The organism is Corynebacterium otitidis ATCC 51513 (assembly GCF_000296405.1).
Lineage (GTDB): Bacteria > Actinomycetota > Actinomycetes > Mycobacteriales > Mycobacteriaceae > Corynebacterium > Corynebacterium otitidis.
Window position 1 is genome coordinate 287,876 of the sequence record NZ_JH815192.1, and the last position, 56,961, is coordinate 344,836.

48 protein-coding genes (1 of these 48 running past the window's edge) are annotated in these 56,961 nt (G+C 71.1%); 19 read left to right on the plus strand and 29 right to left on the minus strand.

The window, feature by feature from the left end:
• From HMPREF9719_RS01270 to HMPREF9719_RS01320, 11 genes are all read right to left on the minus strand, one after another.
• Nucleotides 1–1,304: FtsW/RodA/SpoVE family cell cycle protein (locus tag HMPREF9719_RS01270; RefSeq protein WP_004600146.1), on the minus strand; the 1,304-nt coding region annotated here is incomplete at its 3' end.
• Between the two features lie 138 nt (nucleotides 1,305–1,442).
• Nucleotides 1,443–2,867: a UDP-N-acetylmuramoyl-L-alanine--D-glutamate ligase gene (gene murD, locus HMPREF9719_RS01275; RefSeq protein WP_004600147.1), complete on the minus strand. Its 1,425-nt coding sequence runs from the start codon at nucleotides 2,865–2,867 to the stop codon at nucleotides 1,443–1,445.
• A 6-nt stretch (nucleotides 2,868–2,873) separates the two neighbouring features.
• Nucleotides 2,874–3,986, minus strand: a complete 1,113-nt coding sequence (gene mraY, locus HMPREF9719_RS01280) for a phospho-N-acetylmuramoyl-pentapeptide-transferase (RefSeq protein ID WP_004600148.1) — start codon at nucleotides 3,984–3,986, stop codon at nucleotides 2,874–2,876.
• 152 nt (nucleotides 3,987–4,138) lie between these two features.
• Nucleotides 4,139–5,593: a UDP-N-acetylmuramoyl-tripeptide--D-alanyl-D-alanine ligase gene (locus HMPREF9719_RS01285; RefSeq protein ID WP_004600149.1), complete on the minus strand. Its 1,455-nt coding sequence runs from the start codon at nucleotides 5,591–5,593 to the stop codon at nucleotides 4,139–4,141.
• A 54-nt stretch (nucleotides 5,594–5,647) separates the two neighbouring features.
• A complete protein-coding gene (locus tag HMPREF9719_RS01290; protein WP_004600150.1) occupies nucleotides 5,648–7,189 on the minus strand; it encodes a UDP-N-acetylmuramoyl-L-alanyl-D-glutamate--2,6-diaminopimelate ligase in 1,542 nt (513 codons plus the stop codon).
• Between the two features lie 102 nt (nucleotides 7,190–7,291).
• Nucleotides 7,292–9,235 carry a peptidoglycan D,D-transpeptidase FtsI family protein gene (locus HMPREF9719_RS01295; protein ID WP_004600151.1) on the minus strand — a complete coding sequence of 648 codons (1,944 nt, stop codon included), beginning with the start codon at nucleotides 9,233–9,235 and terminating at the stop codon, nucleotides 7,292–7,294.
• A gap of 39 nt (nucleotides 9,236–9,274) precedes the next feature.
• On the minus strand, nucleotides 9,275–9,949 hold the full coding sequence (locus HMPREF9719_RS01300) for a hypothetical protein (RefSeq protein WP_004600152.1): 675 nt from the start codon (nucleotides 9,947–9,949) through the stop codon (nucleotides 9,275–9,277).
• Complete coding sequence (rsmH, locus tag HMPREF9719_RS01305; protein WP_004600153.1) at nucleotides 9,946–11,031, minus strand: 16S rRNA (cytosine(1402)-N(4))-methyltransferase RsmH; 1,086 nt, start codon at nucleotides 11,029–11,031, stop codon at nucleotides 9,946–9,948. The genes HMPREF9719_RS01300 and rsmH overlap by 4 nt, the downstream gene beginning before the upstream one ends.
• 231 nt (nucleotides 11,032–11,262) lie before the next feature.
• Nucleotides 11,263–11,697, minus strand: coding sequence for a division/cell wall cluster transcriptional repressor MraZ (gene mraZ / locus HMPREF9719_RS01310; protein ID WP_004600154.1), 435 nt, complete (start codon nucleotides 11,695–11,697; stop codon nucleotides 11,263–11,265).
• 487 nt (nucleotides 11,698–12,184) lie between these two features.
• Nucleotides 12,185–12,580: a DUF3040 domain-containing protein gene (locus HMPREF9719_RS01315; RefSeq protein WP_004600155.1), complete on the minus strand. Its 396-nt coding sequence runs from the start codon at nucleotides 12,578–12,580 to the stop codon at nucleotides 12,185–12,187.
• A gap of 234 nt (nucleotides 12,581–12,814) precedes the next feature.
• Nucleotides 12,815–13,228 carry an SAV_6107 family HEPN domain-containing protein gene (locus HMPREF9719_RS01320; protein WP_004600156.1) on the minus strand — a complete coding sequence of 138 codons (414 nt, stop codon included), beginning with the start codon at nucleotides 13,226–13,228 and terminating at the stop codon, nucleotides 12,815–12,817.
• 200 nt (nucleotides 13,229–13,428) lie between these two features.
• Between HMPREF9719_RS01320 and HMPREF9719_RS01325 the strand changes: the two genes are divergently transcribed.
• Nucleotides 13,429–14,028: a GNAT family N-acetyltransferase gene (locus HMPREF9719_RS01325; RefSeq protein ID WP_004600157.1), complete on the plus strand. Its 600-nt coding sequence runs from the start codon at nucleotides 13,429–13,431 to the stop codon at nucleotides 14,026–14,028.
• Nucleotides 14,029–14,038: 10 nt separating this feature from the next.
• On the plus strand, nucleotides 14,039–15,124 hold the full coding sequence (locus HMPREF9719_RS01330; protein WP_004600158.1) for a polyprenyl synthetase family protein: 1,086 nt from the start codon (nucleotides 14,039–14,041) through the stop codon (nucleotides 15,122–15,124).
• A gap of 13 nt (nucleotides 15,125–15,137) precedes the next feature.
• Here the strand turns inward: HMPREF9719_RS01330 and HMPREF9719_RS01335 are convergent, their stop codons facing one another.
• The gene (locus HMPREF9719_RS01335; protein ID WP_004600159.1) at nucleotides 15,138–15,536 is read right to left on the minus strand and encodes an Rv2175c family DNA-binding protein; all 399 of its coding nucleotides are present in this window, start codon (nucleotides 15,534–15,536) and stop codon (nucleotides 15,138–15,140) included.
• An 83-nt stretch (nucleotides 15,537–15,619) separates the two neighbouring features.
• Between HMPREF9719_RS01335 and pknB the strand changes: the two genes are divergently transcribed.
• Nucleotides 15,620–17,806 carry a Stk1 family PASTA domain-containing Ser/Thr kinase gene (pknB, locus tag HMPREF9719_RS01340; protein ID WP_004601784.1) on the plus strand — a complete coding sequence of 729 codons (2,187 nt, stop codon included), beginning with the start codon at nucleotides 15,620–15,622 and terminating at the stop codon, nucleotides 17,804–17,806.
• A 170-nt stretch (nucleotides 17,807–17,976) separates the two neighbouring features.
• On the opposite strand, the gene HMPREF9719_RS01345 is transcribed toward pknB, so the two are convergent.
• The 7 genes from HMPREF9719_RS01345 to HMPREF9719_RS01375 all read right to left on the minus strand — a co-directional run bounded on the left by HMPREF9719_RS01345 (nucleotide 17,977) and on the right by HMPREF9719_RS01375 (nucleotide 24,455).
• Nucleotides 17,977–19,365 carry a class II 3-deoxy-7-phosphoheptulonate synthase gene (locus HMPREF9719_RS01345; RefSeq protein WP_004600161.1) on the minus strand — a complete coding sequence of 463 codons (1,389 nt, stop codon included), beginning with the start codon at nucleotides 19,363–19,365 and terminating at the stop codon, nucleotides 17,977–17,979.
• Between the two features lie 89 nt (nucleotides 19,366–19,454).
• On the minus strand, nucleotides 19,455–19,976 hold the full coding sequence (locus HMPREF9719_RS01350) for a polyadenylate-specific 3'-exoribonuclease AS (protein WP_004600162.1): 522 nt from the start codon (nucleotides 19,974–19,976) through the stop codon (nucleotides 19,455–19,457).
• A gap of 14 nt (nucleotides 19,977–19,990) precedes the next feature.
• Nucleotides 19,991–20,188 carry a hypothetical protein gene (locus HMPREF9719_RS01355; RefSeq protein ID WP_004600163.1) on the minus strand — a complete coding sequence of 66 codons (198 nt, stop codon included), beginning with the start codon at nucleotides 20,186–20,188 and terminating at the stop codon, nucleotides 19,991–19,993.
• A gap of 85 nt (nucleotides 20,189–20,273) precedes the next feature.
• Nucleotides 20,274–21,023: a lysophospholipid acyltransferase family protein gene (locus HMPREF9719_RS01360; protein ID WP_004600164.1), complete on the minus strand. Its 750-nt coding sequence runs from the start codon at nucleotides 21,021–21,023 to the stop codon at nucleotides 20,274–20,276.
• 74 nt (nucleotides 21,024–21,097) lie between these two features.
• Nucleotides 21,098–22,057, minus strand: coding sequence for an ROK family protein (locus HMPREF9719_RS01365; protein ID WP_004600165.1), 960 nt, complete (start codon nucleotides 22,055–22,057; stop codon nucleotides 21,098–21,100).
• A 68-nt stretch (nucleotides 22,058–22,125) separates the two neighbouring features.
• Nucleotides 22,126–23,319 carry a glycosyltransferase family 4 protein gene (locus HMPREF9719_RS01370; RefSeq protein WP_174269510.1) on the minus strand — a complete coding sequence of 398 codons (1,194 nt, stop codon included), beginning with the start codon at nucleotides 23,317–23,319 and terminating at the stop codon, nucleotides 22,126–22,128.
• Between the two features lie 101 nt (nucleotides 23,320–23,420).
• On the minus strand, nucleotides 23,421–24,455 hold the full coding sequence (locus tag HMPREF9719_RS01375) for an NlpC/P60 family protein (RefSeq protein ID WP_004600167.1): 1,035 nt from the start codon (nucleotides 24,453–24,455) through the stop codon (nucleotides 23,421–23,423).
• A 517-nt stretch (nucleotides 24,456–24,972) separates the two neighbouring features.
• Between HMPREF9719_RS01375 and HMPREF9719_RS01380 the strand changes: the two genes are divergently transcribed.
• The gene (locus tag HMPREF9719_RS01380) at nucleotides 24,973–26,037 is read left to right on the plus strand and encodes an alcohol dehydrogenase (protein WP_004600168.1); all 1,065 of its coding nucleotides are present in this window, start codon (nucleotides 24,973–24,975) and stop codon (nucleotides 26,035–26,037) included.
• 439 nt (nucleotides 26,038–26,476) lie between these two features.
• Here the strand turns inward: HMPREF9719_RS01380 and qcrB are convergent, their stop codons facing one another.
• The 6 genes from qcrB to ctaC form a co-directional block, all read right to left on the minus strand.
• Nucleotides 26,477–28,105, minus strand: a complete 1,629-nt coding sequence (qcrB, locus tag HMPREF9719_RS01385; RefSeq protein WP_004600169.1) for a cytochrome bc1 complex cytochrome b subunit — start codon at nucleotides 28,103–28,105, stop codon at nucleotides 26,477–26,479.
• The gene (gene qcrA, locus HMPREF9719_RS01390; protein WP_004600170.1) at nucleotides 28,105–29,325 is read right to left on the minus strand and encodes a cytochrome bc1 complex Rieske iron-sulfur subunit; all 1,221 of its coding nucleotides are present in this window, start codon (nucleotides 29,323–29,325) and stop codon (nucleotides 28,105–28,107) included. The genes qcrB and qcrA overlap by 1 nt, the downstream gene beginning before the upstream one ends.
• Complete coding sequence (gene qcrC, locus HMPREF9719_RS01395; protein ID WP_004600171.1) at nucleotides 29,322–30,209, minus strand: cytochrome bc1 complex diheme cytochrome c subunit; 888 nt, start codon at nucleotides 30,207–30,209, stop codon at nucleotides 29,322–29,324. The genes qcrA and qcrC overlap by 4 nt, the downstream gene beginning before the upstream one ends.
• Before the next feature lie 107 nt (nucleotides 30,210–30,316).
• On the minus strand, nucleotides 30,317–30,931 hold the full coding sequence (gene ctaE / locus HMPREF9719_RS01400; protein WP_174269511.1) for an aa3-type cytochrome oxidase subunit III: 615 nt from the start codon (nucleotides 30,929–30,931) through the stop codon (nucleotides 30,317–30,319).
• Nucleotides 30,932–31,478: 547 nt separating this feature from the next.
• On the minus strand, nucleotides 31,479–31,910 hold the full coding sequence (ctaF, locus tag HMPREF9719_RS01405; protein ID WP_004600173.1) for an aa3-type cytochrome oxidase subunit IV: 432 nt from the start codon (nucleotides 31,908–31,910) through the stop codon (nucleotides 31,479–31,481).
• A gap of 65 nt (nucleotides 31,911–31,975) precedes the next feature.
• Complete coding sequence (gene ctaC / locus HMPREF9719_RS01410) at nucleotides 31,976–33,058, minus strand: aa3-type cytochrome oxidase subunit II (RefSeq protein WP_038075074.1); 1,083 nt, start codon at nucleotides 33,056–33,058, stop codon at nucleotides 31,976–31,978.
• A 365-nt stretch (nucleotides 33,059–33,423) separates the two neighbouring features.
• On the opposite strand from ctaC, the gene asnB reads away from it, so the two are divergent.
• Nucleotides 33,424–35,346 (plus strand): asparagine synthase (glutamine-hydrolyzing), encoded by a 1,923-nt coding sequence (asnB, locus tag HMPREF9719_RS01415; protein ID WP_004600175.1) that lies wholly within the window; start codon nucleotides 33,424–33,426, stop codon nucleotides 35,344–35,346.
• A 99-nt stretch (nucleotides 35,347–35,445) separates the two neighbouring features.
• On the opposite strand, the gene HMPREF9719_RS01420 is transcribed toward asnB, so the two are convergent.
• Entirely contained in the window at nucleotides 35,446–35,790 is a 345-nt protein-coding gene (locus tag HMPREF9719_RS01420; RefSeq protein WP_004600176.1) for a HesB/IscA family protein, read from the minus strand.
• Between the two features lie 152 nt (nucleotides 35,791–35,942).
• Here HMPREF9719_RS01420 and HMPREF9719_RS01425 point away from each other — a divergent pair, with 152 nt between their 5' ends.
• On the plus strand, nucleotides 35,943–36,674 hold the full coding sequence (locus tag HMPREF9719_RS01425; RefSeq protein WP_004600177.1) for a DUF3043 domain-containing protein: 732 nt from the start codon (nucleotides 35,943–35,945) through the stop codon (nucleotides 36,672–36,674).
• Between the two features lie 3 nt (nucleotides 36,675–36,677).
• Complete coding sequence (locus HMPREF9719_RS01430; RefSeq protein ID WP_004600178.1) at nucleotides 36,678–37,676, plus strand: nicotinate-nucleotide--dimethylbenzimidazole phosphoribosyltransferase; 999 nt, start codon at nucleotides 36,678–36,680, stop codon at nucleotides 37,674–37,676.
• Between the two features lie 120 nt (nucleotides 37,677–37,796).
• Here the strand turns inward: HMPREF9719_RS01430 and HMPREF9719_RS01435 are convergent, their stop codons facing one another.
• Nucleotides 37,797–38,915 carry a branched-chain amino acid aminotransferase gene (locus HMPREF9719_RS01435; RefSeq protein ID WP_004600179.1) on the minus strand — a complete coding sequence of 373 codons (1,119 nt, stop codon included), beginning with the start codon at nucleotides 38,913–38,915 and terminating at the stop codon, nucleotides 37,797–37,799.
• 197 nt (nucleotides 38,916–39,112) lie between these two features.
• Between HMPREF9719_RS01435 and HMPREF9719_RS01440 the strand changes: the two genes are divergently transcribed.
• Nucleotides 39,113–40,726, plus strand: coding sequence for a leucyl aminopeptidase (locus tag HMPREF9719_RS01440; RefSeq protein WP_004600180.1), 1,614 nt, complete (start codon nucleotides 39,113–39,115; stop codon nucleotides 40,724–40,726).
• Between the two features lie 68 nt (nucleotides 40,727–40,794).
• Here the strand turns inward: HMPREF9719_RS01440 and HMPREF9719_RS01445 are convergent, their stop codons facing one another.
• A complete protein-coding gene (locus tag HMPREF9719_RS01445; protein WP_004600181.1) occupies nucleotides 40,795–41,199 on the minus strand; it encodes a hypothetical protein in 405 nt (134 codons plus the stop codon).
• A gap of 169 nt (nucleotides 41,200–41,368) precedes the next feature.
• Between HMPREF9719_RS01445 and sucB the strand changes: the two genes are divergently transcribed.
• The 7 genes from sucB to HMPREF9719_RS01480 all read left to right on the plus strand — a co-directional run bounded on the left by sucB (nucleotide 41,369) and on the right by HMPREF9719_RS01480 (nucleotide 51,280).
• Nucleotides 41,369–43,153, plus strand: a complete 1,785-nt coding sequence (gene sucB / locus HMPREF9719_RS01450) for a 2-oxoglutarate dehydrogenase, E2 component, dihydrolipoamide succinyltransferase (RefSeq protein WP_004600182.1) — start codon at nucleotides 41,369–41,371, stop codon at nucleotides 43,151–43,153.
• Nucleotides 43,154–43,473: 320 nt separating this feature from the next.
• The gene (gene gcvP, locus HMPREF9719_RS01455; protein ID WP_004600183.1) at nucleotides 43,474–46,353 is read left to right on the plus strand and encodes an aminomethyl-transferring glycine dehydrogenase; all 2,880 of its coding nucleotides are present in this window, start codon (nucleotides 43,474–43,476) and stop codon (nucleotides 46,351–46,353) included.
• 235 nt (nucleotides 46,354–46,588) lie between these two features.
• Entirely contained in the window at nucleotides 46,589–47,698 is a 1,110-nt protein-coding gene (gene gcvT / locus HMPREF9719_RS01460) for a glycine cleavage system aminomethyltransferase GcvT (protein WP_004600184.1), read from the plus strand.
• Between the two features lie 165 nt (nucleotides 47,699–47,863).
• The gene (gcvH, locus tag HMPREF9719_RS01465) at nucleotides 47,864–48,256 is read left to right on the plus strand and encodes a glycine cleavage system protein GcvH (protein ID WP_004600185.1); all 393 of its coding nucleotides are present in this window, start codon (nucleotides 47,864–47,866) and stop codon (nucleotides 48,254–48,256) included.
• 225 nt (nucleotides 48,257–48,481) lie between these two features.
• A complete protein-coding gene (lipB, locus tag HMPREF9719_RS01470; protein WP_004600186.1) occupies nucleotides 48,482–49,270 on the plus strand; it encodes a lipoyl(octanoyl) transferase LipB in 789 nt (262 codons plus the stop codon).
• A 60-nt stretch (nucleotides 49,271–49,330) separates the two neighbouring features.
• Entirely contained in the window at nucleotides 49,331–50,389 is a 1,059-nt protein-coding gene (gene lipA, locus HMPREF9719_RS01475; RefSeq protein ID WP_081586413.1) for a lipoyl synthase, read from the plus strand.
• A gap of 102 nt (nucleotides 50,390–50,491) precedes the next feature.
• Nucleotides 50,492–51,280, plus strand: coding sequence for a DUF4191 domain-containing protein (locus HMPREF9719_RS01480; RefSeq protein ID WP_004600188.1), 789 nt, complete (start codon nucleotides 50,492–50,494; stop codon nucleotides 51,278–51,280).
• Here the strand turns inward: HMPREF9719_RS01480 and HMPREF9719_RS01485 are convergent.
• A complete protein-coding gene (locus HMPREF9719_RS01485) occupies nucleotides 51,277–51,753 on the minus strand; it encodes an RDD family protein (protein ID WP_004600189.1) in 477 nt (158 codons plus the stop codon). The two genes, HMPREF9719_RS01480 and HMPREF9719_RS01485, sit on opposite strands and share 4 nt — an antisense overlap.
• Before the next feature lie 178 nt (nucleotides 51,754–51,931).
• Between HMPREF9719_RS01485 and glnA the strand changes: the two genes are divergently transcribed.
• From glnA to HMPREF9719_RS01505, 4 genes are all read left to right on the plus strand, one after another.
• A complete protein-coding gene (glnA, locus tag HMPREF9719_RS01490; protein WP_004600190.1) occupies nucleotides 51,932–53,368 on the plus strand; it encodes a type I glutamate--ammonia ligase in 1,437 nt (478 codons plus the stop codon).
• A 306-nt stretch (nucleotides 53,369–53,674) separates the two neighbouring features.
• Nucleotides 53,675–55,018, plus strand: a complete 1,344-nt coding sequence (locus HMPREF9719_RS01495; RefSeq protein ID WP_004600191.1) for an efflux RND transporter periplasmic adaptor subunit — start codon at nucleotides 53,675–53,677, stop codon at nucleotides 55,016–55,018.
• Nucleotides 55,019–55,029: 11 nt separating this feature from the next.
• Nucleotides 55,030–55,683 (plus strand): ABC transporter ATP-binding protein, encoded by a 654-nt coding sequence (locus HMPREF9719_RS01500; protein ID WP_004600192.1) that lies wholly within the window; start codon nucleotides 55,030–55,032, stop codon nucleotides 55,681–55,683.
• Nucleotides 55,680–56,961, plus strand: partial view of an ABC transporter permease gene (locus HMPREF9719_RS01505; RefSeq protein WP_004600193.1) — the 5' portion only. It continues 26 nt past the right edge of the window; only the first 1,282 of its 1,308 coding nucleotides appear in the window; it begins with the start codon at nucleotides 55,680–55,682; its stop codon lies off the right edge, out of view. The genes HMPREF9719_RS01500 and HMPREF9719_RS01505 overlap by 4 nt, the downstream gene beginning before the upstream one ends.

Genomic DNA, 56,961 nt, shown 5'->3' on the forward strand with positions numbered 1-56,961 from the left:
GCCCCGACGCGCAGCAGCCGGTCGAAGGCGCAGGCGCCGTAGTTCTGCGCCGCGGAGACCGCCTCCGGCTCGTGGCGGGCGATGTTGGCGAGCACGCCCATCCCCGCGAGCGTGACGATCATCGACGTGCCGCCGGACGACATCAGCGGCAGCTGGATGCCGGTGACGGGCAGGAGCCCGACGACGTAGCCGATGTTGATGAACGCCTGGAACGCGGTGCTCACCGACAGGGTCGCGGCGAGGATCGCCTGGTAGCGGTCCGCGGCGCGCAGCGCGGTGCGGATCCCGAACACGGCGAGCAGGAGGAAGAGGATGATGACCATCGCCCCGCCCCACAGGCCGAGCTCCTCGCCGACGATGGCGAAGATGAAGTCGTTGTTGGCCTCCGGGAGGTAGAACCACTTCGCGCGCGACTGGCCGAGCCCCACTCCCCCGACGGAGCCGTCCGCGAGCGAGAGGAAGCCCTGGTAGGACTGGAACGCCGTGCCCTGGGTGTCGTCGAAGCGGCCGACGAGCGCGTCGAAGTAGACGTGGAAACGGTTCGAACGGAACGTCCCGCCGACGAGGATAACGACGAGGAACGCCGCAACCGCGGCGCCGGCACCGACGATGAGCTTCGGGGAGACGCCCGCGATGAACAGCGCGATGAGCGCGACCAGGGTGAACGCGATGCCCATGCCGAAGTCGCCCTGCGCCATGATGAGCACCGCCATGGTGCCGCTCACCGCGGTGAAGATGCGGAAGCGGTGCTTGTGCACCCCGCGGCGCGCGGCGTGCCCGGCGAGCAGGTAGGCGCCGAAGAGGGAGACGGCGAACTTCGCGAACTCGGAGGGCTGGAGGCTAAACGGCCCGAGCGGGATCCACGACTGGGAGCCGACTTCGGCGCGGCCGGTGCCCACCCCGGGCACGAGGACGGCGACGAGGAGGAGCACCGCGACGGCGAGGATGACGATCGCGCCGCGGCGCAGCCGGTGCGGCGGGGTGCGCAGCGCCAGCCAGAAGCACACGAGGCCCAGCGCGACGTAGACGAACTGGCGGGCGGCACTGCCCCACACGCTCGAGTTGTCGACGATCGACCACGTCATCGAGCTGGAGAGCGCCATGACCATCCCGAGCCCGACGAGCGTGAACACGACGAGCCGGATCATGAGGTAGTCGACGCCGGGGTTATCGCGCAGCGCCTTGCGCAGCCTGCCGTTGAGGCGCCGCAGCGCCCCGGGCTTGCGCCGCGGGCGGGGGTTCTCCCCGCCCGCGGGGGCGGGGCGCCCGGTGCGGGGCCTCCTGGTCGGTGTCGTCGCTGTCATCCCTGCCGCCTTCCGGTCGGCGCGGCCCCGGCGCCTCTGGACTATCGGGGTGGTGGCCGGGTTTATGTGGCCGCGCGGTTGTGGGTGCTGATCGGATCGTGGTGGTCTGCGAGTGGGTGGCTAAAGAAGTCTGTGTAGCTAACCGGCGCCCGGGGGCCTGCCCCGGGAGCTGGCGCGCGCGCCGTCGGCGAAGAGCTCGCCTCGCCTGGCCATGCCGGGGAACATGTCGAGGCTCGCGGCCGCGGGGGCTAGGAGCACGACGTCGCCCGGCTGCGCGAGGCCGGCGGCGGCCTCGGTGGCCTTAGCCATCGCGGCCTCGGGCTCGTCGTCGTCGACGACGACGACCGGCACGCCCGGCGCGTGGCGCTCGAGCGCCTCGGCGATGACGCGGCGGTCCTGGCCCAGGAGCACCGCGGCCTTGAGGCGGTGGGCGTGGCGCCGGACGAGGTCGTCGACGGCCGCGCCCTTGAGCTGCCCGCCGGCGAGCCACACGACGCGGTCGTGGCCGGCGAGCGCCCCGTCGGCGGCGTGCGGGTTGGTGGCCTTGGAGTTGTCGATCCACGCCACGCCGTTGGCCGTAGCGACGGTCTGGCCGCGGTGCGCCGCCGAGTGGAACCCGGCGAGCGCCGCGGAGATCGCGCCGGCGGCGACGCCCTGGCTGCGGGCGAGCGCCGCGGCGACGAGCGCGTCGGCGATGCCGGCGGGGCCGGGCGGGTCGATGCCCTCGACGCGGGCGAGGGCGACCGGCTCGGAGCCGGTGCGGTCGACGAGCGCGCCATCGGCCACGCCGAGCTGCCCGGGCTTGGGCTCCCCGAGCGTCGTCGCCGCCGAGAGCGCCGCGCCGGCGCGCTCGGCGGCCTCCAGCGCGGGCCGGTCGGGCCCGACGACGGAGAAGTCCGCGCTCAAGATCTTCGCCTTGTCGGCGGCGTAGCCGGCCATGCCGCCGTGCCAGTCGAGGTGGTCCTCGGCGAGGTTGAGCAGCCCGCCGCCGTCGAGGCGCAGCCTGCTCGTCCAGTGCAGCTGGAAGCTGGAGAGCTCGACGGCGAGGACCTCGGCCGGCTCGTCGCCGGCGAGCGCGTCGCACACGGCGGTGCCGATGTTGCCCACCGCGGCGGCATTCTTGCCGCCGGCGATAAGCATCGCCTCGAGCATCGCGGTCGCGGTGGTCTTGCCGTTGGTGCCGGTGATCCCGAGCCAGGTGCGCGGCGCGCCGAGGGCGCCTGAGCGGTCGACGCGCCAGCCGAGCTCGACGTCGCCGACGACCTCGACCCCGGCGGCCTTGGCCGCGGCGAGCAGCGGCGTGTCGGGCCGCCAGCCGGGGCTCGTGGCCACGAGGCTCGCGCCCTCAAGCAGGCCGCGGGCGGCCTCGGTGTCGACGGCGCGCCCGCCGGTCTCGGCGGCGAGCGCGCCCGCGCGGTCGAGGTCGTCGTCGGCGACGACGTGCTCGACGCCGAGGCGCTCCAGCAGGCGGGCCATGCCCCGGCCGGAGACCCCGGCGCCGGCGACGATGACGGTGCCTGAGAGCTCCTTGGGCAGCGCGGCGTTGGCGACGTTGTCGGTCATGGGTTCCTACACCCCCGCCCCGAACGCGCCGGTGGCGGAGAGCCACTCGCCGTAGAAGAGGGAGACGCCAAGCCCCACGGCCATCGCGGAGACGAGCCAGAACCTGATGGTCACGGTGGTCTCTGCCCAGCCGCCGTTCTCGAAGTGGTGGTGGATGGGCGCCATCCTAAAGAAGCGCTTGCCGGTGCCGTGGAACACCGCGACCTGGATGACGACGGAGAGCGCCTCGGCGACGAAGACGGCGCCGACGAGCACCATGAGCAGCTCCGTGCGGGAGAGTACCGAGAGCCCGACGACGAGCCCGCCGAGCGCGAGCGAGCCGGTATCGCCCATGAAGATCTTCGCGGGAGCGGCGTTCCACCAGAGGAAGCCCATGCAGGCGCCCAGGCCCGCGGCGGCGACGATCGCGAGGTCGAGCGGGTCGCGCACGTCGTAGCAGCCGGCGGCGGCCTCGAGCGAGCAGGAGTTGCGGTACTGCCAGAAGGTCATCACCGTGTAGCCGCCCATGACCAGCGCGGTAATCCCCGCGGCGAGCCCGTCGAGCCCGTCGGTGAGGTTCACGGCGTTGGACCAGGCCATGACGACGACGATGACGAACACGGCGAAGAGCAGGAAGCCCACTCCCCCGCCGAACGCGAGGTCGATGGTGTCGATGTCGCGGATGAAGGAGAGGTTCGTCGAGCCCGGGGTGAGCCCCTCGGGGTCGGGGAAGCTCACGACGAGCGCGGCGAGCGCGATGCCGACGACGAGCTGGAGGATGAGCTTCCAGGTCTTGTTGAGCCCGAGGTTGCGGTTGCGGAAGAGCTTGATGAAGTCGTCGAGGAAGCCGACGACCCCGAGCGCGAGCGTGAGCCCGACGAGGATGATGCCGGAGGCGCTAAAGCCCCCGGCGCCCGCCGCGAGCCCGACGAGCGAGGCCGCGACGTAGCCCACGACGATCGCCGCGAGGATCGCGAGCCCGCCCATGGTGGGCGTGCCTCGCTTGCGCAGGTGCGACTTCGGGCCGTCCTCGCGGATCTCCTGGCCGATGCCCTCGGTGGAGAAGTAGCGGATGATCAGCGGGGTCGCGAAGATCGCGACCGCGAAGCTCGCGATGCCCGCGATAATGATCTGTGTCAAGGCTATGTCGTCCTTTTACGCTCGGCTCTCTCGCTCGTGCCGCCCGCGCCCGGCGGCGGGGCCAACATCATTCGTCACATTATGCTCGCTAGATAACAAAAGCATACTCGAGCACCTTGCCCGAGTCGCGGGCGCCGCCCGGGCGCGCCGCCCTACTTCCCGAGGCCCTCGGCGACCTCCCAGAGGGCCTGCGAGTGGGAGGCCTTGACCACGACGACGGCCTCGTCGCCGGCCTCCTCGCGCGCGAAGCGCAGGGCCTCGTCGTTGCCGCTGGCGCGGCGCACGCGCACGCCCGCGGCCTCGGCCGCCTCGGCGAGCGCGCCCACCGGGCCCGAGCCGACCGCGACGAGCGCGTCGACCCCGAAGCCGGGCAAGCCCCGGCCGATGGCCTCGTGCTCGGCCTCGGCGGTGCCGCCGAGCTCGGCCATCTCGCCCAGCACCGCGACCAGCCGCCTGCCGCCGCCGGAGACGCGGCGCGCCGCGGTGAGCGCGGCGCGCACCGAGTCGGGGTTGGCGTTGTACGAGTCGTCGATGACGGTGAGCCCGCCCGAGGTTCGCACCGCCATGCGGTTCTTCGAGGCGGCCTCCCTGCTCGAGAGCGCCGCCGCGACGTCCCCGGGCTCAAGCCCGAGCTCGCAGCCCACGGCCGCGGCGGCGATCGCGTTGGCTACCTGGTGGGCGCCGTGGACCTTTAGGGAGACGTCGACCGGCTCGCCGTGCGGGGTGTGGAGTTTGAAGGACGCGCGGGCCTCGTCGTCGAGCTCGAGGGCGGTCGCGCGGTAGTCCGCGCCCGGCTCGCCGGACGCGGAGAAGGTCACCGCGCGCGCCTCGGTGCGCCCGGCCATCGCGGGCACGAACTCGTCGTCGAAGTTGAGCACCGCCACCCCGGAGGCCGGCAGCGCCTCGACGAGCTCGCCCTTGGCCCTGGCGATCGCCTCCCTGGAGCCGAACTCCCCGACGTGCGCGGTGCCGACGTTGAGCTCCACGCCGACCCTCGGCGGGGAGATACGGCACAGGTGGGCGATGTGGCCCACCCCGCGGGCGGACATCTCCGCGACGAGGAACTCGGTGTCCCAGCCGCAGCGCAGCGCCGTGTAGGGATGCCCGATCTCGTTGTTGAAGCTCCCCGGCGGGGCGACGGTCTCCCCCGCCTTCGAGAGCACCGCCTTGAGCAGGTCCTTCGTCGAGGTCTTCCCCGCCGAGCCGGTGATCCCGACGACGGTGAGCCGGCCGCGCTCGGTGAGCCGGTCGGCGACGTAGCGCGCGAGCCGGCCCAGCGCCCCGGCGACCGCCGCGGCGGAGCCATCCTCGTCGTGGGAGAAGGCCTCCTCGTTGCCGGCGCGCTTGCCCTCCGGCTCGACGACGACGGCCGGCACGCCCACCGGCCGCGCGGCGAGTACACCTGCGGCGCCGGAGTCGTTGACCGCCGCGGCGGCGAAGTCGTGGCCGTCGACCCTGGCGCCCGGCAGTGCGACGAACAGCCCGCCTCGGGCGACCTTCCGCGAGTCGAACTCGACCGGCGCGGTGACCCGCGCGTCCGGGTCGGGCGCGTCGACGAGCCGCCCGCCGGTGGCCTCGGCGACGTCGCGCAGCGTCATCTCGATCATGTGGCTAAACTCCCCTGCTCTCCTTCGGTCGGCGGTGACGGCGTGAATAAAGTCCTAGTCGTCGGCGGCGCCGCCCGCGCGGTTCGCGAGCGCGCGGCGCAGCTCCTCGCGGTCGTCGAAGGGCAGCGTCTCCCCCGCGACGAGCTGGCCGGTCTCGTGGCCCTTGCCCGCCACGACGATGGCGTCGCCGGGCCGGGCCCATTCGGCGAGGGTCTCGATCGCGTCGCGGCGGTCGGTCGCCTCGTAGAGCTCCGCACCGGTGTCTTCTGCTGCTTGCCTCGCGCCCTCGAGGACCGCGGCGCGGATCGCGGCCGGGTCCTCGTCCCTGGGGTTGTCGTCGGTGACGACGACGAGGTCCGCGCGGGCGGCGGCCTCCCGGCCCATGGCGGGGCGCTTCGAGGAGTCGCGGTTGCCGCCCGCGCCCACGGCGATGCCGATCCGCCCCGAGACCTGGCCCTTCAGGGTGTCGAGGACCTCGGCGACGGCGGCGGGCTTGTGCGCGTAGTCGACGAGCGCGAGGAAGTCCTGGCCGGCGTCGACGCGCTCCATGCGGCCGGGAACGGAGACCTTAGCGATCCCCGGCGCGGCGTCGGCGAGCGGCACCCCGACCCGCGCGACGAGCGCGAGCGCGAGCGCGGCGTTGGCGACGTTGAAGCGCCCCGGCAGGGGCAGCTCCACCCGGTCGAGCTCCTCGCCGGGGACGTTAAGCGAGAAGGCCTGCCCGCCGGCGTCGTCGGCGCCGAGCTCCCGGGCGGTGGCGTCCGCTGGGGCGCCGCGGGTGCTCAGCCGCCACGCGCGCTCCCCGGCGATACCGGCCATGCGCTCGCCCCACTCGTCGTCGACGGTGACGACCGCCCGCCTCGCGGCGAGCTTCGAGTCGGGCCTGAAGAACAGCGCCTTGGCCTGGAAGTAGTCCTCCATCGTCGGGTGGTAGTCGAGGTGGTCCTGGGAGAGGTTGGTGAACCCGGCGACGGCGAAGTCGACGCCGAGCACGCGGCGCTGCGCGAGCGCGTGGGAGGAGACCTCCATGACGACGTAGGTGACGCCCTCGCCGCGCATGCGGGCGAGCAGCGCCTGCAGGGTCGTCGCCTCCGGGGTGGTGAGCTTGGTGGGCACGGCGCGCCCGTCGATGCGGGTGCCGGTCGTGCCGATCAGCCCCACCGTCTTGCCGGCGGCCATGAGCGCCTTCTCGACGAGGTAGCTCGTCGTCGTCTTACCCGAGGTGCCCGTGATCCCGATGACGGTGAGCCCCTCGGAGGGGCGGCCGTGGATCTCGGCGGCGATGGTGCCGAGCACGTCGCGCACGTCGACCGCGACGAGCGCGGGCCTAGGGTCGCCCGCCTCGCGGAGGATGCCGAGGCCCGCCTCGTCGGTGAGGACCGCAGCGGCCCTCGACTGGCCGGCGTAGCTCGCGCCGTGGGCGCGGGTGCCGGGTAGCGCCGCGAACAGCGCGCCCTCGGGGAGCTCCTGGGCGTTGACGCCGATGTCGCCGACGCGGAGCTCGCCCGCGCGGCGCCCGCCGACGAGCTGCGCGCCGGTGAGCCCGGCGAGGGTCTCCAGCGTCGCGCCTGCCGCGCCGCGGGTGGTCTCGGCCATTATGGGGTGATCCTCCTTGGGTGGTCGGGAAGGGCGCCGGCCCGGGGCCGGGCCTGAGCGCGGTGGTCGATCGGCCGCCCCGGTCGGGCCGGGGGCGGGCGGCTACTGCTCGAGGATAAGCTTCCCCTCCGGCGGCGGGGAGAGCGGAACGTCGTTGCGGTTGAGCACCCACGAGGCGATGTCGCGGAACACGGGCGCGGCGGACTGCCCGCCGCTGCCGTCGTCCTCGACTCCGCTCTTCGGGTCGTCGAGAGTCACGGCGATGACGTAGCGCGGGTCGTCGGCGGGCGCGATGCCGGCGAACGTGATCCAGTTGGAGCTGTTGGAGTAGGCGCCGGTGTCCGGGTCGACCTTCTGGGCGGTGCCGGTCTTGCCGGAGGTCTGGTATCCCTCGACGGCGGCGTCGGCGCCGGTGCCCTGCTGGCGGCCCTGCGGGTCGGACTGGGTGACCGAGCGGAACATCTCCACCACGGTGCGGGCGGTCTCCGGGGAGAGCACGCGGGTGGTGTGCGGCTCGGGCAGCTCCTCGGGCTCGCCGTCGGGGCCGGTGACCTCGTCGACGATGCGCGGCTCGACGCGCTCGCCGCCGTTGGCGAGCGTCTGGAAGACGCTGGCCATCTGCAGGGTGGTCCACGACATGCCCTGCCCGATGGGGAGGTTCGCGAACGTGCCGTTCGACCAGTCCTCGAGCTCCGGCAGAAGGCCGGCGGACTCGTTGGGCAGCTCGATGCCGGTGGTCTGGCCGAGCCCGAAGCGCTGCAGGTAGTCGTTGTAGCGCTCCTCGCCGAGGCGCTGCGCGATCATCAGGGTGCCGACGTTGGAGGACTTACCGAAGATGCCGGTGGTCGTGTAGTTGACGTCGCCGTGCTCCCACGCGTCGCGCACGGTGAGCCCGTCCATCTCGATCTGGCCGGGCACGGTGTGCACCTCGTCGGGGGTGGTCTCGCCCTCCTCGATCGCGGCGGCCGCGGTGATGATCTTCGCGACCGAGCCCGGCTCGATCGGCGAGGAGACGACGGGGTTCTCGAAGGTCTTGCCGGCCTCGAGCTGCGGCTCGAGCGGCCGGTTGGGGTCGATGGTGTTGTCCGTGGCCATGGCGAGCACCCGGCCGGTGTGGGCGTCGAGGACGACCGCCTCGCCGGACTGTGCCCCGGAGTTCTCCACCGCGGACTCGATCTTCTGCTGCACGTAGGTCTGCAGGTCGAGGTCGAGGGAAAGCTTCAAGCCCGCGCCCGGCTCGGCGTCGACCTGGTTGCGCTTCGTGCCCGGGATCTCCTGGCCGTTGACCGACACGTCGACGGTCGTGCGGCCGTTGGCGCCGGTGAGCAGCTGATCGCGGGCGGCCTCGATGCCGAACTGGCCCTCCCCGTCGCGGGAGACCTTGCCGAGCACGTTCTCGGCGACCGGGCCGTTGGGGTAGTGCCGGATGTCCTGGTGGTCGGCAGCGATGCGGGGGAACTCGTCGGTGACGCGCTCCGCGACGTCCGGGTCGACGTTGCGGACCAACACCTCGTAGTCGGTGTCGGCGTGGAACTTCGCCTTGAGCTCGCGGGGGTTGATGTCGGCTGGCTCGCCGTCCTCGCCCTGCGCGCCGTCGGGCCCGATGAGCTCGGGCAGCTGGGTGGCCATCTCGTCGATGTGCGCCTCGACGCGCTTGTCGAGCTCGGCGGCGACCTCGTCCTCGCTCAAGCCCTCGTCCTCGCCCTCGGTCTGCATGTCGAGGTAGTTCGCCTCGCGCAGCTCCTTGCGCAGCAGCACCGGGGAGATGGTCAGGGTGCGGGCCTGCATCGTGTAGGCCAGCGGGTGGCCGGCGGCGTCGACGATCTCGCCGCGGCGGGCGGGCTCGGTGATGATGCGGGCGCGCTGCTCCTCGGCCTTGGCGGCGAGGTCGGGCCCCCAGACGATCTGCACCCACGCCAACCGCCCGATGAGCAGCGCGGCGAGCACGCCGAACGCCAGCGCGACGACGCCCATCCGGCGGCGCAGCACTCCCCCGGCGCGGCCCTGCCCCGACCTCTGGTCGGGCTCGCTGCTCCACCTGTCCAACGAGGCCTCCTAGTTCGCTCTTGTGGTGATGTAGTTCTACTACCTGGACGCCGGGTACGGCGCGAGGCCCGCGGTGCTGTCCTCGCCGTCGGCGTCGTTGTCGTCCTCGTCGTCGCCGCGCGCGGCGCGGCCCTCGGGCTCGTCGCCGTCCTCGCCGGCGGGGGCGGCGGGCTCGTCGCGGTCGCCGGGCTCCTCGCCGGCGGCGGCCGCGTGGTCCTCGTTGAGGTCGACGATGGAGAGCTTGCCGTCGCCCGGGGCGCGGCGCTCCTCGATCTCGCCGTTCTCCCCGACCTCGAGGATGCCGGGCTCGGCGGGCGCGACGAGCCCGTCGTCCGCGGCGCGGCGGGTGAGCTCCGAGGTGGAGCGCGCCCGCTCGACGTCGCGGTTGAGCGACTCGATGCGGTTATCGAGGCTCTGCTCCTGCGCGTCGAGCTCCTGGAGGGTGAAGGTCTGCTGGGTGACGGCCGCGGAGAGCCCCATCGCGCAGGCGACGCCGGCAAGCAAAAGGCCGATGGCCCAGACGCTCAGCCGCGCGAAGCCGGCGCGGCGGCGCCGCTCGACGAGCTGGCGGCCGCGCTCCTCCCGCGTGCCGCGGGTCGGCTGGTGGAGCGGCCTGCGGAACGGCCCGACGTGGCGCTCCGGGGCGAGCCCGGGGCGCGCGCCGCCGCGGGTGCGGGTGCCGCGCCGTTCGGGCGCGGGGGTCGTCATCGTCATCGCTCATCTCCTCGGTTACTCGTCGCCTGCTTGGCCCCGCCCTCGGCGCCGGCCGTGGGCAGGCGCTCGATGACGCGGACGCGCACCGGGGCGGCGCGCGGGTTGTCCTCGATCTCCTCGGCGGTGGCCTTGATGGCCTTGCCGGTGGGGAGCCGGTACTCCGGGGCGGTGCCCGGCAGGTCGACGGGCAGGCCCGCGGGGCTCTTCGAGCTCGAGAGGTCCTTGAAGGCCCGCTTGACGAGCCGGTCCTCGAGGGACTGGTAGCTCATGAACACCGCGCGCCCGCCCGGGCCGAGCGCGTGGCACGCGGCGGGCAGCGCCGCCTTAAGCGAGTCGAGCTCGCCGTTGACCTCGACGCGCAGCGCCTGGAAGGTGCGCTTCGCGGGATGCCCGCCGGTGCGCCTGGCGGGCGCGGGGATCGTGTCGTAGAGCAGCTCGACGAGCCGCGCGGAGGTCTCAAACGGCGCGCGCTCGCGCTCCCGGACCACGGCGGCGGCGATCTTGCCGGCGAAGCGCTCCTCACCGTAGGTCGAGAGCACCCTGGCTAGCCGGCCGTGGTCGTAGGTGTTGAGGACGTCGGCGGCGGTCGGCCCGGAGCTGGGGTCCATGCGCATGTCGAGCGGCGCGTCGACGCGGTAGGCGAAGCCGCGCTCCTCCTCGTCGAGCTGCATGGACGAGACCCCGAGGTCGAAGAGCGCGCCGGCGATCCCCTCCTCGCGGGCGAGGCGGGGCGCCTCCCCTGGGGCGGCGAGGATCCGGTCGAACTCGTCGAAGCGGGCCCGCACCGGGCTAAAGCGGTCGCCGAAGCGGGCGAGCCGCTCGCTCGCGTTTGCCAGAGCCTCGGCGTCGCGGTCGACGCCGATGAGCAGCGCCTGGGGGAAGGCCTCGAGCAGGTGCTCGGCGTGCCCGCCGGCGCCGAGCGTCCCGTCGAGGATGACGGGGTTCTCGGCCGCCTCGATGCCCGGCGCGAGGAGCTCGGCGACGCGGGCGCGCATGACGGGCACGTGGCCGTGGTTCGCGGCGCGGTCCTCGGCCTGCCGGCGGGCGTCGCCCCCGGCCCTGCCGGATGCTGCTGCGCTCACGTCTCGGGTCACCTCCCCCTTCGTCGCCGGGCGCCCCGGTCGATGCCGGGTCGCGTTGTCGTCTCCGTGGCCTGCGGGCGGGGCCGGCGTTGTCGTCGCCGCGCCCCGCGGGTCGTCCGCATGGAGCCCCACCCGGGCCGGCGCTCTGATGTCGGGGAAGTACACCAGAACCCCGGTCCGGATAGAGGTCCATCCGGGCGGCCCCTGACACGAGCCGCGCGGGACCGCTCGCTAGAGCAGCCCGCCCAGCACCTCGTCGGCGTCGGCCGCCGAGAAGGCGTCCTCGGTCTCTCGCTGGTAGGCGTCCCACGCCTCGGCGTCCCAGATCTCCAGGAAGTCGACCGAGCCGATGACCACGCAGTTCTTGGTCAGCTGCGCGTACTCGCGGTGCGCCGCCGAGAGCGTGATGCGCCCGTGGCCATCGGGGCGCTGCTCGTCGGCGCTGGCGGCGAGGTTGCGGATGAAGGCGCGAGCCTCCGGGTTCGTCCGCGAGACCGACGCCGCCTTGCGCGCCCTGGCCGCGAACTCCTCGCGGGGGTAGACGGCCAGGCTGTGGTCCTGTCCCTTCGTGATCATCAGCCCCCCGGCGAGCTCCTCTCGGAACTTCGCCGGAAGCGTGAGCCGCCCCTTGTCGTCGAGCTTCGGGGTGTAGGTGCCGAGAAACATCGGCTCCTCCCTTCCCCGCGTTAGCCCTCGCGACTCGAGTCGACCCTCGCGATCCGCGGCGGCGGGCCGCCGCGCATCGGCGAGCCCCACTTTAACCCACTTTCCCCCACTGGCTCTACCCCATCCGGCATCCCTGCCCAATAAGGCAGCGTATTCGCAGGTTATCGCAATCATCCGCGGTGGGGCGCGGCGGGGGCGGCGCGCCGCCGACACGCCGCAACAGAGCCCAATCGACCAGATGAGCCCCGATAGTCACACGCGCACCAGCGGGCGCCCCACGCCCTCCCCCGCCCGCCTAACGGTTCTTACCTGCACAAACGACGCCCCAAGCGCCACTACGGGGGACGCGCGGGGGCCGCGGGTGGGGGAAGGTGGGAGGAATCGCCGCGCGGTGGGGCAGAAAACCCGGCCGCGGGGGCGTTCGGGCGCGCGAAAAGGCCCCGCGCCCTCCGTGGGGAGGGGCGGGGCCTGCGGTCCCTGTCTGCGGTTAGCGCTCGAAGCGGCGGCGGAAGTTCTCCTCCATCCGGCCGCCCAGGGAGGAGCCGCCGGAGCCCGAGTTCTTCGACGAGCGGCCCTTCCCGCCGCCGGAGAAAGAGTCGTCGCCCGAGCCGCCGCCGCGCAGCATCCACACGCTCGCGCCGAACATGACGACGAAGCCGACGACGGAGAGGATGATGAACCACGTCGAGCCCTGCGCGAGCGCGACGCCGCCGACGAGGAGGACGAGCCCGAGGACGACGAGCGCGACGCCCTTGAGGGTCACGCGCCCGGAGCCGAAGCCCCCGCCCTCGCCGGAGACCTGGGCGCGGAACTTCGGGTCGTCCGCGAGCAGGGACTCCTCGATCTCCCGGAGTGCCTGCTTCTCCTGGTCTGAAAGCGCCACTTGTTCCTCCCGCGTGGACTCGTCGTGCTCGCCCGTCTCACTATGGATAACGCATAGCTTCGGCGGCGTGTTCCCGGCCGGGCGGCCGCGTCCGCGGCCCGGCGGGCTTGGTGGTGCCGGCCGCCGGGGCGTGTCCGCGGCCCCGGCTACCGGTCGGCGCGGCGGCTGCCGCGCTGGTCTCGATAATCCTACCGGGATTCGCCGCCGGCCACGACTTTTTGGCCGGGCCGCGTCCTAGTGCTCGCCCTCCGCCCAGTCGAGCAGCGCGGCGGCGTCGGCCGCGAGCCGCTCGGCGGTCGCGGGCTCGACGCCCGCCTCGAGGCCGCTGAGCAGCCGGCCGCGCAGCCGCGAGTAGGAGGAGAGCCGGTCGGCCCAGGCGGCCGCCTCGGGCGAGACCATGCGCAGCTTGTCCCAGGCGTTGCTCGGTGCCCGGCGCCGACCGGTCATGCCCGCGCCCGCGACGACCGCCCCCGCGGCGCGCAGCGCCGCCTGGTAGGCGAGCTCCACGGCGTCGGCGGGCTCGCCCGCGGCAAGCCGCGCGTGCGCCTCGGAGAGCAGGGCCGCGGCCCGGTCGAGCCGCGAGGTGCGCACCCGGTCCCGCTTGAGCTGCCCGCGCAGCTTCCCCTGCGCCGAGATCGTCGCCACCATGGCCAAGCACCTCCCTGGTCCCTGGCCGGCCGCCTGCGAGGCCGCCGGCCGCTTCGTTCATCCGACGGCCGTCACGCTAGGCGGCGGGCCGGACGGACACCGCTCATTTTAGCACAATTGTTCGAATATCGCGGGCGCGTTCGACTACGGTTCGATCGCCGATGCGGCCGCGCGCCGCGGCTCGTGGTTCCATGAGGGCCATGGTCGACTCCCCGCTGCCCGAGCCCGGCGACGTGCGCGTCTCCGCGCTGAGCCCCCACCAGTTCCAGCTCGCCGCGCCGGTGCTCGTCGACATCTACCTCGCCGCGATGGACTATCAGCGCTCGCTGCGCTCCTCGCGGGTGGCGGCGTGGCGCCAGCAGGCCGCCCACCCGGGCTTCCGGGCGGTCATTGGCCACGACCGCGACACCGTCTTAGGCTTCGCCTACGCGTTCCAGGGCAGCGCGGAGCGCTGGTGGCACCGCCACGTCGCCGACGGGCTGCGCCGCGCGGCCGGCGCCGCGGCCGCGGGCCGCTTCCTCACCGACTACCTCGAGCTCGCCGAGGTGCACGTCGACCCGCGCTTCCAGTCCCGCGGGCTCGGCCGGCGCCTCGTGCGCGCCGTGACCGACGCCGCCCCGCAGCCCCGCGTCGTGCTCTCCACCCCCGAGGTCCCCGGCGAGGACAACAACGCGTTTCGCGCCTACCGGGCGCTGGGCTTCTACGACCTCATGCGCGGGCTCGTCTTCCCGGGCGACTCCCGTCCCTTCGCGGTGCTCGCCGCCGACCTGCCGCTCCCCGCGGAGGACCTGCGCCGCTAGAGTCGGGCCCATGCCCAACCCACCGGCCACCGCAGGCCTCCCCGGGGCCGTCGCCGAGCAGCTGTCCGACTACCTCGCCGGGCGCGTCGCCGAGGCCGCCGCCGTCGGCCCCGCCGCCGAGGAGGCCGCCCGCCTCGTCTCCGACTTCGTCCTCGGCGGAGGCAAGCGGCTGCGCCCCCTCTTCGCGTGGGTCGCCTACGCCGGCCTGGCGCCCGCCGCGCCCGAGGCCGCGCACCGCGCGGCCCTCAAGGCCGTCTCCGCGCTCGAGCTGCTCCAGGGCTGCGCGCTCATCCACGACGACGTCATCGACGCCTCCGACACGCGCCGCGGCCGCCCCACCGTCCACCGGCTCGCCGAGGCACGCCACCGCGAGGCCGACTGGCTCGGCGACGCCGCCGACTACGGCCGCTCGGTCGCGATCCTCGCCGGCGACTTCTCCCTCATCTGGGCCGACGACCTCGTCACCGAGGCCGGCCTCGAGCCCGCGGCTCTGGCCCGCGCGTTCGGACCATGGCGCGCGATGCGCGCCGAGGTCATCGGCGGCCAGCTGCTCGACCTCGGGCTGGAGAACTCCGGCGACGAGTCGCTCGAGGCGGCGCTCACCGTCAACCGCTTCAAGACCGCGGCCTACACCGTCGAGCGCCCGCTCCACCTCGGCGCGGCGATCGCCGGCGCCGGGGAGGAGACGATCGCGAGGCTCCGGCGCTACGGCCGCGACGTCGGCATCGCCTTCCAGCTGCGCGACGACCTGCTCGACGTGTTCGGCGACCCCGCCGCCACCGGCAAGCAGACCGGCTCGGACTTAAGGGAGGGCAAGCGCACCGCGCTCGTCGCCGAGGCGCTGCGCCTCCTCGACGCCTCGGACCAGGCGGCCGCCGCCGAGCTTCGCGCGGGCCTGGGCACGGTCAGCTCACCCGCGGAGATCGACCGGCTCGCCGGGATCATCGCCGACTCCGGCGCCCCGGCCGACATCGAGCGGCGCATCGAGGAGCTCACCGACTCGGGGCTCGACGCGCTCGGGCACGACTCGGTGCCCGCCGGGCTGCGCGGCGAGCTCGAGCGCCTCGCCGAGCGCGCCACCCGCCGGGACCGATAGAAAGTAGAGCCTCTTAGAGGGCCATGGCCTGCGCGCGGCGCATGACCTCGCGGGCCAGGTGCCCGTGGAGCGCATCGATCGGCCGGCCGGGCAGCGACTCGTCGGGGGTGTAGAGGAACTCGGCGATCTCCGCGAGGCGGAAGCCGCCGTCGCGCAGCACGGTGATGAGGCCTGGCACGAAGCGGTTGAGCCGCCCGTCGGTCTCGCCGCCGTTGGACTTGTCGCGCCGGTCGGTGAACTGCGAGGCCGGCACGAGCAGCTCGCTCTCCCCGCCCACGGCGAGCAGGGTCTCGTCCTTGATGCGCTGGCGCACCCGGCTCGGCGGCTCGCCGAGCAGCCGGGCGGCCTGGCCGATGCCCAGCAGCTCCTCGTCGTCGGGCAGGATGCTTCTCGGAACGGTGGGGATGCTCACGGCCCCGGATTCTACGTCCCCGGCCCGGGCCGCGCCGGCGGCGGGATTCCCGCGCGGCCGGGCGGTGCACCATACTGGGTTGCATGCCAAGGCTCAACGTAGGAGACGTGCTCGGGGGGCGCTACCGCGTCGAGCGCCCCATCGCGCGCGGCGGCATGTCGACCGTCTACCGCTGCGCGGACGAGCGCCTCTCTCGGGCCGTGGCCGTCAAGGTCATGGACGAACGCCTCGTCGACGACCCCGTGTTTCGCCGCCGCTTCGAGCGGGAGGCGAAGTCCATGGCGAGGCTCTCCCACCCCAACCTCGTCGGCGTCTACGACTTCGACTCCGAGGCCGACCACCTCTACCTCGTCATGGAGCTCATCACCGGCGGCATGCTCGGCGAGCTCATGGCCGAGCGAGGCCCGCTCCTGCCCAGCGAGGCTCTCAGCGTCATGCGATCGGTGCTCACCGGGCTGGCCGCCGCGCACGCCGCGGGGCTCGTCCACCGGGACCTAAAGCCCGACAACGTGCTCATCGGCGGCGACGGGGCGATCAAGATCGCCGACTTCGGGCTCGTGCGCGCCGCCGACACCGGCGACGGCACCTCCACGGAGATCCTCGGCACCGCGCCGTACGTCTCCCCCGAGCAGGTGCTCGGCGAGCACCTCGACAAGTCGAGCGACGTGTACTCCGCGGGCATCCTCCTCTACGAGCTGCTCACCGGCGAGGTGCCCTTCCGCGGGCAGAGCCCGATTGCGACCGCCTACCAGCGCCTCGAGGAGGACGTGCCCGAGCCCTCGGCGCTCGCGCCGGAGGTGCCGCCACTCGTCGACGCGCTCGTCGCGGCCGCCACCCAGCGCCGCCCCGAGGCGCGCTTCCCCACCGCCGGGGACTTCCTCGACGCGCTCGAGGACGTCGTCGCCGAGCTCGGCCTGCCGACCTGGCAGGTGCCCGTGCCCGCCGCGGGCGCCGCGCACCGCGCCGCCGCCGAGCCCGACGGCGACGAAACGACACGCCTGAACGACCCCGGCGAGTCCGGCCCCGGGCCCGCCGCCGAGGGCGGCGAAACGCTGAGCTTCTGGGGCAGTACTCCCCCGCCGGGCGAGACCGCCCCCGAGCCCGAGCCGCCCGCCCCCGCCGAGGAGACGAGGCTCGCCCCGCCCGCGGAGCGCGCCGCGCCGCCGAGGCGCCGCACCCCGCTGCCCAAGAAGGTCTCCAACCGCTCCCCGGCGCGGGTGGCGCTGTGGCTCGTGGCCTGCGCCGCGCTGCTGGCCGCGGCGGCGCTGGGCGGCTGGTGGCTCACCTCCGGGCGCTACCCGGAGATCCCCTCGATCACCGGGATGTGCCCCCAGGAGGCGGTCGCCGCGATCGAGAACGCCGGCTTCGAGGCCGAGACCGAGCAGCGCTACCACGACGAGGTCGCCTACAACCACGCCATCGGCACGGAGCCGACCGCGCCGGCGAAGGTGCCGCGCGGCGGGACGGTGACGGTGCTCGTCTCCCAGGCGCGGCCTACCGTGCCCGAGGTGCCCGCCGACCGGGATACCGAGTCCTACGAGCGGGTGCTCGCGGAGCGCACGCTGCGCTTGAGCTCCGGGGAGGCGGTCTACTCCGACGACGTCGAGGAGGGCCGCATCGTCTCGGTCGAGCCGTCTCCCGGCGAGGAGGTGCCCACCGGCTCCGAGGTGACCGTCTCGACGTCGAAGGGGCCGCGCCCGGTCGACGTGCCGAGCCTCGAGGGGGCGACGATCGAACAGGCCGAGGAGCAGCTCGAGGCGGTGGGCCTCAAGCTCGGGGCGGTTACCGAGGACTTCGACGCCGACGTCCCCGACGGGGAGGTCGCCTCGAGCTCCCCGGCCGCGGGCACGAGCATCGCGCGCGGCTCCGCGGTCGACGTCGTCGTGTCCCGCTCCATCGAGGTGCCCGACGTGTCGGGGCTTCGGGTCGACGAGGCCCGCGAGGCGCTCTCCGCGGAGGGCATCAGCGCCTCCGTCGAGCGCGACGACTCACTCACTGGCTCCGCCGCCGACGAGGTGCAGGAGACCGACCCCGCCCCGGGCGCCAGGCTCGACCCCGACCGACCGGAGGTGACCCTCGTCGTGCCCGGCCGCGTGGAGATCCCCTGGCTCGTCGGCAAGCGGCTCGACGACGCGCGCGAGGAGGCGGAGTCCCGCGGGCTGAAGCTCGACGCACCGAGCTCGCGCGGCGGGATCGTCATCTCCCAGCGCCCGCTCTTCGACGACTCGATCGAGGCCGGCGGCACGATCTCGGTCTCCACGATCGGCTAAGGACCGCCCGCTCCCCTCCCCTCGCCCCCGCGTGCGCCGCGCGGAAGGGCGGGGACGGTGAAGGACACGCGAAGGCCCCGCCCGGTAGATTCCGGGCGGGGCCTTTTGCCGCGTCGCTAGCGGTGGTCGGACGGCCGATCCGGGCGGGGTCAGCCCCGCCCGCGGCTTCGCTAGCGGCGGAGCATCTCCGCGACGAGGAACGCAAGCTCCAGCGACTGGCGGGTGTTGAGCCTGGGGTCGACCGCGGACTCGTAGCGGCCCGGCAGGTCGACGTCCGTGATGTCCTCGGCGCCGCCCAAGCACTCGGTGACGTCCTCGCCGGTGAGCTCGATGTGGAGCCCGCCCGGGTGGGTGCCGAGCGCGCGGTGCACCTCGAAGAAGCCCTGCACCTCGTCGATGATCTTGTCGAAGTGGCGGGTCTTGTAGCCGTTCGAGGAGGTGAACGTGTTGCCGTGCATGGGGTCGCACTGCCACACCACCGGGTGGCCGGCCTCCTCCACGGCGCGCACGACGCCGGGGAGCACCTCGCGGACCTTGTCGTTGCCCATCCGGGAGATGAACGTCAGCCGGCCCGGCTCGCGGTTCGGGTCGAGGCGGTCGGCGTAGGCGACGGCCTCCTGCGGGGTGATGCCCGGCCCGATCTTCAGGCCCACCGGGTTGCCGATGAGCGCCGCGAAGTTGATGTGGAAGTCGTCGAGGCCGCGGGTACGCTCCCCGATCCACAGCTGGTGGGCGGAGAGGTCGTAGAGCCGCTGCTCGCCGTCCTCGTCCTCCGCGAGGCGCAGCATCGCGCGCTCGTAGTCGACGAGCAGCGCCTCGTGGGAGCAGTAAACGTCCGCGGTGCGCAGCGAGTCGTCCTGCACCTGGCAGGCCTGCATGAACTTCAGGCCCCGCTCGATCTCCTTGGAGAGCGCCTCGTAGCGCGCGCCCGCCGACGACGTCGCGACGAACTGGCGGTTCCACTCGGTGACCCGGTAGAGGTCCGCCGTACCCGAGCTCGTCAGGGCGCGCACGAGGTTCATCGCGGCCGAGGAGTTGGCGTAGGCGCGGATCATGCGGGCGGGGTCGTGGCGGCGGGCCTCCTCGGTGGGCTCCACGCCGTTGACGATGTCGCCGCGGTAGTTGAGCAGCCCGTTCTCGTCGCGGTCCTTGCTGCGCGGCTTGGCGTACTGGCCGGCGATGCGGCCCATCTTCACCACCGGCAGCGAGGCGCCGTAGGTCAGCACGACCGCCATCTGCAGCAGCGTCTTGATGTTGCCGCGCAGGTGGGGCTCGGTGTTCGACTCGAAGGTCTCCGCGCAGTCGCCGCCCTGCAGGAGGAAGGCCTTGCCCTGGGCGACCTCGGCGAGCTGCGCCTTTAAGGCCTGGATCTCGGGGGCGACGACGACCGGCGGCACGGACTCTAAGATCTTGCGCACCTGGTCGGCCTCGCGGCGGTCCCAGGACGGCTGCTGGAGCGCCTCGCGGCTTAAGACATCCTCCCAGCGCTGGCGGATGGGGTCCGGCAGCGGCGGGAGGTCCGGAAGGTTTTCTTTGGGGATATCGACAGTCCAACTCACGTGACCATTTAATCACGTCGAGCGGAATATCCCGGCCTGTTAAGTTTCAGGGGCGAACCAGACCGTCCCGCCTCGCGGGAGGGGAGCCGTCAGCGCCCGGGGCGGAGCCGATTGTTCTCGTCGAGCGGCCAGTGGCGCTCGCAGGCGCGGAAGCGCTCGAGGTTGTAGCGCGCGTCGACGAGCGCGTCGTGGCTGCCCTCCGGTCGGGCGGGCAGCTGCGGGCGGCCGATGAGCTCCCAGTACTGCTTGAGCTCGTGGGTGAAGTGCGGGATATAGCGCGGCAGGCTGCCCATGTCGCCCCACAGCTGCGCGAGCACGACGTGGTCGTAGTCGCCCACCCACGCCCACAGGTCCGGCAGCGGGCGGCCCGGCCCGGCGCGCAGGAAGTCCACCAGGCGAGAGCGGATCTCCGAGCGGGGCTGCCAGGCGGGGTCGGCGGGCGCGGGCAGCTGGTCGAGCACGTGGGAGCGCACCCACGCATTCGCCGAGGCGGGGTCGAAGTCGCTGGAGACGGCGTAGAACTCGCGGCCGTCCTCGGCGACCACGCCGAGCGAGACGAGCTCGATGGTCTCGCCGTTCTCAATGAACTCGGTGTCGTAGAAGTAGCGCATGGGAGGCCCCGGCCCTAGCCGCGCCCGCGGTCGCGCCCCGGCCGCGAGCCGGGCAGCGGGACGAAGAGCACCGCGACGAGCGCGATGATGAGCAGCGGGGAGAGCACCGTGAGGTCGACGGGCACGCCCGCGATGAGCACGGCGATGTAGCCGACGATGAGGAGGCCCGCCGCGGCGAGCCTTCCAAGGACGATCTTCTGGTTCTTGCGCACGGCGCTAGCGGCACTCCCTTCTCTCCACGGTGGCGTTGTTCCTGCGCCTCCCCGCCCGGGCCCGGGCTGGGGCCGGCGGCCTGGCCTAGCCGGCCTGGCGGCCGGGCTCGGCGCCCTCGGGGTAGCCGTCCCCGCGGTTGAGCGACTCCTTGACCGTCGAGGCGTAGACGTCGACGTAATCGTATCCGGAGAGCCTGGAGAGCTCCGCCATGACCTCGTCGGTGAACGCGCGGGCCGCCTCGCGGGAGTCGGGGTCAGCGTCGTGCTCCTCAATCCACGCGGCGACATCGATGGGCTCGCCGACGACCATGTGCACCTTGACGGGGCGCAGCAGCCACGAGCCAATCGGGTTCGCGCGCCTCGTGCCGATCATCGCGACCGGGATGACGGGCACCTCAGGGTTGTGGAGCGCGACGCGCGCCATGCCGGTGTGGCCGCGGTAGATGCGCCCGTCCGGGGAGCGGGTTCCTTCCGGGTAGATGCCGAAGAGGTCGCCCTCGGAGAAGACCTGCTCGGCGGCGGCGCGCATCGCGTTCGCGGCGCCGGCCGCGTCGCGGTCGAGCGGCACCTGGCCGACGGAGCTGAAGAAGAACTTCTGGAGCTTGCCGGCGAAGCCGACGCCCTCGAAGTACTCCTTCTTCGCGGGGAAGCGCAGCTGGCGCGGCATGACGAGCGGGAAGAACAGGGAGTCCATGACCGCCTGGTGGGAGGAGACGATAAGCCCGGGGCCCTCGGCGGGCACCCGGTCCGCGCCCTCGATCGTCGGGCGGTTCCACAGCCGGACGAACGGGCCCATCAGGATGTGCTTAAAGGTCCAGTACCACTTGTTGCGCATGCTCCCCTTCCTGGCGGTCGCGTCCCCGGCCGAGCCCCCGCGCGCGGCGCGCCGCCGGGCGGCGTTAGCTCTAGTTACGCGCAGGACACGTGGCGCGCCAGCTCAGCCACGCCGATCATACCCGCGTTGCGGCCGAGCTCGCCGACCCGGACCTCAGCGAGCGGGCGGTAGCCGGTGCCCACGATGTGGGAGGCGAACTGCTCGCGGGCCTCGTCGAGGTAGACCCCGGCCGCGGCGGCCACGCCCCCGCCGAGCACGACGAGCTCGGGGTCGAGGATGTCCGCCACCACGGAGAGCCCCACGCCCAGCCAGTGCGCGAAGTCCGCGGCGACCGCCCGGCCGGCCGGATCGCCCTTCTCGGCGGCCGCCATAATCTCCTGGCCGCGCACCGCCCGCGGATCGCGCCGCACCCGCGAGGCCAGGGCACTCTCCGGGAAGCTCTTCTGGTGCACGAGCTCCACGGCGGTGTCCACGAGCGCGGAGCCCGAGCAGTAGCGCTCCAGGCAGCCGAGCTTCCCGCACGGGCAGGGCCGCCCGCCGGGCACGACGGTGATGTGGCCGAACTCAGGAGCGGTGCCATAAGCCCCGCGGTAGATCTCCCCGCCGGTCATGAGCGTCGCGCCAATGCCCGTGCCCACCGCGAAGTACACCCACGTCTCCGCGCCGCGCGCCGCGCCGAGGCGGTACTCGCCCCAGGCCGCGGAGTTCGCGTCGTGCTCGAGGCGCACCGGAAGCCCCAGGCGCTCCTCGAGGAGCGCGCGCACCGGGGTGTCGCGCCACGACAGGTGCGGCGCGAAGCGCACGGTCTCGCAGTCCGGGTCGAGGAACGCGGCGAGCGCGATGCCCACCGCGCCCACCGGGTAGCGCAGCCGGTACTCGCCGACGAGCTCGGCGATGGTGTCCTCGAGCCCCTCGGTCGTGCGCGGGGTGGGCCGCGTCGCCTGCGCGAGCAGCTCCCCGGCCCCGTCGAGCACCCCGGCGCGGAGGTTCGTGCCGCCGATGTCGAAGCCGACGGTGACCTCGCCTGGCTGCATTCGAGACCTTCCTTCCAGCGCCGCTGACGAATCGCCCCGGCGACGGTGGGCGCCGGGGGACAACCCCGTCAGTATAGGCCGGGCGCGACGTCCTCCCCGCCCCGGGTGGCCGGCGCCCCGGCGAGCCCGAGGCACGCGCGCAGCCGCTCGCCCAGCGGCCCCCACGAGAAGCGCTCGGCGACGTGGCGGGCGCCCGCCTCGCCCATCGCTTTCGCGCGCGCGGGGTCGCGGAGCAGCGCGTCGATCGCCGCGACGATCGAGCCGCGATCGCGGCCGTCGACGACGATGCCGGTGTCCTCGGTGACGGTCTCCGGGGCGCCGCCGGAGTCGCCCGCGACGACCGGCACGCCGCAGGCCTGCGCCTCGAGGTAGACGATGCCAAGCCCCTCGACGTCGAGGCCCCCGCCGCGGGTGCGCACCGGCACCGCCGCGACGTCCGCCGCGGCGAGCAGCCCGCGCATGTCGTCCGCCTCGAGCCGGCCGAGCAGCCGCGCGCAGTCCAAGCCGGCCGCGGCGCACGCCCGGGCGGCCTTGGTCTCGAGTCGGCGGCGGTAGGGCCCGTCACCGACGACGAGGACCTTAAGGCCCGGGAAGCGGCGGGCGAGCTCCGGGGCAGCCTCGAGGAGCCGGTCCTGCCCCTTGCGGGGCACGAGCCTGGAGGTGCATACCACGAGCGGGGCGCCGGCCGCGACGCCGAAGCGGGCGCGCACCGCGGCGCGGTCCTCGGGGTCGAGCGGGCGGAACTCGTCGCGGTCCACCCCGGAGGGCAGCGCCACGTAGCGGGGGTGCTCCCCCATCGCGCCGCGGAAGCGGCCGAGCGCGTAGCGCGACACGTAGGTCACGACGTCGCAGCCCTCCCCGACGCGGCGCAGCACCTGGCGCGCCCCGGGCAGCATCGACCAGCCCACCTCGTGGCCGTGGGTGCTCGCCACCACCCGGCTGACGCCGGCCCTCCTGGCCGCGGGCGCGAGGAGGCCCAGCGGCGTCGAGGCGCCGAACCAGACGGTCTCCACCCCGTAGGAGGCGATGAGCCCGGCCATGCGGCGGGCGACCGCCGGGGTGGGCAGCATGACGCGCCTCTTCAGGCGGACGACGGGGAACGGCGCCGCCTCGTCGAAGGCGCGGGCGGCGGCCTCGTCCTGCGTCGAGGCGAAGACGACGAGGTCCGACGGGTCGAGCTCGGCGACGAAGCGCCGCAGGTAGGACTGGATGCCCCCGACCGTGGGGGGAAAGTCGTTGGTGACGAGCAGGACGCGGGCCATGGCGGTCATGCTAGCCCGCGCGGCGGGCGCGGCCCCACACGCGAACGCGCCGCCCGGGGATAACCGGGCGGCGCTTCTGTTCGCTTGGTATCGCGGGCGGCCTAGTAGCGGGCCGCGCCGGCGAAGGGCGCGTGGTCGACCGACGCGATCTGCACGGGCACGCCGTAGTCGGAGGCGTGGACGATCTGCCCGTTGCCGATGTAGATGCCCACGTGGGTGACCCCCGGGTAGTAGCCGACGATATCGCCGGGCTGAAGGTCCGCGCGGGAGACCGGCTGGCCCCCGGCGATCTGCGCCGAGGAGGTGCGCGGAACGGTCTTGCCGGCCTGCTGGTGGGCCCAGAAGACCAGGCCCGAGCAGTCGAAGGAGTCCGGGCCGTTGCCGCCCCACGAGTAGGGCGAGCCGATCTTGCCGAGCGCGGCGTCGACGACGGCGTTGCCGGTCTCGGAGGGGACGGCGGGCGCGGGCTCGCCGCCGCGGTTGCGGCTCTCCCAGGCCTGGCGCTGCTCCTCGTCGAGCGCGTCGATGCGCCCCTGGAGCTCCTCGGCCTGGCCCTTGAGCTCGTCGCGCTCGGCGAGCAGCTCGGTGAGCTTCTCCTCGAGCTCGGTCTTCTTCGCCTCGATGTCCGCGGCGCCGTGCTCCGCGGAGGCGCGCTTGTTGGCCGCGTCCTCGGCGGCGGCCTCGTAGTCCTCGACGGCGTCCGTCGCGGTGCGCGACAGGGTGTTGAGGAAGCTCGCCCGGTCGAGGGCGTCGCGCGGGCTGTCGGAGCCGAGGGTGCGCAGCGCGGACTGCGAGGACGCGGTGCGGTACTTCGAGCCGGCAACCTCGTCGACGGCGCGGGAGCGCTCCTCGAGCTGGGCGGCGGCCTCGGCCTCTTCGTCCTGCGCGGCCGCGACCTGGTCGCGGGCCCCGTCGAGGTCAGCCTTCGCGGCCTCGACCTCGTCCTCGAGGGCCTTGACCTCCTCGTTCTTCTCGTTGGCGTGGTGGGAGATCTCCTCGAGCTCGGCGAGGAGATCCTCGCCCTCGTCCGCCCCCGCGAGCGGGCTGCCGGCGAGCGTCACGGCGAGCGCGGTGGCCCCGGCCCCGAGCGGGGCGGCAACGCGGCGGCGGGTGGTGGGATTACGGTGCTTGGACAACGGTGTGACTCTCCAATGGCTTCGCAGAAGTCGGTAGAACTATCACTATCCCTGGCGCGACCCAACCCCTCAGGCGGTCGCACCCCACGGACCGGCCCCCACCGGGCCGCAGTAGAGCCCGGTAGCGCTTGTCATAACCAGCGCCCTGAGTAGCCTGCGGATAGGCCGGTGCCGTGCGATGGGCACGACTATAACAGTTTCATAACGAAGGCGCGAGCGCCGCGACACACCCTCCCCGGGTTGGGTGGAACCCGCCCAGCGACGGGGCCACACTAAGCCCCCCACACTCCCCAGAAGTCTAGCTACACCCCACAAGTCCTGAATTCTTGTTGATATTGAGATTAATAACCATTTAAATAGCGTTGGCTTCGCTCTTGTCTTTCTATGATCTATCTAATATTCTCAGTGTTAGTGATATCCGACATGCTTTATTTGGATCTCGGACAGCAGAACGTCCTCCCTGGCCACGCGGGTATCACGCCAGCTCTAGCACGACGCGAAGGAAAGGATTAGCACGATGAAGGGCTACGCACTGCGGTCCGTCGACGACGAGACCATCACCGAAATGGAATTCCCTGAGGAGGAGCTCACCGGCGACCAGGTGCGCGTGCGCATCACGCACTCCGGCGTCTGCCACTCCGACGTCCACATCCGCGAGGGCGGATTCGAGCTCGGCGACGGCGAGTTCTACAGCAACGAGGCGGGCGGCGCCGAGTACCCCCTCATCATGGGCCACGAGATCGTCGGCGTGGTCGAATCCACCGGCCCCGACGCGACAATCAAGGAGGGCGAGCAGGTCGTCGTCTACGCGTGGCTCGGCTGCGGCGAGTGCCCCACGTGTGAGACCGGCCAGGAGAACCGTTGCCCCAACATGAAGCGCGCCCTGGGCGTGCAGCGCAACGGCGGCTACGCCGAGAAGGTCTTCCTGCCGCACGACAAGTACCTCGTGCCGCTCGACGGGGTCGACCCCGAGTGGGCCGCGACCATCGGCTGCTCGGGCATCACCGCCTACTCTGCGGCGAAGCAGACCAAGCTCAAGTCCAAGGATGCCCCCGTGCTCGTCATCGGCGCGGGCGGCGTGGGCCTCATGTGCGTCGCCTCCCTCAAGGCGCTGGGCTACACCAACATCAGCGTCATCGACCGCTCTGACGCCAACTTCGAGCGGGCTCTCGAGCTTGGCGCGACCCACACCCTGGTGAGCACCGCCGAGACCACCCCGCAGGACATCTGGAAGTTCGTCGGCGAGCAGCCGCACGCCGTCGCCGACTTCGTCAACAACGAGGAGACCGGCTCGCTCGCCTTTGCCAGCCTCGCGACGGGCGGCACGATGGTCCAGGTCGGCCTCTTCGGCGGCCGCTTCAAGGTCCAGACCGCGGTGCTGGCCTTCCAGCAGATCGACATCCAGGGCTCCTACGTCGGCAGCCTTACCGAGCTGCGCGAGGTCATGGAGCTCGCGCGCGAGGGCAAGTTCCCCCGCATCCCGATCACCACCCGAGAGATGAGCCTCGAGTCCGTCGTCGAGAGCCTCGACGCGCTCAAGGAGGGCCGCTCCCGCGGCCGCGTGGTCCTCACCAACGCCTAACGGCGAGGGCCACTAGTCCATCGGAATCTGCCACTCCCCCGCCGCCGACGCCCACCCCGGGCGCGGCGGCGGGGGACTTTCTGTTGAAACCGTCGCGATCAGCGAGGGGCTCGGACAGGTTCGCTAGCTAGAACCGTCGGCGGCCACAGAGCCCAACGTACCGCGCTGGCAAACGACCGGACGTCGACCGCTGCCAGCCGCTTCTCCGGCCACGACCATCGAGCTCCGCGGCGCCCGTAACAGCCGTATCGGAGCCGGCCCAGAAGCACAGCCCTCCTGCCCCATCGGCCTCTACCCCCGTCAGTGCGGTCCCCTCGAAAGCAGCCTCGCGCCCGACACCGGACAGTGCATGGTCCTTATAAGACACAACGAAACCGCCCGCCGGGCCCCGGGAATCGGGGCCGGCGGGCGGCTAGAGAATCAGGCCGGTTGTTAGGGCCTAGTCCTCCTCGTCGCCGTTGTCGCGGCGGCGGTTGATCTCGTTGAGGTTGCGCAGCGTCTCCGCCTGCTCGTGGTGGTTGCGCTGCTCGATCTCGCGGCGCTTGCGCTGGATGTCCTCCGGGTCCGGCTTGAACAGCGAGCCGGTGGACTCGCGGTCCGAGAAGCCCAGCTCGTTGAGCTGCTTCGGGACGCGCGCGCCCTGGTACTCCAGCGGCACGGCGTGACCGTGCTCGTCGACCGGTCCGAGCGGCTGGTGCACCTCGACGAAGGCACCGTTGGACAGCTGCTTGATGACGCCGGTCTCGATGCCGTGCTCGAGGATCTCGCGGTCGCGGCGCTGCAGGCCGAGGCAGAGCCAGTACGTGATGAAGTAGGCCAGCGGCGGCAGGACAATGAGCCCGATGCGGCCGACCCAGGTCATCGCGTTGAGCGAGATGTCGAAGTGGTACGCGATGAGGTCGTTACCACCCGAGATCGTCAGCAGGATAAAGAACGTCAGAGCCATCGCGCCCAGGCTGCTGCGCACCGGCACGTCGCGCGGCCGCTGCAGCAGATTGTGGTGGGCGTCGTCCTTGGTGATCGCCTTCTCGATGAACGGGTAGGCGAAGAGCAGGACCACCAAGGTGCCGGCGAGCAGCATGACCCAGAAGGCGCCCGGGATGGTGTAGCCGCCGATGTAGAGCTCCCAGGCGGGCATGACGCGCGCCGCGCCGTCCGTCCAGAGCATGTAGATATCCGGCTGCGAGCCCGCGGAGACCTGCGAGGGGTTGTAGGGCCCGATCGTCCAGATGGCGTTGATGGTGGTGAGACCCGCCATGAGCGCGAGCGCCGCGAAGGTCAGCGCGCCGAAGCCCATCGCCTTGACGGCGAAGACCGGCATGATGCGGATGCCGACGACGTTGTTCTCCGTGCGGCCGGGCCCGGGGAACTGGGTGTGCTTCTGGTACCAGACGAGCGCCAGGTGCGCGGCGATGAGGCCGAGCAGGATGCCCGGGATGATGAGCACGTGCGCGACGTAGAACCGGTCGAGCATGATGTCCGACGGGAAGTCGCCGCCGAAGATCAGCCAGTGCAGCCAGGTGCCGATGATCGGGAGGCTGAGGATGATCGCCGACATGATGCGCAGGCCGACGCCGGAGAGCAGGTCGTCCGGCAGCGAGTAGCCGAGGAAGCCCTCGACCATGCCGAGGATGAGCAGGGTGCAGCCGATGATCCAGTTCGCCTCACGGGGGCGGCGGAACGCGCCCGTGAAGAAGATGCGCAGCATGTGCGCAACCATCGAGAACATGAACATCAGCGCGGCCCAGTGGTGCATCTGGCGCACGAACAGGCCGCCGCGCACCTCGAACGAGATGTTCAGCGCGGTCTCGTAAGCGCGGGACATCTCCACGCCGTTGAGCGGGAGGTACGCGCCGTCGTAGATCACCTTGGTGATCGACGGGTCGAAGAAGAGCGTGAGGTACACGCCCGTGAGGATCAGGATAATGAAACTGTACAGCGAGATCTCGCCGAGCATGAACGACCAGTGCGTCGGGAAGACCTTGTTGATCTGCCGGCGCAGGCCGCTAGCCGCTGTGTATCGCGAGTCAACCTCGTTGCCGATCTTGGGCAGAATCTTCGTCGTCATTAGGACTCACGCTCCCAGAACGCCGGCCCGAGGGGCTCAGCGAAGTTGTCCTTGGCCACCAGGTAGCCCTCCTCGTCCACCGTGATCGGCAGCTGAGGCAGGGCGCGGGCGGCGGGGCCGAACACGGGCTTACCGTACTGCAGCGCGTCGAACTGCGACTGGTGGCACGGGCACAGAATACGGTGCGTCTGGGCCTCGTACAGGGAGGTCGGGCAGCCGATGTGCGTGCAGATCTTCGAGTAGGCGTAGAAGTCGCCGTAGTGGAAGTCCTCCTGGCCCTTGCGCTCGATCACGCGAGCCGCGTCGGAGCTGCGCATGCGGATGAGCATCACCGCGTTGCGGGGGCCGTGGATGGAGTGCATGTGGTGCTCGTAGACGTCCTTGCGGGGGTCGTAGCGATCCCCGTCGTTGACGTCCTCCTCCGCGAGCGGGAAGACGGTCTCCATCGCCTGGGCGTCGAGGTCCTCCGGGCGCATGCGGACGAGGCGCGAAATGCCCTCGGTCGTGTAGTGCTGCCCGGTGGCGGTCTCGTGGGGCTCGGCGACGGCGCCGGTGTCGCGGCCGAGGTAGAGCTTCACGCCCTTCTCCTGGAGCGTCCAGCCGGACGTCCACAGCGTGCCGTCGCCCTCGTAGCCGAGCTCCCCGCGCTTCCATGGGTTCTTCACCATGCCGCCAAGCGGCGCGATGATGACGAGCCCCGCGACGATCGCGCCGCCGGCGAGCAGGCCCTGCATCGCCTTGCGGCGGCCCAGGGTCGAGGTCTGCCACGCGTCGTTAAGCAGGGCCGTCATCGTGCGGCGGTCGACCTCGTCGGAGGGGCCGTCGTGGCGGCGCTGGACGGAGACCTCCTCGGGGATCATCCGCTTGACGTACTGGACGATGAAGACGCCGAGGAACAGCAGGGTCAACCCGGCGAGCAGGCCGAGCAGCGGGGTGTAGAAGGTGTAGGTCCACAGCCCCTCGTCGCCGTGGCCCTTGTACTCCCACGGCCAGAAGAGGTAGACGGCGAGGAAGCCGATCCCGGAGAGGATCGAGAGGATGAGCCAGACGTTGAGCTGGATCGCGGCGCGCTCCTCGGCCGGGTCGTTCTCGATCGGGAACCGCTTCTTGCGGTACGCGACGGTGACCCCGTCGAGCTCGGTGCCCAGGCGAGCGAGCTCGTCGTTGCTCATCGACTTGAGCTCCTGCTCGCTGTAGTTGTCCTTATTGATGTCTGTCATGAGCGCGTTCCAATCCAGATCGCCGCAGCGATCAGCACGACGATGCCGACGAACCACATGAAGAAGCCCTCGGCCACCGGGCCGATGCCGCCGAGCGACCAGCCGCCGGGGCTGGGCGTCTCCTTGGCGCTCTTCACGAAGGCGATAATGTCCTTCTTCTCGTCCGGGCTGAGCTGCCGGTCGGAGAACTTCGGCATGTTCTGCGGGCCGGTGAGCATCGCCTGGTAGATCTCCTGCTCGTTCGCGGGATCGAGCACGGGCGCGTACTTACCGGACGAAAGAGCACCGCCCCGGCCGGTGAAGTTGTGGCAGGAGGCGCAGTTCTGGCGGAACAGCTCGGAGCCGCGGGCGACGTCCGCGGGGTCGATCTGGCCGTCGAAGTTCTTGCCCCTCAGCGACTCCATCGCGATCGAGCCGTCGTCGTTGTAGACGAGGTCCGGGCCGCCGCCGTTCGCGGAGACGTAGGCCGCGAGCGCGAGCGCCTGGCGCTCGCCGTAGCGGGCGGGCTTACGCTCGGCCTGGGCCTCGTTCGACATCATCGGCATGCGGCCGGAGTTGACCTGGAAGTAGACCGAGCCCTCGCCCACGCCGATGAGCGACGGGCCGCGGTCCTTGACCCCCTGGAGGTTCTCGCCGTGGCAGGTGATGCAGGCGACGTCGTAGAGGTCCTTGCCCTCCTGGATGAGCGCCTGGTCGTTCTTGTCCGCGGTGGCCACCTGCGCCTCGGGGCTCAGGGCGTTCGACAGGACGCCCGCGCCGGTGAGCGCGACCGTCACGGCGAGCGCGCCGGCCGCGGCCCGACGCAGCTTGCGCCGCCCGCGCCCGATCGCCGCTCCCTCGCCGGAACGGCCGAACCAGCCGCCGTTGAAAAGCTTCTTAAGCATAACTTTCCTTCATTAACGTTCCTCGGCCTTGATCCTCGAACGACTCTCGCCGCCGAGGGGACCGCACGGGGCAGGGCACGGGGGCGCGGGGCCCCCGCGGCGTTGGGCTACTGGATGAGGTAGACCACCACGAACAGCCCAATCCACACGACATCGACGAAGTGCCAGTAGTAGGACGTGACCATCGCCGCCGTCGCCTGGGCCGGGGTGAACTTCGCCTTGGAGACGCGCAGCAGGACGACGACGAAGGCGATAACGCCGGCGAGCACGTGAGCGGCGTGGAACCCGGTCGTGATGAAGAAGACCGAGCCGAACACGCTGCTCTGGATCGTGACGCCCTCCGAGACGAGCTCGAAGTACTCGTAAGCCTGCATCGCAAGGAAGATGACGCCGAGCAGGATCGTCACGACGTACCACTTGCGAAGCGTGTAGACGTCGCCGCGCTCGGCGGCGAACACACCCAGCTGGGAGGTGAACGACGACGTGACCAGCACCACGGTGATGACGAAGGCGTAGAGCGGCGTCAGGTGCGACGTCTGCTCCGCCCAGTCCCCCGACTGTCCGTTCGCGCGGGACGTGAAGTACATCGCGAACAGCCCCGCGAAGAACATCAATTCCTGAGACAGGAACACGATGGTTCCGACGCTCACCATGTTGGGGCGGTTGAGCGCCGGGACACGCTGTGAAGCTGCCGTACCTGGGGTCGAAACTGTGCTCGTCACGCACTCAATTATGGCGGCCGGCCCCCTAAAAGTCACCTCGCCACCCAGGCTGCGCCCAGGCGGCGTTTAACCCCCTTCGGGGGACCCGCTCGCCCGACCCGTGTCGCCTCGCACGACCTCCGCAATTGCCGCAGGTGAGCAGGCCGTTTTCGCCGAGGCTGGAAGCTCCCACCGACACAACGAGCTGCATTTACTTGGCTCGCCTTAGTTTGCCTGGTGCTTTAGCCCATATTCAGGCCCGGCTTCGCGGGACCGTCTCACCCTTTCGATTGACCCGGGTGGGGGTTGGCCCGGGGGCCCACCCCGCGGGACGTTCGCGCAACCAGAGCGGAGACCTCCGGAGCTATCGGGCGCTTAACTGGGCAAACGCTCCCCCGCTGCGGTTTCGGATACGGCGAAAACCCGCTCCGTCGCACGCGGCCGGGAGGAAGTTCCCGAGCCCGAGGGTTTTCCGATCCCGACGTCTCGCCACCGGGCCCGCTACAGACGCGGCGACGGCCCGCCGGGAAGTTCCGGCGGGCCGTCGCTGGTTAATGCAGAAAAGCTTTTAGTGCTTTTCCTGCGGAATGTTGTACTGCATGTTGAGCATGACCACGGTGAACACGAGGAACGCCGCGCCGAAAACAATGAGCCACCAGTGGAGGTAGATAACACCGAGCCCGAGAACGAGAACCGCGACGGACATGAGGAAGGGCCAAATGGAGCTGGCGCTGAAGAATCCGAGCACGCCGGCCTTGTCCTCGACCTCGGCCTCCTCCCAGTCCTCGGGGAGGATGTCGGTGCGCTTCTCGGTGATGTGGATGTACCCGCCGAGCATCGCGGTCAGCCCCGCCGAGAGCACCAGCCCGACGATGCCGGCCCACTCCGCGCCCTGGAGGTAGGCGTCGTCGCGGACCATGACGGTCGCGATGATGTAGACGACCGCAATGAGGCCGAGGAAGGTCGTCAGCCCGAACATGATCTTCGATGAGGACTTCATTGGCTATCTCTCCTTAAGCGTTCCCGCGTGGCGCGGCGGGCGGCGCCTCGGCCGCCCGCCGGGGGTTACTTGGCGCTGGCCTCCACCGTGTTGGCGCCCTCGCGGGTGCCGACGCGGTCGGAGTTGAACGGCTTGGTCGACGTCGCGAAGGGCTCCTCGCCGATCGCGGCGAGCGCCTCGGAGTTCGGGGCGTCGGGGTTGTCGCGGCGGAACTCGAGGTACTGCGTGAACTGCTCCGGGGAGACGGCGCGGATCTCGAAGTTCATCATCGCGTGATAGGTGCCGCACATCTCGGCGCAGCGCCCGACGAACGCGCCCTCCTCGGTGATCTCCTCGATCTGGAAGGACCGCTGCTGCGAGTTGGTCTCGGGGTGGGCGTAGACGTCGCGCTTGAAGAGGAACTCCGGGACCCAGAAGGAGTGGGCCACGTCCGAGGACGCGAGCCGGAACTCGATCGCGCGCTGCGTCGGGAGGACGAGCACCGGGATCTCGTCGGTGGTGCCGACGGTCTCGATCTCGTTGTAATTGAGGTAGGAGAAGTCGTCGCGGGACTTGCCGTGGATCGGGTTGTCGCCGTCCTCGTTGACGGCGGTGTCCTCCGCGGCGGCCTGGCGCTGCTCGTCGGTGCCGTCGTAGAACTGCCCATCGCCGGTGAGCTCCCCATCAACGCCGGCGTAGCCGAACTTCCAGTTCCACTGGAAGCCGGTGACGTCGACCGTGACCTTCGGGTCCTTGTCGAGGGCGGTCACCTGGTTTTGGGTCTGGACCGTAAAGAAGAACAGCCCCATGACGATGACGACCGGCACCGCGGTGAGCACGAGCTCGAGCGGGATGTTGTACTGCGTCTGCCGCGGGAACTCGCCCTTGCCCTGCTTCTGGGCGCGCTTCGCGCCCCAGCGGAAGATGGCCCAAAGGAAGAGGCCCCACATGACGATGCCGACGAGCCAGGCAACGCACCAGACCCACACCCAGAAGTTGCCCATGGACTCGGCCTCGGGGGTCACGCCCTGGGGCCAGCCCATGCGCAGGAGGCTATCGAGCGCCTGCGGCGGCTCGACGTCGCAGCCTGCCAGCGCGACGCCGGCGGGCAACAGCGTCGCGGCCGCGGCGATCTTCCTGCCGTTGCCTCGTCTGTTCTTCTGCATCACGTGTGACTGCCTTTCCTCTCCACGCATCGCCAGAACTCGCGGGAACAGTGAATCCGCCGGTCTTTAAGCTGCCTAACAGATAGCCCACACGACGGCTCAATGTCGCAATCAAAGATTACCGCAGGCCGCGCCGCTTCCCATGCCGGGCCCCTCCCCGGCAACCCCGTCGCGCCCGGCCCGCGTGGCGCGGGCCGCTGCGCTGCGCCGATGAGATCCCCGCCCCGCGGCGCTCAACCGAAAGTATCCACCCGGGGCCTGCCGGGGCCGCGGCGGGGCGATTCTCCCCGCCCCGCGCGGTGGGCTAGCGTTGGGTGTTCCTCTCGAGAAGATCCGGTAGCCAGAGCAAAGGAGCGGGGCTTAAGCATATGTGTGGTCTCCTGGGTTTCCTGTCCGCGGAGAAGAAGGCGGACGCCTACGTCGACTCGCTGAGCGGGGCGCTGACCTGCATGCGCCATCGCGGACCGGACGCAACCGAGGTGTGGCACGACGAGGATGCGGCCTTCGGCTTCAACCGCCTCTCCATCGTCGACCTCGAGCACTCGCACCAGCCGCTGAGCTGGGGGCCGAAGGACGAGCCGGGGCGCTACGTGCTCACCTTCAACGGCGAGATCTACAACTACGTGGAGCTGCGCGCCGAGCTTCAGGAGGCCGGCTACGAGTTCGCCACCGACGGCGATTCGGAGACCATCGTCGTGGGCTACCACCACTTCGGCGAGGACGTCGTCTCGCACCTGCGGGGCATGTTCGCCTTCGCCATCTGGGACACCGCGGAGCACCGCCTCTTCCTCGCCCGCGACCGCTTCGGCATCAAGCCGCTGTTCTACGCGACCACGCCCCGCGGCACGGTGTTCTCTTCGGAGAAGAAGTCGATCCTCGCGATGGCCGACGCCATCGGTCTAGGCCAGGATCTTGACATGCGGGCCATCGAGCACTACGCCGACCTGCAGTACGTGCCCGAGCCGGAGACCCTCCACGAGGACGTCCGCCGGCTCGAGTCGGGCTGCACCGCGACGCTTCGCCCCGGCGAGGAGCTCTCCCAGTCGCGCTACTTCGCGCCCCGCTTCCCCGTCGAGGAGGTGCCCGCCGGATCCGAGGAGAAGGTCTTCGACCGCATCGCCGAGGCCCTAGAGGACAGCGTCGCGAAGCACATGCGCGCCGACGTCACCGTCGGCTCGTTCCTCTCCGGGGGCATCGACTCCACGGCGATCGCCGCGATCGCGAAGCGACACAACCCCGACCTGCTCACCTTCACCACCGGCTTCGAGCGCGAGGGCTACTCCGAGGTCGACGTCGCCGCCGAGTCCGCGGAGGCGATCGGCGCGGAGCACATCGTCAAGGTCGTCAGCCCCGAGGAGTACGTCGACGCGGTCCCGAAGATCATGTGGTATCTCGACGACCCGGTCGCCGACCCCTCGCTCGTGCCGCTGTACTTCGTCGCCCGCGAGGCCCGCAAGCACGTCAAGGTCGTTCTCTCCGGGGAGGGCGCCGACGAGCTCTTCGGCGGCTACACGATCTACAAGGAGCCGCTCTCGCTCGCGCCCTTCGAGAAGGTGCCCCGCCCGCTGCTGCGCGGCCTGCGGGCGCTCAGCCGGGTGCTGCCCGAGGGCATGAAGGGCAAGTCCCTCCTCGAGCGGGGCACCACCCCGATGGAGGAGCGCTACTACGGCAACGCGCGCTCCTTCAACTTCGAGCAGCTCTCCCGGGTGCTGCCGTGGGCGCGGCGCGAGTGGGACCACCGCGAGGTCACCGCCCCGATCTACGACGCGTCGAAGGACTTCGACCCGGTCGCGCGCATGCAGCACCTCGACCTGTTCACGTGGCTGCGCGGCGACATCCTCGTCAAGGCCGACAAGATCACCATGGCCAACTCCCTCGAGCTGCGCGTGCCCTTCCTCGACAAGGAGGTCTTCCGCGTCGCCGAGACGCTGCCGAAGGAGCTCAAGGTCTCCCACGGCACGACGAAGTACGCGCTGCGCCAGGCCCTCAAGCGCATCGTCCCGGCCCACGTCCTCAACCGCAAGAAGCTCGGCTTCCCGGTGCCGATGCGCCACTGGCTCGCCGGCGGGGAGCTCTACGACTGGGCTCGGGACCAGATCAGGGCGTCGGACACCGCGCACCTCATCGACAAGGACGCGGCGCTCGCGATGCTCGAGGAGCACCGCGACGGCCGCTCGGACCACTCGCGCCGGCTGTGGACGGTCATCGCGTTCATGATCTGGCACGGCATCTTCGTCGAGGGTCGCATCGACCCCGAGATCGAGGAGCGCGACTACCCCGTCGAGCTCTAGCAGAATTCTCTCCGCCGCCCCGCTCCGGGCGCGCGAAGGCCCCGGCCGGCGCCCGCCTCGAGCGGGCCCGGCCGGGGCCTTATTACTTGTGTGTTCCTTCTAGTGGAAGGAGTCGCCGCAGGCGCAGGAGCCGCCGGCGTTCGGGTTATCGATGGTGAAGCCCTGGGCCTCGATGGTGTCGGAGAAGTCGATCTTCGCTCCCATGAGGTACGGCACCGACATCTTGTCGACGACGAGGTTGACCCCGCCGAAGTTGTCGACCTTGTCGCCGTCGAGCTTCCGGTCGTCGAAGTACAGCTGGTAGCGCAGGCCGGCGCAGCCGCCCGGCTGCACGGCGATGCGCAGGGAGAGGTCGTCGCGCCCCTCCTGCTCGAGGAGGGCCTTCGCCTTCGCGGCGGCCGCATCGCTCAGAAGGACTCCGGTCTCGGTTGACGGTGCAGTCATGATCCCTTCAGTGCTCCTATCCGAAAGTGTCTCGGCTTCGCCCGCCAGCCTAGTGAAGGCCGGCCGGCACGCTGTCCGGTGTCGTCAACGGCAACGGTGTAGCGCCCGAGCTTATTCCACTTCTTTGTTGCGGGCTAGTAGCCTGGTGTGCCGTGAAGTTACCGTGGAAGAAGACTGAGGGTCCCGCCGACACCGTCGGCTCCGCGGCCGAGGTCGCCGAGGAGGAAAACGCCGGCCAGGACGCCGGGGAGCGCCCCCTGCCCAAGGGCTACACCCCGCCCAAGGGCCGGCCCACCCCGAAGCGCAAGGACCGCGAGATTGAGCGCGGCGTGCTCCGGGGCGCCTCCCAGACCCCCACCACTCCCGGGCAGGCGCGCAAGAAGCGCAAGGAGTTGAAGAACTCCATGTCCAAGCAGGAGTGGAAGGAGCACAAGCGCAAGCAGCGCATCGAGCGCCGCGAGCAGCAGATCGAGGTCCAGAAGAAGATGGACGCCGGCGATCCGCGCTACATGCTCGCCCGCGACCAGGGCCCGGTGCGCGCCTACCTGCGCGACTGGGTCGACGCCCGCCGCTTCGCGGGCAACTACATCCTCCCCTTCGCGCTCGGGCTGCTGGTGATCATGTTCATCAGCTCGTGGTTCCCGACCTTCGCGTCGATCGTCTCGCTCATCTCGATGGTAATGATCGTCGTCTTCGCGGCCGAGGCGTTCATCGCCGGCCGCCGGGCGAACGCGTCCGCGCGCAAGAAATTCCCCGACCCCGGCGAGAAGATCGGCTTCGGCACCGGCTTCTACGTCTTCGGCCGCCTCACCCAGCCGCGGCGCTGGCGCAGCCCGAAGCCCCGGGTCGAGGTCGGCGACAAGTCGAACGAGCCCGCCAAGTAGCCCATGGCCCCCTCCCCTGCCCTCGCCGAGATCCTCGGCGAGGCGGCCCCGCTCGACCGGGCCGCGGAGCGCTCCCGCCGCCTCGAGCTGCGGGGTAGCGCCGAGCGGCACGGCCGGCTCGTGGAGCTCGCCGCGCAGCTCGCCGGGATGGGCGGCATCGGCCCCGACGCTGCGGTCCGCCTCGTCGCGTTCGCCGGCGAGCACGGGCTCGCCGCGCGCGACGTCTCCCCGCTCGAGCCGTCCGCCGCACCGCGCCGCGCGGCGCTCCTCGCCGACGGGCGGGGCGCGCTCGGCGCTGCCGCCGGGGCGCTCGGCCTCGGAATCGAGGTCGTCGCCGACGCGCTTCCCAAGGACTCCGGCCTGCCCGGCGCGGGCGCCCTGCCCGCCGGCGGCGCCCCCGACCGCGAGGACGCCATGGACGAGGCGACCTTCGAGGCGGCGCTGCGCACCGGCGCCGCCCGCGCCGAGGCTCTCTCCGAGGCGGGCGTCGGGCTCGCGGTGCCGCACCTCGTCGGCCCCGGCGGGCGGGTCGCGGCGCTCGCGCTCGCGGGCCACCTGCTCGACGAGGAGCCGGTCGCGATGCTGGGTTTCTCCGGGACTGACGACGCCCTGTGGTCGAGGCAGGTCGCGGCGCTGCGCGATGTCATGACCCGCGCCCGGGCGACCCCCACCGACCCGGCGGAGCTCGTGCGGCGGCTTCTCGCCCCGCACCAGGCCGTAGCGGTGGGATTCCTCGCGCGGCTCGCGGCGCTGGGAATCCCGGCGCTCGTCTCCTCGGCGGAGGCCGCGGCCCTGGGGCTCACCGCGGAGCTGCTCTCGCCCGGCGCGCGCGGCTGGCTTCTCGGCGGGCAGCTCGCCCCGGCGGGCGGCCTGGCGGCGATCTACTCTCGGCTGGGCATCCGCCCGGTCTTCGCGCTGCACGCGGACGACTCGCTCGGCGCGGGCGCGCTCGCCGCGGTGCCGCTCGTGCGCTTCGCCGCGGCGCTCGGCGCGGAGGACTAGCTCCTCGTCCCCGGGGCGCGTCGCTGCCCCGCCCTCCCCCGGGGCCGCCGCCAAGATCACCCGGACGAGAAAGGCCCCGGCCGCTGTCGGCCGGGGCTTTCTTGTTGCGCGTCTTTTGGGCTAGCGCGCCGCGGAGAGCGTCGTGTTCCAGCCGTGGGCGTCCTCGACGCGGCCCTGCTGGATGCCGGTGAGGCGCTCGCGGAGCTTCATGGTCACCTCGCCGGGCTCGTTGCCGTTGATGGTGAACTCGCCGCCCTCGGACTTCACGGTGCCGACCGGGGTGAGGACCGCGGCGGTGCCGCAGGCGAGCGCCTCGGTCATGCGGCCGGAGGCGACGTCGTCGCGCCACTCGTCGACGCTGATCTTGCGCTCCTCGGTGCGGTAGCCGAGCTCCTTAGCGACGGTGAGCAGCGAGTCGCGGGTGATGCCGGGCAGCAGCGAGCCGCTGAGCTCCGGGGTGACGAGGGTGACGCCCTCGTCGGAGTCCTCGGAGCCGTAGACGAACATGAGGTTCATGCCGCCCATCTCCTCGACGTAGCGGCGCTCGATGGCGTCGAGCCAGACGACCTGGTCGCAGCCCTTCTCCGCGGCCTGCTGCTGGGCGAGGAGGGAGGAGGCGTAGTTGCCGGCGCACTTCGCCTCGCCGGTGCCGCCGGGCGCGGCGCGGACGAAGTCCTCGGAGAGCCAGACGCTCACGGGGCTGACCCCGCCGGTGAAGTAGGCGCCGGACGGGGAGGTCATGACGACGAAGCGGTAGCGGTCGGCGGCGCCGACGCCGAGGGTCTCCTGCATGCCGAACATGAGGGGTCGGATGTAAAGGGAGGCCTCCCCGCCGGCGGCGGGGACCCAGTCGCGGTCGACGTCGACGAGGGTGCTCACGGCCTTTAAGAACAGCTCCTCGGGCAGCTCCGGCATGGCGAGGCGGCGCGCGGAGTTGTTGAGGCGGCGGGCGTTGGACTCGGGCCGGAACGCCGAGACCGAGCCGTCCTCGTGGCGGAAGGCCTTGAGCCCCTCGAAGATGGACTGGCCGTAGTGGAGGACGCACGTCGCCGGGGAGAGCTCGAAGGGGCCAAACGGCACGATGCGGGCGTCGTGCCAGCCCTCGTCGGCGGTCCAGTCGACGATGGCCATGTGGTCGCTAAAGATCTTCCCGAAGGCGGGGTCCTTGAGGATCTCCTCGCGGCGCTCGTCGGGCGTCGGGTTATCCGTGCGGGTGATGGTGAAATCGAGCGTGCTCATAGCAAGTAAACCTACTACGGGCCCTGCCCTGGCCCGCCGGGGTGGCGCCGGTCTCACTCGGCGGGACCGGCGACGCCGTTATCATGGGTTGCCACGCGCGCGGCGGCCACCAGAGCCACGCTCGATCGGCCGCCGCCGCCCGAATGACCTTTGTCCGCGCGTCTCGACGATCGAAGTGTAAGGAAGCGACTACGCCCATGAGCTCTAAGAAGGACCACCCGCCGCGCCAGCTGCCGGCCTACGGCACGATCGCGACCGCCGAACTGACGAAGTCGGTGCCCAAGGAGGCGACCGTCGCCGTCGTGCCGGTGCTCGCGGGCGGCGACGCGGACGCGACCGTCTCGCTGCCCGGCTCCCTCGTCGCCGACGAGCGCGCCGCGGCCGAGATCGTCCGCCAGCTCGAGGTCCACGGCGCGACCGGCGCGCTCGGCGAGGTGCACGCCCTCGTCGCGCCGGAATCCGCGACCAAGAAGGGCCTGCCCGAGCGGCTCGTCGCCGTCGGCCTCGGCGAGGAGCGTCTCCTGCCGGGCGGGCGGGACGCTGACGAGGGTGCCGGCGACCGGATCCGCCGCGCCGCCGGCGAGGCGGCCCGCGCGGTCGCCAAGGGCGCGACCGGCCCGGTGGTGGTGGCGACGACGCTCGGCGACTGGGGCATCCGCGAGGCCGTCGAGGGCTGGATCCTCGGCTCCTACACGTTCCGCGGGGAGCGCGGCGCGGGCGGGCGCACGGTCGTCGCCTCGCCGGGCACCGGGCGGGTGCAGGTGGAGAGCCACGTCGCCGTGCTCACCGAGAAGCGCCCCACCACCCGGGAGAAGGAGGAGCTGGTGCGCGCGACGATCATCGCCGAGTCGGTGGCCTTCGCCCGCGACCTCGTCAACACCCCGGCCAACGTCCTCAACCCCGAGGCCTACGCCAACGAGCTCGCCGGCCAGGCGGAGTTCTTCGGCCTCGACTCGGAGATCCTCGACGAGACGGAGCTCCACCGGGAGGGCTTCGGCGGGGTGCTCGCCGTGGGCGGCGGCTCCGAGCGCCCGCCGCGGGTGGTGCGCCTGTCGTGGAAGCCGCGCAAGGCGAAGCGCCACGTGGCGCTCGTCGGCAAGGGCATCACCTTCGACACCGGCGGCATCTCGCTCAAGCCCGCCTCCGGGATGGAGAAGATGATCTCGGACATGGGCGGCTCCGCCGCGGCGGCCGCAGCGGCCATCGCCGCCGCGCGCCTCAACCTGCCCATCCAGGTCACCGCGACGCTCCCGCTCGCGGAGAACATGCCCTCGGGCAAGGCGACCCGCCCGGGCGACGTCGTCACCCACTACGGCGGGATCACCACCGAGATCCTCAACACCGACGCCGAGGGGCGCCTCGTGCTCGCCGACGCGATCGCCCGCGCGAGCGAGGACGAGCCCGACTTCCTCCTAGAGACCGCGACGCTCACCGGCGCGCAGATCACCGCTTTAGGCAACCACACCGCCGGCGTGATGGGCTCCGAGGAGTTCCGCGACCGCGTCGCGCAGACCGGGCGGCGCGAGGGCGAGCGGGCGTGGGCGATGCCGCTGCTCGAGGAGCACACCGAGGAGCTCGCCTCCCCGATCGCGGACATCCGCAACCACTCCAACTCCCGCGACGGCGGGATGCTCTACGCCGGGCGCTACCTCGAGCAGTTCGTCGGCGAGGGCATCCAGTGGGCGCACGTCGACGTCGCGGGCCCCTCGTGGAACGACAAGGGCCCGAGCGGCTACACGCCCTCCCGGGCGACCGGCGTGCCGGCGCGCACGTTCATCGCCGTCCTCGAGGAGCTCGCCGAGGAGTCCTAGCCGGACGCCGGATCACCAACGCCCCGCGGCGCGGCCCACGGCCGGCCCCGCGGGGCGGCGGCGTCTGATCAGTCGTCCTCCCCGGAGGCCCGGTTGGCCTCCTCCCAGCGGGCGCGGCGCTCGCGCTGCTTCTCGCGGTTGCGCAGCACGCGCTCGCGCTCGATGTACTCGCGCATCCGCTGGGGGTACCCGGTCTCCTCCACGTCGTAGACGGGGCAGTCGAGCAGCCGGGCGACCGCGTCGATGCCCTTCGGGCCGCCGATCCGGCGCCGGATGTTCGCGCCCGCGGCGTCGACGACGACGACGGACATCTCGTTGATGAACGTCTCGGGCTCGACGTAGGCCTCGACGGGGCCACGGCCGGCGGCCCATTCGCGAAGCGCGTCAGCGTCGGCCTGCCGGATCGTCTCCCCCGGCGCGCGCTTCGCGCGGGGTCCCTTCTTCGACTTGTGGCGACGCAGGAAGTTAAACACGGCTACCCATTCTAGGGGGTGGTCTCCTCCCCCACCGAGCGCGCCCGCGGCCGCGCACCCGCTCGCCTACCCGGGCACTGTGACTAATGCTACGAATCGGGGCCCGGGCTACTAGGGTATGCACTACCGGTTTTCCGTTGCTAGAACGACGTTCAAGGGAGTCTTATCGATGGCGTTCTCTGTTGAGATGCCCGAGCTCGGTGAGTCCGTCACCGAGGGCACTGTCACCCAGTGGTTGAAGGAGGTCGGCGACACCGTCGAGGCCGACGAACCCCTCCTCGAGGTATCCACCGACAAGGTCGACACCGAGGTGCCTTCGCCCGCCTCGGGGGTCCTTCTGGAGATCAAGGTCGAGGAGGACGACGAGGTCGAGGTCGGCGCCGTGATCGCGGTGCTCGGCGAGGAGGGCGAGACGCCTGACTCGGACGACTCCTCGGGCTCCGACTCCGCTACGGACGAAGGCGATTCGGGCGAGACCGAGGACGCCTCCTCCGAGGAGAAGGCCGACGAGGAGGAGCCCAAGAAGGACGAGCCGAAGGGCGAGAAGCAGTCCTCGGGCTCCTCCAGCGAGGTCGCCATGCCCGAGCTCGGCGAGTCCGTCACCGAAGGCACCGTCACCCAGTGGCTCAAGGAGGTCGGCGACACCGTCGAGGCCGACGAGCCGCTGCTCGAGGTCTCGACCGACAAGGTCGACACCGAGGTTCCCTCCCCCGCCTCGGGCGTGCTGCTCGAGATCCTCGTCGAGGAGGACGAGGAGGTCGAGGTCGGCGCCCCGATCGCGCGCATCGGCGACAAGGACGCCGCCCCCGCGAGCTCCGACGACTCGGGCGACGAGGACGACTCCGACGCGAAGCAGGACGAGGACGCCGCCGAGGAGAAGAAGGCCGAGCCGAAGCAGGCCGAGGACGAGAAGCCCGCCGAGGAGGAGGAGAAGGACTCCGAGCCGGCCGAGCAGCCCGCCGAGGAGAAGAAGGCCGAGCCGAAGCAGGCCGAGAAGAAGGAGGAGGCCTCCTCCTCCGGCTCGAAGCCGTACGTCACCCCGCTGGTGCGCAAGCTCGCCCGCAAGCACGACGTCGACCTCGACGCGGTCGAGGGCACCGGCGTCGGCGGGCGGATCCGCAAGCAGGACGTGCTCGCCGCCGCCGAGGGCGAGCCGGCGAAGGCCTCCGGCTCCGGCGAAGAGAAGAAGGCCGGCGGCCCGTCGACGAAGCGCGTCGACCCGGAGAAGGCGAAGCTGCGCGGCACCGAGCAGAAGGCCAACCGGATCCGCCAGGTCACCGCCCGCAAGACCGTCGAGGCGCTGCAGACCTCCGCGCAGCTCACCCAGGTGCACGAGGTGGACGTCACCCGCGTCGCGGAGCTGCGCGCCCGCTCGAAGAAGGCGTTCCAGGACAAGCACGGCGCGAAGCTCACCTACCTGCCGTTCTTCGCGAAGGCCGTCGTCGAGGCGCTGGTGAGCCACCCGAACGTCAACGCGTCCTACGACGCGGAGACGAAGGTCATCACCTACCACCCGGGCGTGAACCTCTCCATCGCCGTGGACACCGAGCGCGGGCTCATCAGCCCGGTCATCAAGAACGCGGAGAAGCTCTCCGTCGCGGGCCTGGCGAAGGCCATCGCGGACCTCGCGGAGCGGGCCCGGTCGAACAAGCTCAAGCCGGACGACCTCTCCGGGGGCACGTTCACGCTGACGAACATCGGCTCCGAGGGCGCGCTCATCGACACCCCGATCCTCGTGCCGCCGCAGGCCGGGATCCTCGGCACGGGCGCGATCGTCAAGCGCCCGGTGGTCGTCAGCGAGGACGGCATCGACTCGATCGCCATCCGGCAGATCGCGTACCTGCCGTTCACCTACGACCACCAGCTCGTCGACGGCGCGGACGCCGGGCGGTTCCTCACCACCATCAAGGACCGCCTCGAGACCGCCGCCTTCGACGACGAGCTCGAGCTCTAACGCCCGACCTCCCGATAGCGCCCGCCGGCACCTAACCCCGGCGGGCGCTTCGCTTTATCTCCCCGCCGCCCGGCGTCGTCGCCGGCGGCGGGTTTTTTTATCCGGGCCGGCCGCGCGGCAATAGCGCGCCCCGCGGGCCGGGACCGCCGGCGCGGCCCCGGTCGAGCGAGGGCAGCGCCAGGCAAATTGAAAGGGTGAGCCACGGGGATCATTCGAAGGTGGCAAAGGACACGTTCTCGAGGCGGTCGCGACCCACAAACGTACCTATACTGGGACGTGGTGCCTACACCTACGATTTCTGTTAAGGAGATCTCCTCATTATGAGTCTTTCCCCTGTCAGCGACACGTCTTCGTACAGCGCGCGGCACCTCGGCCCCGACGCCGCGGAGCGCGCCGACATGCTCGAGCGACTGGGCTATTCGTCTCTGGAGGAACTGATCGAGGCCGTCTACCCCGACGGCATCGAGGCCGAGTCCGCCCCCAGGCTCCCCGAGCCGCTCTCCGAGAAGGAGGCGCAGGACAAGCTGCGTAGCTACGCGCAGCAGAACATCCCGCTCAAGTCCTTCTACGGGCAGGGGTTCTACGACACGATCACCCCGCCCGCCATCCGCCGCAACCTCGTGGAGAACCCCGGGTTCTACACCTCCTACACGCCCTACCAGGCGGAGATCTCCCAGGGCCGCCTCGAGGGGCTGCTCAACTTCCAGACCGCGGTGAGCGAGCTCACCGGGCTGCCGCTGGCGAACGCCTCCCTGCTCGACGAGGCCTCCGCCACCGCCGAGGCCGTCGGCCTCATGGCCCGCCAGAAGCGCAAGGGCACCCGCGTGCTCCTCGACTCGAAGCTCAACCCGCAGGTTCTCGCGGTCGCCGCCGAGCGCGCCCGCATCCTCGAGCTCGAGGTCGAGATCTCCGACCTGGAGAGCTCGATCGTCGGCGAGGACTACGTCGGCGTCGTCATCGCCTACCCCGACACCGAGGGCAAGCTGCGCGACCCGCGCAAGACCATCGAGGAGATCCACGACCGCGGCGGGCTCGCCACGGTGCTCACCGACCTCCTCGCGCTGCAGAACATCGAGTCGCCCGGCGAGCTCGGCGCGGAGATCGCCATCGGTAACTCACAGCGCTTCGGCGTGCCGCTCTTCTTCGGCGGCCCGCACGCCGCGTTCATGGCGGTGGCCGACAACCTCAAGCGCAAGATGCCCGGCCGCATCGTCGGCGTTTCCAAGGACGCCGCCGGCTACCCGGCCTACCGGCTCGCGCTGCAGACCCGCGAGCAGCACATCCGCCGCGAGCGCGCCACCTCGAACATCTGCACCGCCCAGGCGCTGCTGGCGATCATCGCGGGCACCTACGCCGTCTACCACGGCGCCGACGGCCTGAAGCGCATCGCCGACCACGTCCACGGCCTGGCGAAGGACTTCGCCGCCGCGATCGACGCCGCCGACGGCGTCGAGGTCAAGCACGAGCACTTCTTCGACACCGTCGCGGTCACCGCGAAGGGCCGCGCCGAGGAGATCAAGGCCTCCCTGCTCGACGAGGGCTACCTCGTGCGCGCCATCGGCGAGGACACCGTCGTCGTCGCGTTCGGCGAGTCCGCCACCGACGAAGACGTCGAGGTCCTGGCCAAGGCCTTCGGCGCCGAGGCGACCGCCGGCAAGGGCGAGGGCGACTCCCGCATCCCCGAGGGCGTGGTGCGCAAGACCGACACCCTCACCCACCCGAACTTCTCGATGATCCACTCGGAGACGCAGCTCATGCGCTACCTGCGCAAGCTCGCCGACAAGGATCTCGCGCTCGACCGGACGATGATCCCGCTGGGCTCCTGCACCCTGAAGCTCAACCCGGCCGCCGGGGTCGAGCCGATCAGCTGGCCGGAGTTCGCGAACGTCCACCCCTACGCCCCGGAGTCCCACACCAAGGGCTGGCGGGCGCTCATCGACGAGCTCGAGGGCTGGCTCACCGAGCTCACCGGCTACGACGCGGTCTCCGTGCAGCCCAACGCCGGCTCCCAGGGCGAGCTCGCGGGCCTCAACGCGATCCGCCGCTACCACGTGCACAACGGGGACCACGAGCGCGACATCTGCCTCGTGCCCTCCTCCGCGCACGGCACGAACGCCGCCTCCGCGGCGCTCGCGAACCTGCGGGTCGTCGTCGTGAAGTCCGCCGAGGACGGCTCCATCGACCTCGACGACCTCGACGCGAAGCTCGAGAAGCACTCGCAGCACATCGCCGCGATCATGATCACCTACCCCTCGACGCACGGCGTGTTCGAGCACCAGGTGCGCGACGTGTGCGACAAGGTCCACGCGGTCGGCGGCCAGGTCTACATCGACGGCGCGAACATGAACGCGCTCGCCGGCCTCGCGAAGCTCGGGGAGCTGGGCGGCGATGTTAGCCACCTCAACCTCCACAAGACCTTCGCGATCCCGCACGGCGGCGGCGGCCCGGGCGTCGGTCCGGTGGCGCTGAAGAAGCACCTTCAGCCCTTCCTCCCGGCCGACCCGAACGCCGAGTCCGACCCCTCGACCCCCGTCGCCGAGGACAAGGGCATCCCGGTCGCGTCGGCGCGCTGGGGCTCCGCGGGCGTGCTGCCCATCACCTGGGCCTACCTCGCGATGAGCGGCACCGAGGGCCTGGCGCAGAACTCCGCGTCGGCGATCCTCGCGGCGAACTACGTCGCCCACGAGCTCAACGACTACTTCCCGGTGCTCTACACCGGCAAGAACGGCATGGTCGGCCACGAGTGCATCCTCGACGTCCGCCCCGCCGAGAAGGAGACCGGCGTCGACGCCACCGACATCGCCAAGCGGCTCGTCGACTACGGCCTGCACGCCCCGACCCTGGCGTTCCCCGTCGAGGGCACGCTCATGGTCGAGCCGACCGAGTCCGAGGACCAGGGCGAGATCGACCGGTTCATCGCCGCGATGAAGTCCATCCACGGCGAGATCCAGGAGATCGCCGACGGCAAGATCGCCTACGAGGACTCCGTCATCCACAACGCCCCCTACACCCAGGAGGCCGCGACCACCGACAACTGGGAGTACAAGTTCCCCCGCAGCCAGGCCGTGTGGCCCGTCACCAGCCTGCTGCCGGACAAGTACTTCCCGCCGGTGCGCCGCATCGACGAGGCCTACGGCGACCGGAACCTGCAGTGCTCCTGCCCGCCGCCCGAGGCCTTCGACATCGAGCAGCCCGAGTAGCTAGCTAGCGCCGCTCGGCGCCGCCCGAGGCGCGGCCCGGGGTCCCCCAGAAACCGCCCCCGGCCCGGGCCCGCGCCGGCCACCACCCGGGGGCCTCACTCGTCCCGCCCCGGGGAGCGCGACCGCACAATCGCCGCTCCCCGGGGCGGGCCCGGGACGACATCCCCGCCGCCCCGGATAGCGACAACTTCACCAGCGATCATCCTGCGCGAAGGAAAGGAGAGCCGGCTCAATCATGGCTGACCTTCTCAAGTCCCCCCTCTACGACAAGCACGAGGCGCTGGGCGCGTCGTTCACGGCGTTCGGCGACTGGAACATGCCCCTCAAGTACGGCAAGGAGCTCGAGGAGCACCGCGCCGTGCGCGAGCGCGCCGGGCTGTTCGACCTCTCCCACATGGGCGAGGTCCGCTCCAAGGGCGCCCAGGCCGGCGAGTTCCTCAACTACTCGCTCGTGGGCAACATCAAGGACCTCGAGCCCGGCCAGGCGAAGTACTCCATGGCGGTCAAGGAGGACGGCGGCATCCTCGACGACCTCATCACCTACAAGATCGCCGAGGACGAGTACCTCACCATCCCCAACGCCGCGAACACCGACAAGATCGTCAAGGTGCTCCAGGAGCGCGCGAAGGACTTCGACGTCGAGGTCGTCGACGAGTCCAAGGAGACCGCGATGGTCGCCCTGCAGGGCCCCGTCTGCGAGAAGGTGCTCCTCACCCAGGTGCCCGAGGACCAGCAGCAGGCCATCAAGGACGTCAAGTACTACGCGTTCGTCACCGTGACTGTCGCGGGCATCGACAACGTCATGGTCGCGCGCACCGGCTACACCGGCGAGGACGGCTTCGAGCTCTACGTGCCCAACGACAAGGCCTCCCCGCTGTGGGACGCGCTGCTCGAGGCGGGCAAGGACGACGGCGTGCAGCCCGCCGGCCTCGCCGCCCGCGACTCGCTGCGCCTCGAGGCGGCCATGCCGCTCTACGGCCACGAGCTCACCGAGGACCTCACCCCCGTCGACGCCGGCATGCGCGGCGTCGTCGGCAAGGACAAGGAGGGCGAGTTCTTCGGGAAGTTCCTCATCGACGCCCCGAAGTCCGACAGCGTGCTCGTCGGCCTCGTCGGCGAGGGCAAGCGCCCCGCCCGCGAGGGCGCCGCGATCGAGGACGAGGACGGCAACAAGGTCGGCGAGGTGACCTCCGGCCTTCCGTCGCCGACGCTCGGTTACCCGATCGCGCTCGGCTACGTCAAGCGCGAGCACAAGGACGTCGGCAACAAGCTCAACGTCGATATCCGCGGCAAGAAGTACCCCTTCGAGATCGTGAAGAAGCCCTTCTACAAGCGCGAGGGCTAAATCACCCCCAGCCGCGGTATTCGCGTGCAGCCTTGCGCCCCGACCGCTTCGAAACCGGGGCGTTTGGCGACTACAATAAGGACGTGAAGATAGCGCGGGGGACGCGGTAAATGCGACAGAGGCGTTCGCCGGTAGTGCTATCTCGAACACAGAAAGGCTCGTATCATGCCCCAGCTGCCCGAGAATTTCTCCTACTCCGAGGACCACGAGTGGATCAACGTCCCGGCCGACGAGGCCGAGGGCAAGACCGTCCGCGTGGGCATCACCCACATCGCCGCCGACCGGCTCGGTGAGATCGTCTTCGCCGAGCTCCCGGAGGTCGGCGACGAGGTCGAGGCCGACTCCCCCGTCGGCGAGCTCGAGTCCACGAAGTCCGTGTCCGACATCATCTCCCCGGTGAGCGGCAAGGTCACGGCGATCAACGAGGACCTCGACGACGACTACTCGGTCATCTCCGAGGACCCCTACGAGAAGGGCTGGCTCTTCGAGGTCGAGGCCACCGGCACCGCCGACCTCTCCACCGCGGAGGAGTACGCCAAGGAGAACGGCGACGACTAGTCTCCGCACGATACGGGCCCGCGCGACCCCCGGCGAGCTCGTTTCCCGTTTGCGCTGAAGGACCCGCCCGGCCGCGGCAGCCGCAAGGCGATCGACAGATCGCCGGCTCGCCCGGCGGGCGGGTCCTCGCCATATTCGACCCCAGACTTTTTCTCCCCGCCGCCTTTAGAGGGCGGCGGGGCCCGCACACACCCCCGATATTTTCCGAGTGAGGCCCGGTAGACCATGAGCAACGCCCCGCGCGACCCGTTCTTCCCCGCCGACGAGTCGATCCTCGCCGCCGGCGGCACCCCCGCCACCACGAACCTCGGCCGGATGGACTACCTCGAGGCGCTGCGCCGCCAGGAGCAGGCCGTCGACCGGCGCATCAAGGGCGAGGCCGAGGACCAGTACCTCGTCGTCGAGCACCCCTGCATCTACACCGCGGGCAAGCGCACCCAGCAGGAGGACATGCCCGACAACGACGTGCCCGTCATCGACATCAACCGCGGCGGGCGCATCACCTGGCACGGCGAGGGGCAGCTCGTCGTCTACCCCATCGTCAAACTCGCCGACCCGGTCGACGTCGTCGACTTCGTCCGCCGCCTAGAGGAGGCGCTCATCGCCACCGCCGTGGACCTCGGCGTGACGACCGCGGGCCGCATCGACGGCCGCTCCGGGGTGTGGGTGCCCGCCGACGGGCAGCGCCCCGACCGGAAGCTCGCGGCCATCGGGATCCACATCTCCCGCGCGGTGACCAGCCACGGCATCGCGCTCAACTGCAACAACACGCTCGAGTACTACGACCACATCCTGCCCTGCGGCATCACCGACGCCGGCGTGACGACCCTGTCCGAGGAGCTGGGCCGCGAGGTCACCATCGAGGAGGCCGCCGGACCCTTCCTCGCCCGCCTCACGGAGGCGCTCCAGGGAGGCCTCAAGGTGAGCGAGCGCACGTTCCGCACCATGCCCAACCCGGACAAGGGCCTCGGCAAGCGCACCGCCCCGCTGCGCGGCATAACCCCCGGTCAGTAGCGCCAAAGCCGCCCGGGCGCGGTGTTTACCCCGGCGGCCACCAGGCGTAGACTGGGGGGCGTGACTGTTGCACCGAATGGACGCAAGATGCTGCGGATCGAGGCGCGGAACTCACAGACCCCGATCGAGCATAAACCGCGATGGATCAGGAATCAGGTGAGAAACGGGCCCGAATTCCAGGACATCAAGAACCGCGTGTCCGGGGCCGACCTTCACACCGTCTGCCAGGAGGCGGGGTGCCCCAACATCCACGAGTGCTGGGAGTCCCGCGAGGCGACGTTCCTCATCGGCGGCGCGAACTGCTCGCGGCGCTGCGACTTCTGCCAGATCAACTCCGCGAAGCCGGAGCCGCTCGATCCCGACGAGCCGCGCCGCGTCGCCGAGGAGATCGCGAACATGCAGCTCAACTACGCGACGATCACCGGCGTCACCCGCGACGACCTGCCGGACGAGGGCGCGTGGCTCTACGCCGAGGTCATCCGCAAGACCCACGAGAAGAACCCCAACACCGGCGTCGAGATGCTCCCGCCGGACTTCTCGGGCAAGGCTGACCTCCTCCAGCAGGTCTTCGAGAGCGAGCCCGAGGTCTTCGCCCACAACGTCGAGACGGTCCCGCGCATCTTCAAGCGCATCCGCCCGGCGTTCCGCTACGACCGCTCGCTCGACGTGCTGCGCCAGGCCCACGACTACGGCCTCATCACCAAGTCGAACCTCATCCTCGGGATGGGCGAGACCTTCGACGAGGTCATCCAGGCGCTGCGCGACCTGCGCGACGCGGGCTGCGACATCATCACCATCACCCAGTACCTGCGGCCCGGCCCGATGTACCACCCCATCGACCGGTGGGTGAAGCCCGAGGAGTTCGTCGAGTACGCGGACGCCGCGAAGGAGATGGGCTTCGGCGGCGTCATGTCCGGCCCGCTGGTGCGCTCCTCCTACCGCGCCGGGCGCCTCTACGTCCAGGCGATGGAGGCCCGCGGCCGCGAGCTGCCCGAGAACCTCAAGCACCTCTCGGAGACCTCCCAGGGCCCCACGGACCAGGAGGCCACCACCCTGCTGAAGAAGTACGGCGCGTCCGAGGACACGCCGGTGCGCAGCAGCCAGCCGGCCCGCTCCTAAAAAGCCCCGGCTAGCCGCACCCCTTCTTCCCCTTCTCACGGCCCCGCCGCCCGATCCCCGGGCGGCGGGGCCTCTCGTTATCGCCAGGCGCACCGACGCTCTATGGTTGAGCCCATGGCTAACGATCCCCAGAAGGCCCAAGCCAAGGCCGAGAAGCGCCAGCTGAAAGAGCAGAAGCGCGCGAAGCGCAAGCAGACCCGCAGCCAGCTGTGGGAGGTCCTCAAGCTCCAGGTCAAGGAGGACAAGCTCTTAATCCCGGCGCTGCTCGCGTGGCTCCTCGTGCCCGCGATCGGGGGCTTCCTCATCGGCCTGCTCTTCGGCGGCCAGTGGTTCCTTCTGCCCATCGGCCTCGCGGTCGGCGTGTTCTTGGCGTTCTCGTCGTTCTCCCGGCGGGTGCGCGCCACGATGTTCTCCCGCGCCGAGGGCACGCCGGGCGCGGCCGGCTGGACGCTGGACAACATGCGCAACACGGTGGGCATCGTGTGGTTCGTCAACACCGCGGTCGCGGCGAACCAGCAGATGGACAGCGTGCACCGTGTGGTGGGGGTGCCCGGGATCGTGCTCGTCGCGGAGGGCAACCGCAACGCCACCCGCAAGATGATGGACCGACAGCACCGCCGGCTCGACAAGCTCATGGCGGGCGTGCCGATCTACGAGATCTACGTCGGCACCGGCGAGGACGAGGTGCCTCTCAAGAAGCTGCAGCGCAAACTTCTGGCCCTGCCGCGCAACTACCGCAAGAACGACGTCTACCCGATCAACGCGAAGGTCGAGGCGATGGACTCGGTGGGCAACGGGCAGGCGGGCATGCCCAAGGGGCCGCTGCCGAAGAACGCGAACTTCTCTGGCATGAACCGCCGCATCAAGCGCTCCCAGCAGCGCCACCGCTAGCCGCGGATGACGGCCGTGCCGGTGGCGCGGTCGTGCATGCCGCGCAGGTCGGTGTCGACGAACGCGGCGGGCAGGATGAGCCCGGTCATCACGGTGCGCACGGCGGCGCGCCACAGGCCGACGCGCTCGCCGGGGGCGTCGACGCGGGCGATGCCCATGCCGAGGAGCGCCTGGCCGGGCGTGCGGGCGAACAGCCAGCCGCTAATAATGCCGAGCAGGACGAAGACCATGTAGGTCACGGTCGCGACCCCGCCGAGCTGGTCGGTGAACATGTGGATGAAGTTCCCGACGATGAGGCTGATGACCCAGTCGATGGCGACGCCGCCGGCGCGCCTCGCGACGGTCGCGATCGAGCGGGGCCCCTCCTTCGGCAGCCCGAGGTTCTCCCCCGGGTAGGCGGAGACCTTCCCCTCCGCGTCGAACTGGGAGGGGATCTGCGGCCCGTCGAGCCAGCTGCGCTTCTCCTTAGCCATATCTCGTCAATCTATCGGACGGCGCCGCGCCGGTCCACGCGCGGTGCCGCCCGTTTTTTCGCGTTTCCGCTCCCCTCATCCTGATAGAATGGGTCGACGTAACTCGGCGGCCACCGCCGCCGGGCGTGATGCCGATGACAGCCGATACTTTCTCATCCGAGGAGCTGACAACAGGACCATGGATTTCGAATCCAACGAGGACCTTCTTTCCTACATCGAGAAAGAGGGCGTCGAGTTCGTCGACGTGCGTTTTACCGACCTTCCCGGCACCGAGCACCACTTCACGCTTCCCGCGAAGTCGCTGACGGCGGATGACCTCGACGAGGGGCTGCCCTTCGACGGCTCGTCGATCAACGGGTTTACGACGATCGACGAGTCGGACATGACGCTCCTGCCCGACATCGGGACGGCGCGGCTCGACCAGTTCCGCAGCACGAAGACCCTCAACCTGCGGTTCTTCGTCCACGACCCGTTCACCCGCGAGCCGTTCGGCCGCGACCCGCGCGGCGTCGCGCGCCGCGCGGAGGACTACCTCGCCTCGACGGGCATCGCGGACTCCGTGAGCTTCGGGCTCGAGGCCGAGTTTTACCTCTTCGACAAGGTGCGCTACCGCGTCGACGACCACGCGGCGTTCTACTCGGTCGACTCCGACGAGGGCTGGTGGAACCGCGGGGCGGACACCCAGATCGATGGGAGCCCCAACACGGGCTACAAGACCCGCATCAAGGGCGGCTACTTCCCCACCCCGCCGTACGACAAGACCTACGAGGTCCGCGACGCGATGGTCCACAACCTCGAGCGCGGCGGCTTCGAGATCGAGCGGTTCCACCACGAGAACGGCACCGGCGGCCAGCAGGAGATCAACTACAAGTTCAACACCCTGCTGCGCGCCGCGGACGACCTGCAAGAGTTCAAGTACATCATCAAGAACACCGCCGACCAGTTCGGGAAGTCGGCGACGTTCATGCCGAAGCCGCTCGCGGGCGACAACGGCTCGGGCATGCACGCCCACCAGTCGCTGTGGAAGGACGGCAAGCCCCTCTTCCACGACGAGGCGGGCTACGGCGGGCTGTCCGACACCGCGCGCTACTACATCGGCGGCCTGCTGCACCACGCGCCGGCGGTGCTCGCGTTCACGAACGCGACGCTGAACTCCTACCACCGGCTCGTGCCCGGCTTCGAGGCGCCGATCAACCTCGTCTACTCGCAGCGCAACCGCTCCGCGGCGATCCGCATCCCGGTCTCGGGCTCGAACCCGAAGGCCAAGCGGCTCGAGTTCCGCGCGCCGGACCCGTCGGGCAACCCGTACTTCGCGCTCGCGGCGATGCTCATGGCCGGCATCGACGGCATCAAGAACCGCATCGAGCCGCACGCGCCGGTCGACAAGGACCTCTACGAGCTGCCGCCCGAGGAGACCGAGGACATCGCGCAGGCGCCGACGTCGCTCTCCGAATCTCTCGAGGCCCTCGAGGCCGACCACGACTTCCTCACCGAGGGCGACGTGTTCGGCGAGGACCTCCTCGAGGCCTACATCTCCTGGAAGCGGGATAAGGAGATCACCCCGACCCGGCTGCGGCCCACGCCGGGGGAGTTCGAGCTCTACTACGACTGCTAAAAAGCCGCTGCCCGGCTAACTGCCGGCTCCGATGCGCCCGGCGCCACGCCCCCTAGCGGGGTGGGGCGCCGGGCATTTTTGTACCCGCCCTTAACCCGCCTCGCGGCGGCGTCGCCGCTATCTCCCGGGGTGGTTAGGGGCTGGCAAGGTCGCCGTATTCACCCCCGGCGATGCCCCGCCGGTCGAGGCCACGCCGGGGGCGCTCTGTAGCCGTGGCGCGCGGCCGGCGGGGCCGCTATGCTCGGCTCAACTTTTGGGGCGCCTCGCCCCTGTCACCGAGCGAAGAAGGGGTCGGTCAGCCCGATCATGGTGGACACCCGTATTCCGCGCCGGGGGCGCCTCTACGGCTACGCCGTGGCGGCGCTCGCGGCGCTCCTTATCGGCGCGATGGCTCTCTCCGGGGCGCTGGGCCCCGGCGGCGAGGAGCCCGAGGAGTCGACGTTTATCGCCGGGGAGCCCGAGGAGATCACCTCGACGCTCCCGGCGAGCGGCGCGATCAAGGCCGCCACCGCCACGGACGTCACCGCATCGGCCTCCGGGCCCGTCGCGGAGCTCGCCGTGAAGGTCGGCGACCACGTCAAGCGCGACCAGGTGCTCGCTAGGATCGACGTCTCCGACAAGGAGGCCGAGCTGAATAACGCGCAGAAGGCCGCGGACCGGGAGGCCGCGTCCGCCGCCCGCGCCGTCGCCGACGCGGAGGCGCAGCTCGCGCAGTTCCAGGACCTCGCGAACCGGGGCCTCGACCCGGAGCTGCGCTCCGCGGACCAGGCGTGGCGGCAGGCCGCGAACGAGCTCGCCTGGACCGAGCAGCAGCTGCAGGCCGGCTACGACCCGGAGCTCGACCAGCAGGCCGCGGCGCAGCGGCAGGCCTTAGCGGACGCGGACGCGGCGCTCGCGGCGGCTCGGGTGTCGGCGAACCAGCGCCAGGCGGAGCTCGCGCGGGCCGTGACGGACGCGCGCGGCGCGGCCGCCGATCAGGCCGCGAACGCGGAGCAGACGCTCGGCGGGCTGCGCAAGGAGGTCGACGGCGCGACGCTGCGCGCGCCCCACGACGGGGTCGTCACCGCGGTCGGCGGCCAGGTGGGCCAGGCGCCGACAGGGGCGGTCGTGTCGGTGGCGGACGACTCGACCTTCCAGATCGACACGGAGGTCAAGGAGAACTACCTCGAGCAGCTCTCCGTCGGCGACGAGGTGGAGTTCACCTCCCCGAGCGCGCGCGGCGCGACGTTCACCGGCACGATCAAGTCCATCGCACCGGTCGCGGCCGCCGCGCCCACCGAGGACGGCCAGCCGGGCCCCGCGCAGGGCGCGGGCCGAGCGAGCTTCCCCGTCACCGTCGAGGTCACCGGCTCGACGGAGGGGCTGCACATCGGCTCGACGGCGCGGCTCTCCATCGTCACGCAGCGCGCCACCGCGATCGCCGTGCCGCTCGAGGCGATCGACGAGTCGGGCGACACCCCGACGGTCACGGTCGTGCACGAGGGCGGCTACGAGGAGCGGGCCGTGACCATCGAGATCAAGGACGAGCTCAACGCGGGCGTTTCGGGCATCGAGCCGGGCGAGGAGATCCTCCTGCCGGGCGCCGCCGGCGGCGCCGAGGGCGACATCGTCTACAACGAAGACGGCAGCGGCGGGAGCGTCACGCTGTGAGCCTCATCGACATGCGCGGCATCGTCAAGACCTTCTCCTCGGGCGCGGGCTCGCTGACGGTGCTCCACGGCGTGGACCTCGCCGTGGAGCGCGGCGAGTTCCTCTCGGTGGTGGGCCAGTCGGGCTCGGGCAAGTCGACGCTGATGAACATCATCGGGCTGCTCGACCGGCCGAACGCCGGCTCCTACCGGTTGGCCGGGGACGACGTGCTCGCGCTGCGCGACGACGCGCTCGCCCACCGTCGTTCCCGCTCGATCGGGTTCGTGTTCCAGAGCTTCAACCTCGTCTCCGAGCTCGACGCGCGCGGCAACGTGGAGATGCCCATGATGTACGCGGGCGTGCCGCGCGGCGAGCGCCAGGAGCGCGCAGAGTCGCTCCTCGAGCGCGTCGGCGTCGGCGACCGCGCCGCGCACCGCCCGGACGAGCTCTCCGGCGGGCAGCGCCAGCGCGTCGCGATCGCCCGGGCGCTCGCCAACAACCCGGAGATCCTGCTGGCCGACGAGCCGACCGGCGCGCTGGACACGGCGACGGGGCGCTCGGTCATGGACCTCTTCCACGAGCTCAACCGGGAGCTCGGCACGACGATCGTGTTCATCACCCACAACGAGGAGCTCGCCGCGGAGACCACCCGCACGGTGACGATGAGCGACGGGAGGTTCGAGTGACGCTCGCGGAGTCCATTCGGCTGGCGATCGGCAGCCTGCGCTCGAACCGGATGCGCGCCTTCCTCACGCTGCTCGGCGTGATTATCGGCATCGCCGCGGTCATCGCGATCCAGACGATCGGCGCGGGCCTGCAGAAGGAGAGCCGGGAGGCCATCGAGTCCGCGGGCGGCGGCGACTTCCTCCTCAACGTCGAGCCGCGGGCGGAGCAGGGCGACGGGCGCACCCGCTCGGAGCTCGAGGACGACCTCTCCCCCGGGCCGGCGGACGCGCTCACCCCGGAGGACATCGACGAGATCCGCGCGCGCCTCGGCGACAGCCTCGCGGGCATCGCGGTGGGCCAGCATACGGAGATCGACGGCGAGGCGGTGCCCGCCGACGACCCCGACGCCGAGCCGGCGGGCGGATCCGGCGGGCCGTCCTACACGTTTTTGAAGCCCACGAACTCCGACGCCGTGGCCTTCGACGGCAACGAGATCGTCGCCGGCCGCGCGTACACCGAGGAGGAGGCGTGGGCGGGCGCGCCGATCGCGCTGCTCTCCGAGGACCACGCCGCGCAGCTCTTCGGCTCCCCGGAGGCGGCGCTCGGCCAGTCGATCCTCTTCACCGAGCAGCCCGACGGCGGGATCCTCCAGCTGCGGGTGGTGGGCGTCTATCAGCCGCGCGGCGCGAACGCCGGCTTCCTGGAGGAGAGCAACACGAACTACGTGTTCGCGCCCTACGGGCTGCTCGCCGAGCTGCGGGGCCGCGACGAGGGAATCATGGGCGCCTCGGCGAGGGCCGCCGCTACCGCCGACAAGCAGGAGTTCGCCGCGGAGCTCAAGGCCGTCGCCGAGCGCCTGTACGCCAACAACGACGAGTTCGAGCTCACCATCGACGACCTCGGCGACGCGTTCGAGAGCCTCGACGGCTTCATCGGGGCGATGACCCTGTCGATCAGCGTGATCGCGGGCATCTCCCTGCTCGTCGGCGGCATCGGGGTGATGAACATCATGCTCATCACGGTGACGGAGCGGACCCGGGAGATCGGGATCCGCAAGGCCGTGGGCGCGACGCGCCGCGACATCCGCCTGCAGTTCGTCGTCGAGTCGATGATCATCTGCCTCATCGGCGGCGCGGTCGGCGTGCTCCTCGGCGCGGCGGGCGGCGCGTACGCGGCGAGCACGTTCACCTCCCCGGCGCCGCCGCCGCTTAGCGGGGTGCTCGTGGCGCTGGGGATCTCCATGGGGATCGGGCTGTTCTTCGGCTACTACCCGGCGAACAAGGCCGCGAAGCTCGACC

Coding starts and splice junctions, on each gene's coding strand:
- qcrC (WP_004600171.1), bottom strand. CDS start 30,209: ATGCTTAAGAAGCTTTTCAACGGCGGCTGGTTCGGCCGTTCCGGCGAG.
- ctaF (WP_004600173.1), bottom strand. CDS start 31,910: ATGAAGTCCTCATCGAAGATCATGTTCGGGCTGACGACCTTCCTCGGC.
- gcvH (WP_004600185.1), top strand. CDS start 47,864: ATGCCCCAGCTGCCCGAGAATTTCTCCTACTCCGAGGACCACGAGTGG.
- HMPREF9719_RS01420 (WP_004600176.1), bottom strand. CDS start 35,790: ATGACTGCACCGTCAACCGAGACCGGAGTCCTTCTGAGCGATGCGGCC.
- HMPREF9719_RS01365 (WP_004600165.1), bottom strand. CDS start 22,057: ATGCAGCCAGGCGAGGTCACCGTCGGCTTCGACATCGGCGGCACGAAC.
- qcrA (WP_004600170.1), bottom strand. CDS start 29,325: ATGACAGACATCAATAAGGACAACTACAGCGAGCAGGAGCTCAAGTCG.
- HMPREF9719_RS01350 (WP_004600162.1), bottom strand. CDS start 19,976: ATGCGCTACTTCTACGACACCGAGTTCATTGAGAACGGCGAGACCATC.
- murD (WP_004600147.1), bottom strand. CDS start 2,867: ATGACCGACAACGTCGCCAACGCCGCGCTGCCCAAGGAGCTCTCAGGC.
- HMPREF9719_RS01485 (WP_004600189.1), bottom strand. CDS start 51,753: ATGGCTAAGGAGAAGCGCAGCTGGCTCGACGGGCCGCAGATCCCCTCC.
- HMPREF9719_RS01300 (WP_004600152.1), bottom strand. CDS start 9,949: ATGACGATGACGACCCCCGCGCCCGAACGGCGCGGCACCCGCACCCGC.
- sucB (WP_004600182.1), top strand. CDS start 41,369: ATGGCGTTCTCTGTTGAGATGCCCGAGCTCGGTGAGTCCGTCACCGAG.
- qcrB (WP_004600169.1), bottom strand. CDS start 28,105: ATGACGACGAAGATTCTGCCCAAGATCGGCAACGAGGTTGACTCGCGA.
- HMPREF9719_RS01320 (WP_004600156.1), bottom strand. CDS start 13,228: ATGGTGGCGACGATCTCGGCGCAGGGGAAGCTGCGCGGGCAGCTCAAG.
- HMPREF9719_RS01480 (WP_004600188.1), top strand. CDS start 50,492: ATGGTTGAGCCCATGGCTAACGATCCCCAGAAGGCCCAAGCCAAGGCC.
- asnB (WP_004600175.1), top strand. CDS start 33,424: ATGTGTGGTCTCCTGGGTTTCCTGTCCGCGGAGAAGAAGGCGGACGCC.
- HMPREF9719_RS01495 (WP_004600191.1), top strand. CDS start 53,675: ATGGTGGACACCCGTATTCCGCGCCGGGGGCGCCTCTACGGCTACGCC.
- gcvP (WP_004600183.1), top strand. CDS start 43,474: ATGAGTCTTTCCCCTGTCAGCGACACGTCTTCGTACAGCGCGCGGCAC.
- HMPREF9719_RS01285 (WP_004600149.1), bottom strand. CDS start 5,593: ATGATCGAGATGACGCTGCGCGACGTCGCCGAGGCCACCGGCGGGCGG.
- HMPREF9719_RS01370 (WP_174269510.1), bottom strand. CDS start 23,319: ATGGCCCGCGTCCTGCTCGTCACCAACGACTTTCCCCCCACGGTCGGG.
- HMPREF9719_RS01430 (WP_004600178.1), top strand. CDS start 36,678: ATGGCCCCCTCCCCTGCCCTCGCCGAGATCCTCGGCGAGGCGGCCCCG.
- HMPREF9719_RS01380 (WP_004600168.1), top strand. CDS start 24,973: ATGAAGGGCTACGCACTGCGGTCCGTCGACGACGAGACCATCACCGAA.
- mraZ (WP_004600154.1), bottom strand. CDS start 11,697: ATGTTTCTCGGCACCTACACCCCGAAGCTCGACGACAAGGGGCGGCTC.
- gcvT (WP_004600184.1), top strand. CDS start 46,589: ATGGCTGACCTTCTCAAGTCCCCCCTCTACGACAAGCACGAGGCGCTG.
- HMPREF9719_RS01435 (WP_004600179.1), bottom strand. CDS start 38,915: ATGAGCACGCTCGATTTCACCATCACCCGCACGGATAACCCGACGCCC.
- glnA (WP_004600190.1), top strand. CDS start 51,932: ATGGATTTCGAATCCAACGAGGACCTTCTTTCCTACATCGAGAAAGAG.
- HMPREF9719_RS01440 (WP_004600180.1), top strand. CDS start 39,113: ATGAGCTCTAAGAAGGACCACCCGCCGCGCCAGCTGCCGGCCTACGGC.
- HMPREF9719_RS01290 (WP_004600150.1), bottom strand. CDS start 7,189: ATGGCCGAGACCACCCGCGGCGCGGCAGGCGCGACGCTGGAGACCCTC.
- lipB (WP_004600186.1), top strand. CDS start 48,482: ATGAGCAACGCCCCGCGCGACCCGTTCTTCCCCGCCGACGAGTCGATC.
- HMPREF9719_RS01360 (WP_004600164.1), bottom strand. CDS start 21,023: ATGCGCAACAAGTGGTACTGGACCTTTAAGCACATCCTGATGGGCCCG.
- HMPREF9719_RS01325 (WP_004600157.1), top strand. CDS start 13,429: ATGGTCGACTCCCCGCTGCCCGAGCCCGGCGACGTGCGCGTCTCCGCG.
- pknB (WP_004601784.1), top strand. CDS start 15,620: ATGCCAAGGCTCAACGTAGGAGACGTGCTCGGGGGGCGCTACCGCGTC.
- HMPREF9719_RS01330 (WP_004600158.1), top strand. CDS start 14,039: ATGCCCAACCCACCGGCCACCGCAGGCCTCCCCGGGGCCGTCGCCGAG.
- HMPREF9719_RS01500 (WP_004600192.1), top strand. CDS start 55,030: ATGCGCGGCATCGTCAAGACCTTCTCCTCGGGCGCGGGCTCGCTGACG.